52 protein-coding genes (2 of these 52 cut by a window edge) are annotated in these 56984 nt (G+C 60.3%); 18 read left to right on the top strand and 34 right to left on the bottom strand.

Annotation, left to right across the window (positions count from 1 at the left end; all coding sequences use genetic code 11):
* The 9 genes from KHO07_RS27705 to KHO07_RS27665 all read right to left on the bottom strand — a co-directional run.
* Positions 1-653, bottom strand: partial view of a MetQ/NlpA family ABC transporter substrate-binding protein gene (locus KHO07_RS27705; protein ID WP_075948596.1) — the 5' portion only. 157 nt of this gene lie to the left of the window's left edge; 653 of the gene's 810 nt are visible here — the first part of the coding sequence; it begins with the start codon at positions 651-653; its stop codon lies beyond the left edge, outside the window.
* A 129-nt stretch (positions 654-782) separates the two neighbouring features.
* Positions 783-2141 carry an LLM class flavin-dependent oxidoreductase gene (locus KHO07_RS27700; protein WP_212626054.1) on the bottom strand — a complete coding sequence of 453 codons (1359 nt, stop codon included), beginning with the start codon at positions 2139-2141 and terminating at the stop codon, positions 783-785.
* Complete coding sequence (locus KHO07_RS27695; protein ID WP_150735955.1) at positions 2141-3346, bottom strand: SfnB family sulfur acquisition oxidoreductase; 1206 nt, start codon at positions 3344-3346, stop codon at positions 2141-2143. The genes KHO07_RS27700 and KHO07_RS27695 overlap by 1 nt, the downstream gene beginning before the upstream one ends.
* A gap of 37 nt (positions 3347-3383) precedes the next feature.
* On the bottom strand, positions 3384-4625 hold the full coding sequence (locus tag KHO07_RS27690; RefSeq protein WP_212626053.1) for an SfnB family sulfur acquisition oxidoreductase: 1242 nt from the start codon (positions 4623-4625) through the stop codon (positions 3384-3386).
* A gap of 171 nt (positions 4626-4796) precedes the next feature.
* Entirely contained in the window at positions 4797-5585 is a 789-nt protein-coding gene (locus KHO07_RS27685) for a hypothetical protein (RefSeq protein WP_212626052.1), read from the bottom strand.
* Positions 5586-6020: 435 nt separating this feature from the next.
* Positions 6021-6776, bottom strand: a complete 756-nt coding sequence (gene tcyN / locus KHO07_RS27680) for an L-cystine ABC transporter ATP-binding protein TcyN (protein WP_150735952.1) — start codon at positions 6774-6776, stop codon at positions 6021-6023.
* 4 nt (positions 6777-6780) lie between these two features.
* Positions 6781-7446, bottom strand: coding sequence for a cystine ABC transporter permease (gene tcyL / locus KHO07_RS27675; protein WP_034148457.1), 666 nt, complete (start codon positions 7444-7446; stop codon positions 6781-6783).
* The gene (gene tcyJ, locus KHO07_RS27670) at positions 7446-8240 is read right to left on the bottom strand and encodes a cystine ABC transporter substrate-binding protein (RefSeq protein ID WP_034148458.1); all 795 of its coding nucleotides are present in this window, start codon (positions 8238-8240) and stop codon (positions 7446-7448) included. Before tcyJ ends, tcyL begins: the two co-directional genes overlap by 1 nt.
* Positions 8241-8480: 240 nt before the next feature.
* Positions 8481-9479 (bottom strand): D-cysteine desulfhydrase, encoded by a 999-nt coding sequence (locus KHO07_RS27665; RefSeq protein ID WP_212627700.1) that lies wholly within the window; start codon positions 9477-9479, stop codon positions 8481-8483.
* 206 nt (positions 9480-9685) lie between these two features.
* Here KHO07_RS27665 and epsC point away from each other — a divergent pair, with 206 nt between their 5' ends.
* A complete protein-coding gene (gene epsC / locus KHO07_RS27660) occupies positions 9686-10612 on the top strand; it encodes a serine O-acetyltransferase EpsC (protein ID WP_212626051.1) in 927 nt (308 codons plus the stop codon).
* 430 nt (positions 10613-11042) lie between these two features.
* Positions 11043-12998, top strand: a complete 1956-nt coding sequence (betT, locus tag KHO07_RS27655) for a choline transporter BetT (protein ID WP_167371517.1) — start codon at positions 11043-11045, stop codon at positions 12996-12998.
* A gap of 9 nt (positions 12999-13007) precedes the next feature.
* On the opposite strand, the gene KHO07_RS27650 is transcribed toward betT, so the two are convergent.
* The gene (locus KHO07_RS27650) at positions 13008-13268 is read right to left on the bottom strand and encodes a hypothetical protein (RefSeq protein WP_150735949.1); all 261 of its coding nucleotides are present in this window, start codon (positions 13266-13268) and stop codon (positions 13008-13010) included.
* 228 nt (positions 13269-13496) lie between these two features.
* On the opposite strand from KHO07_RS27650, the gene mgrA reads away from it, so the two are divergent.
* The gene (mgrA, locus tag KHO07_RS27645; RefSeq protein ID WP_212626050.1) at positions 13497-14534 is read left to right on the top strand and encodes an L-glyceraldehyde 3-phosphate reductase; all 1038 of its coding nucleotides are present in this window, start codon (positions 13497-13499) and stop codon (positions 14532-14534) included.
* A 128-nt stretch (positions 14535-14662) separates the two neighbouring features.
* Here the strand turns inward: mgrA and tauD are convergent, their stop codons facing one another.
* The 7 genes from tauD to KHO07_RS27610 form a co-directional block, all read right to left on the bottom strand.
* Entirely contained in the window at positions 14663-15505 is an 843-nt protein-coding gene (tauD, locus tag KHO07_RS27640) for a taurine dioxygenase (RefSeq protein ID WP_212626049.1), read from the bottom strand.
* Positions 15506-15638: 133 nt separating this feature from the next.
* Positions 15639-16472 carry a taurine ABC transporter permease TauC gene (tauC, locus tag KHO07_RS27635; protein WP_150735946.1) on the bottom strand — a complete coding sequence of 278 codons (834 nt, stop codon included), beginning with the start codon at positions 16470-16472 and terminating at the stop codon, positions 15639-15641.
* On the bottom strand, positions 16469-17263 hold the full coding sequence (tauB, locus tag KHO07_RS27630; protein WP_212626048.1) for a taurine ABC transporter ATP-binding subunit: 795 nt from the start codon (positions 17261-17263) through the stop codon (positions 16469-16471). Before tauB ends, tauC begins: the two co-directional genes overlap by 4 nt.
* Before the next feature lie 16 nt (positions 17264-17279).
* Positions 17280-18257: a taurine ABC transporter substrate-binding protein gene (tauA, locus tag KHO07_RS27625; protein ID WP_150735944.1), complete on the bottom strand. Its 978-nt coding sequence runs from the start codon at positions 18255-18257 to the stop codon at positions 17280-17282.
* Positions 18258-18516: 259 nt separating this feature from the next.
* On the bottom strand, positions 18517-20100 hold the full coding sequence (gshA, locus tag KHO07_RS27620; protein ID WP_212626047.1) for a glutamate--cysteine ligase: 1584 nt from the start codon (positions 20098-20100) through the stop codon (positions 18517-18519).
* A gap of 267 nt (positions 20101-20367) precedes the next feature.
* On the bottom strand, positions 20368-20751 hold the full coding sequence (locus KHO07_RS27615; protein ID WP_150735942.1) for a PaaI family thioesterase: 384 nt from the start codon (positions 20749-20751) through the stop codon (positions 20368-20370).
* Entirely contained in the window at positions 20751-23075 is a 2325-nt protein-coding gene (locus KHO07_RS27610) for a Tex family protein (protein ID WP_150735941.1), read from the bottom strand. Before KHO07_RS27610 ends, KHO07_RS27615 begins: the two co-directional genes overlap by 1 nt.
* 363 nt (positions 23076-23438) lie before the next feature.
* Between KHO07_RS27610 and ompR the strand changes: the two genes are divergently transcribed.
* Together ompR and KHO07_RS27600 are read left to right on the top strand one after the other, a co-directional pair.
* Positions 23439-24179: a two-component system response regulator OmpR gene (gene ompR / locus KHO07_RS27605; protein ID WP_020795794.1), complete on the top strand. Its 741-nt coding sequence runs from the start codon at positions 23439-23441 to the stop codon at positions 24177-24179.
* Between the two features lie 115 nt (positions 24180-24294).
* The gene (locus KHO07_RS27600) at positions 24295-25608 is read left to right on the top strand and encodes an ATP-binding protein (RefSeq protein WP_150735940.1); all 1314 of its coding nucleotides are present in this window, start codon (positions 24295-24297) and stop codon (positions 25606-25608) included.
* A 120-nt stretch (positions 25609-25728) separates the two neighbouring features.
* Here the strand turns inward: KHO07_RS27600 and rimK are convergent, their stop codons facing one another.
* Together rimK and KHO07_RS27590 are read right to left on the bottom strand one after the other, a co-directional pair.
* A complete protein-coding gene (rimK, locus tag KHO07_RS27595; RefSeq protein WP_150735939.1) occupies positions 25729-26634 on the bottom strand; it encodes a 30S ribosomal protein S6--L-glutamate ligase in 906 nt (301 codons plus the stop codon).
* Entirely contained in the window at positions 26631-27044 is a 414-nt protein-coding gene (locus KHO07_RS27590) for an ATP-dependent zinc protease (RefSeq protein WP_244858325.1), read from the bottom strand. The genes rimK and KHO07_RS27590 overlap by 4 nt, the downstream gene beginning before the upstream one ends.
* A 281-nt stretch (positions 27045-27325) precedes the next feature.
* On the opposite strand from KHO07_RS27590, the gene KHO07_RS27585 reads away from it, so the two are divergent.
* The 3 genes from KHO07_RS27585 to KHO07_RS27575 all read left to right on the top strand — a co-directional run bounded on the left by KHO07_RS27585 (position 27326) and on the right by KHO07_RS27575 (position 30571).
* On the top strand, positions 27326-27730 hold the full coding sequence (locus KHO07_RS27585) for a S4 domain-containing protein (RefSeq protein ID WP_212626046.1): 405 nt from the start codon (positions 27326-27328) through the stop codon (positions 27728-27730).
* A 216-nt stretch (positions 27731-27946) separates the two neighbouring features.
* Complete coding sequence (gene hslO, locus KHO07_RS27580; protein ID WP_212626045.1) at positions 27947-28849, top strand: Hsp33 family molecular chaperone HslO; 903 nt, start codon at positions 27947-27949, stop codon at positions 28847-28849.
* Between the two features lie 180 nt (positions 28850-29029).
* Positions 29030-30571, top strand: a complete 1542-nt coding sequence (locus KHO07_RS27575) for a phosphoenolpyruvate carboxykinase (RefSeq protein WP_075948619.1) — start codon at positions 29030-29032, stop codon at positions 30569-30571.
* A gap of 108 nt (positions 30572-30679) precedes the next feature.
* On the opposite strand, the gene KHO07_RS27570 is transcribed toward KHO07_RS27575, so the two are convergent.
* From KHO07_RS27570 to KHO07_RS27550, 5 genes are all read right to left on the bottom strand, one after another.
* On the bottom strand, positions 30680-31210 hold the full coding sequence (locus tag KHO07_RS27570) for a hypothetical protein (RefSeq protein ID WP_212626044.1): 531 nt from the start codon (positions 31208-31210) through the stop codon (positions 30680-30682).
* A 161-nt stretch (positions 31211-31371) separates the two neighbouring features.
* The gene (locus KHO07_RS27565; RefSeq protein WP_212626043.1) at positions 31372-31725 is read right to left on the bottom strand and encodes a DUF1493 family protein; all 354 of its coding nucleotides are present in this window, start codon (positions 31723-31725) and stop codon (positions 31372-31374) included.
* On the bottom strand, positions 31722-31985 hold the full coding sequence (locus tag KHO07_RS29320; protein ID WP_244858254.1) for a hypothetical protein: 264 nt from the start codon (positions 31983-31985) through the stop codon (positions 31722-31724). The genes KHO07_RS27565 and KHO07_RS29320 overlap by 4 nt, the downstream gene beginning before the upstream one ends.
* A 77-nt stretch (positions 31986-32062) precedes the next feature.
* Positions 32063-32359 carry a hypothetical protein gene (locus KHO07_RS27555; RefSeq protein WP_150735934.1) on the bottom strand — a complete coding sequence of 99 codons (297 nt, stop codon included), beginning with the start codon at positions 32357-32359 and terminating at the stop codon, positions 32063-32065.
* Positions 32360-32759: 400 nt separating this feature from the next.
* Positions 32760-33050, bottom strand: coding sequence for a hypothetical protein (locus KHO07_RS27550; RefSeq protein WP_150735933.1), 291 nt, complete (start codon positions 33048-33050; stop codon positions 32760-32762).
* A 447-nt stretch (positions 33051-33497) separates the two neighbouring features.
* Here KHO07_RS27550 and KHO07_RS27545 point away from each other — a divergent pair, with 447 nt between their 5' ends.
* The 3 genes from KHO07_RS27545 to KHO07_RS27535 all read left to right on the top strand — a co-directional run bounded on the left by KHO07_RS27545 (position 33498) and on the right by KHO07_RS27535 (position 37339).
* Positions 33498-35432 carry an ATP-dependent DNA helicase RecQ gene (locus KHO07_RS27545; protein WP_212626042.1) on the top strand — a complete coding sequence of 645 codons (1935 nt, stop codon included), beginning with the start codon at positions 33498-33500 and terminating at the stop codon, positions 35430-35432.
* Between the two features lie 228 nt (positions 35433-35660).
* A complete protein-coding gene (locus tag KHO07_RS27540; RefSeq protein ID WP_212626041.1) occupies positions 35661-36887 on the top strand; it encodes a 3-hydroxyacyl-CoA dehydrogenase in 1227 nt (408 codons plus the stop codon).
* Positions 36888-36919: 32 nt separating this feature from the next.
* Entirely contained in the window at positions 36920-37339 is a 420-nt protein-coding gene (locus KHO07_RS27535) for a thioesterase family protein (protein WP_150735930.1), read from the top strand.
* A gap of 67 nt (positions 37340-37406) precedes the next feature.
* On the opposite strand, the gene KHO07_RS27530 is transcribed toward KHO07_RS27535, so the two are convergent.
* From KHO07_RS27530 to KHO07_RS27515, 4 genes are all read right to left on the bottom strand, one after another.
* On the bottom strand, positions 37407-37901 hold the full coding sequence (locus KHO07_RS27530; RefSeq protein WP_150735929.1) for a glycine zipper domain-containing protein: 495 nt from the start codon (positions 37899-37901) through the stop codon (positions 37407-37409).
* Between the two features lie 358 nt (positions 37902-38259).
* Positions 38260-40608 (bottom strand): FdhF/YdeP family oxidoreductase, encoded by a 2349-nt coding sequence (locus KHO07_RS27525; protein ID WP_150735928.1) that lies wholly within the window; start codon positions 40606-40608, stop codon positions 38260-38262.
* Positions 40605-41444, bottom strand: a complete 840-nt coding sequence (fdhD, locus tag KHO07_RS27520; protein WP_212626040.1) for a formate dehydrogenase accessory sulfurtransferase FdhD — start codon at positions 41442-41444, stop codon at positions 40605-40607. The genes KHO07_RS27525 and fdhD overlap by 4 nt, the downstream gene beginning before the upstream one ends.
* Before the next feature lie 92 nt (positions 41445-41536).
* A complete protein-coding gene (locus KHO07_RS27515; protein WP_212626039.1) occupies positions 41537-42424 on the bottom strand; it encodes a LysR family transcriptional regulator in 888 nt (295 codons plus the stop codon).
* A gap of 129 nt (positions 42425-42553) precedes the next feature.
* On the opposite strand from KHO07_RS27515, the gene lysM reads away from it, so the two are divergent.
* Positions 42554-43003, top strand: a complete 450-nt coding sequence (lysM, locus tag KHO07_RS27510; protein ID WP_150735925.1) for a peptidoglycan-binding protein LysM — start codon at positions 42554-42556, stop codon at positions 43001-43003.
* Between the two features lie 154 nt (positions 43004-43157).
* On the opposite strand, the gene yrfG is transcribed toward lysM, so the two are convergent.
* Positions 43158-43820 carry a GMP/IMP nucleotidase gene (gene yrfG / locus KHO07_RS27505; RefSeq protein WP_212626038.1) on the bottom strand — a complete coding sequence of 221 codons (663 nt, stop codon included), beginning with the start codon at positions 43818-43820 and terminating at the stop codon, positions 43158-43160.
* Positions 43821-43910: 90 nt separating this feature from the next.
* Between yrfG and nudE the strand changes: the two genes are divergently transcribed.
* Together nudE and cysQ are read left to right on the top strand one after the other, a co-directional pair.
* Entirely contained in the window at positions 43911-44477 is a 567-nt protein-coding gene (gene nudE / locus KHO07_RS27500) for an ADP compounds hydrolase NudE (RefSeq protein WP_150735923.1), read from the top strand.
* Positions 44474-45301 (top strand): 3'(2'),5'-bisphosphate nucleotidase CysQ, encoded by an 828-nt coding sequence (gene cysQ / locus KHO07_RS27495; RefSeq protein WP_212626037.1) that lies wholly within the window; start codon positions 44474-44476, stop codon positions 45299-45301. Before nudE ends, cysQ begins: the two co-directional genes overlap by 4 nt.
* A gap of 135 nt (positions 45302-45436) precedes the next feature.
* On the opposite strand, the gene KHO07_RS27490 is transcribed toward cysQ, so the two are convergent.
* Genes KHO07_RS27490 through rfbC form a run of 4 tightly spaced genes read right to left on the bottom strand, consistent with a single transcriptional unit; the run spans position 45437 to position 49713 of the window.
* On the bottom strand, positions 45437-45892 hold the full coding sequence (locus tag KHO07_RS27490; protein ID WP_212626036.1) for a YiiD C-terminal domain-containing protein: 456 nt from the start codon (positions 45890-45892) through the stop codon (positions 45437-45439).
* Positions 45893-45931: 39 nt separating this feature from the next.
* Positions 45932-47326 carry a sigma-54 dependent transcriptional regulator gene (locus tag KHO07_RS27485; RefSeq protein WP_150735920.1) on the bottom strand — a complete coding sequence of 465 codons (1395 nt, stop codon included), beginning with the start codon at positions 47324-47326 and terminating at the stop codon, positions 45932-45934.
* Positions 47323-49131: an ATP-binding protein gene (locus tag KHO07_RS27480; protein ID WP_212626035.1), complete on the bottom strand. Its 1809-nt coding sequence runs from the start codon at positions 49129-49131 to the stop codon at positions 47323-47325. The genes KHO07_RS27485 and KHO07_RS27480 overlap by 4 nt, the downstream gene beginning before the upstream one ends.
* Before the next feature lie 36 nt (positions 49132-49167).
* Complete coding sequence (gene rfbC / locus KHO07_RS27475; protein WP_150736013.1) at positions 49168-49713, bottom strand: dTDP-4-dehydrorhamnose 3,5-epimerase; 546 nt, start codon at positions 49711-49713, stop codon at positions 49168-49170.
* Positions 49714-49845: 132 nt separating this feature from the next.
* Here rfbC and KHO07_RS27470 point away from each other — a divergent pair, with 132 nt between their 5' ends.
* From KHO07_RS27470 to KHO07_RS27455, 4 genes are all read left to right on the top strand, one after another.
* Positions 49846-52758 carry an aminotransferase gene (locus KHO07_RS27470; RefSeq protein ID WP_212626034.1) on the top strand — a complete coding sequence of 971 codons (2913 nt, stop codon included), beginning with the start codon at positions 49846-49848 and terminating at the stop codon, positions 52756-52758.
* A 263-nt stretch (positions 52759-53021) separates the two neighbouring features.
* Positions 53022-53900: an N-carbamoylputrescine amidase gene (gene aguB, locus KHO07_RS27465; protein ID WP_150735917.1), complete on the top strand. Its 879-nt coding sequence runs from the start codon at positions 53022-53024 to the stop codon at positions 53898-53900.
* Positions 53901-53905: 5 nt separating this feature from the next.
* Positions 53906-55012: an agmatine deiminase gene (aguA, locus tag KHO07_RS27460; protein WP_212626033.1), complete on the top strand. Its 1107-nt coding sequence runs from the start codon at positions 53906-53908 to the stop codon at positions 55010-55012.
* A gap of 246 nt (positions 55013-55258) precedes the next feature.
* Positions 55259-55471, top strand: a complete 213-nt coding sequence (locus tag KHO07_RS27455; RefSeq protein WP_150735915.1) for a hypothetical protein — start codon at positions 55259-55261, stop codon at positions 55469-55471.
* A gap of 154 nt (positions 55472-55625) precedes the next feature.
* On the opposite strand, the gene KHO07_RS27450 is transcribed toward KHO07_RS27455, so the two are convergent.
* Positions 55626-56984, bottom strand: the 3' portion of a protein-coding gene (locus tag KHO07_RS27450; protein WP_212626032.1) for a TonB-dependent siderophore receptor. 735 nt of this gene lie beyond the right edge of the window; 1359 of the gene's 2094 nt are visible here — the last part of the coding sequence; its start codon lies off the right edge, out of view — the gene reads right to left on this strand; it ends in the stop codon at positions 55626-55628.

Here is a 56984-nt window from a genome sequence, read left to right as displayed (position 1 = left end):
TCGAGGCCGTCGAACAGTAGCGCGGAACCGGCATCGAAGGTCTTCGCCAGGCGGATGTATGCGGGGTAGCCCTGGACCAGATCGGCGTCGTCATAGGCGCGTACCAGTTGCACGGCTTCAACCTGGAGGATTCTGATTTTCTTCGGGTTGGCAATGATGTCTTCTTCGGTGGCCTTGTAGCCGACACCCGGTTTGAGGGTGATCAGGCCAGCCTTGGCCAACAGCTGCAAACCACGACCGCTGTTGATCGGGTCGTTGGCGATAGCCACGCTGGCGCCTTCTGGCAGCTCGTCGAAGCTTTTGTATTTTTTCGAATAGAGGCCGACGTTGTTGATGATCCCCGGCGCGAACGGCACCAGGTCAAAACCGGCGGCAGCCTTGGCGTTTTCCAGGAACGGGATGTGCTGGAAGTAGTTCACGTCGATGTCGCCGGAAGCGAGGCTGACGTTGGGGGCAATCCAGTCGGTGAACTCCACCAGCTCGACTTTCAGGCCTTGTTTGCCGGCTTCTTCGACCGCGGCTTCCAACGGAATGGCGAAGGCAGCGGTGGTGCCGATTTTCAGGGGCGCGTCGGCGGCAAAGGTCACCGAAGTGAAGAGGCCGAGGGCCAGGGCCAGTGCTTTGACTGGGTGAGAGAGGTAGTTCTTTTTCATGATGGTTTTTCCAGTCAGTGCATAAGATTTTTGGTGTTCGGGCGGGCCTCATCGCTGGCAAGCCAGCTCCTACAGTGGTTCTGTGGTGTTCACAAAACCCCTGTAGGAGCTGGCTTGCCAGCGATGCTTTTAGCGTCGGAAGGCCGAGCCCGTATGTTGCTCAGGCAAAAACGCCTCTCGGTGAAACAGCTTTTCCCGCAAGCTGCCGTCGTCGTAGGCGGTCTTGTACGAGCCTCGGCGTTGCAGCTCGGGGATCACCAGATCAATGAAATCCACGTAGCTTTCCGGCGTGACGATCCGCGTCAGGTTGAAGCCGTCGAGGCCGGTTTCGGCGATCCATGATTCCAGCTCATCGGCCACTTGCTCAGGGGAGCCGACCACGGTGATGTAGCGTCCGCCGAGGGCGTGTTGCTCGAGCAATTTGCGTCGGGTCCAGTCGTTGTTTTGCAGGTTTTTGGTGGCTGACTGGATCGCGTTGCTCTTCACATACTGGATCGGCTCGTCGATGGCGTACTCGGAAAAGTCGATGCCGGTGGACGCCGAGAAATGCGCCACGCCGGCTTCGGCACTGGCGTAGCTCAGGTATTCGGCGTGCTTGGCCCAGGCCAGCTCTTCGGTTTCGCCGACAATCACGTTCAAGCCCATGAACACCTTGATGTCCTCGGGATTGCGCCCGGCGGCGACCGCGCTGGCGCGGACCTTGTCCACTTGCACCTGGGTCGACGCCTTGGTCTGGCCGCTGATGAACACACACTCAGCGTGCCGGCCGGCGAACAGCAAACCGCGATCCGAACTGCCGGCCTGGAACAGCACCGGTGTGCGCTGCGGTGACGGCTCGCACAGGTGATAACCCTCGACCTGATAGAACTCGCCCTTGTGCTCGACCTTGTGCACCTTGTCCGGCTGCACATAGATGCGTTGCCGGGGATCGTTCAACACCGCGCCGTTTTCCCAACTGCCTTCCCAGAGTTTGTAGAGCACCTCCAGGTACTCGTCGGCCTGGTCGTAACGGCGGTCGTGCTCGACCTGCTCGCTCAGGCCCATGGCCTTGGCGGCGCTGTCGAGGTAGCCGGTGACGATGTTCCAGCCCACACGACCACGGCTCAGATGATCCAGCGTCGACATGCGGCGGGCGAACAGGTACGGCGGCTCGTAGGTGAGGTTGGCGGTGAGACCGAAACCGAGGTTTTTGGTCACCGCTGCCATGGCTGAGACCAGCAGCAACGGGTCGTTGACCGGCAGCTGAATCGACTCCTTGAGCGGAACGTCCACCGAGTTTTGGTAGACGTCGTAAACGCCAACGATGTCAGCGATGAACAAACCGTCGAACAGGCCGCGTTCGAGCAACTGCGCCAGTTCGGTCCAGTACTCAATGGTTTTGTACTGGGTCGACGTGTCGCGCGGGTGCGTCCACAAGCCATGGTTGATGTGCCCGATGCAGTTCATGTTGAACGCGTTGAGCAGGATCTTCTTTTTCGCGTCACCCATCAGATAGTCCCCCGTAGCGGCGGGTTTTCATCGTTGAGGTAGTAGTTGCCTACCGCGTGATACTTCCAGCGCACCGGGTCGTGCAGGGTGTGCACCCGGGCGTTGCGCCAGTGGCGATCGAGGCCGTGTTCAATCAGGGTCGCCTGGCTGCCGGCCAGTTCGAACAAGGTACTGCCGGCCGCGAGGGAGATTTCGGTGCTGATGGCGCGGGCTTCGGCGATGGCAATCGAAGCCGCTGCGACGGTCTCGGCGTTGGTGTCAGCCTGAGCCCTGTCGAGGCATTCGCCGGCTCGTTCGAGCAGCGCTTCGGAGGCGTGCAAGCGAATGCTCAAGTGGCCGAAGCTCTTGAGGGTCAGCGGATCATCGATGGCTTTTTCATGGGTCGCGTCGATCCACGGCCGGGTCTTGGTGCGCACAAAATGCAGCGCATCTTCATAGGCCGCGCGGGCGATGCCGGTGTCGATGGCGGCGTGGAGAATTTGCGCGAGTGGACCGACCGGCGTCGGGCGCTCGAACGCGGTTTGAAACGGGATCACGTCTTCGGCGGCGACGAAGACATCTTCGAATACCACCGAACCGCTGCCGGTGGTGCGCTGGCCGAAGCCGCTCCAGTCGTCGATGACGGTCAAACCTTTGCTGTTGCTCGGGACGAACGCCAATTGCTGCACGCCGTTTTCATCGATGACCGAGGTCGGGATGCGCTGGGCATAGATTGCGCCGGTGGCGTAGAACTTGCGCCCGTTGATGCGATAGCCGCTGCGCTCTCCATGTAAATCAGGGGTCAGGCGGGTGACGCGATCGTGGGCGGTTTTAGTGCCCAGTTCGGCGAGTGCATTACCGAAACGCTGACCGGCCAATACTTCGGCGTACAGGCGTTTTTTCTGCTCGGGGCTGCCGTTTACGCGCAGCACTTCCAGGGCATAAAAATGATTTTGCGGGATCTGACCGAGGGAACCGTCGGCCTGGGAAATCAGGGCGATGACTTTGGCCAGAGTGACGTTGGAAACGCCCGCGCCGCCATATTCCTTCGGCACGCTGATGCCCCACAGGCCCGAGCGGGAAAACACGTCCAGCTCCGGGTGTGGCAAACGGCGTTCGCGATCACGAAGGGCGCTGTCGCGCTTGAAATCGTCGGCCAGGTCGCTGGCGACAATCAGGGCTTGCTCATCGCTGGTGATGACCGCGACGTGGTGAGTACTTGTCATGTGTTTCTCCAGAGCTCTGGTAGAAGTGTTCTGGTCGTTAAATCCAGGAATGGCGAGCCGGTAAAGTGCCGTTCAGGTGATAGGCGCCCACGGCGTGGTACTTCCAGCGCACCGGGTCATGCAGGGTGTGCACCCGGGCGTTGCGCCAATGGCGGTCAAGGTTGAATTCGGCAAGGGTCGCGCGGCTGCCGGCCAGCTCGAAAAGCTTTTCGCTGGCCAGCAGCGAGATCTCGGTGGTCAGCACCTTGGCTTCGGCCACGGCAATCGAGGCACGGGCAGCGGACTCGGCGGTGAGCGGCGCCGCGCTGACCTGATCGAGCACTTGTCCGGCCTTGCGCAGCAGGGCCTCGGCGGCGTGCAATTCGATTTTCAGCTTGCCGATATCGGCGATCACGTACAGGTCATCGCTGGCCCGTTCAACGTTGGCGTCGATCCATGGTCGGGAACGGGTTTTCACGAATTCGATGGCATCGTCGATGGCGCCGCGGGCGATGCCGGCGTCGATGGCGGCCTGAATCAGTTGCGAGACGGCACCCTGGGTGTTGGGCTTTTCATTGATCTTCCAGTTGTCCACCACCAGATCGGCGTCGACCCGCACGTTGTTGAGCAAAATCGTACCGCTGGCGGTGGTGCGCTGGCCGAAACCGGACCAGTCATCGACGATGCGCAGCCCCGGCGTACCGCGACGGACGAAGGCCAGCACTTGCTTGCCATCGTCATTGAGCGCCTTGACCGCAACCCAGTGCGCGTACAGCGCGCCGGTGGAGTAGAACTTCTGCCCACTGATGACAAAACCGTCGCCATCGGCGGTGATGCGCGCCTTGAGGTCCAGAGTGTTCTTGGTGCCACGCTCTGGCCCGGCATTGCCGATGCGCCAACCGTCGAGCACGCTTTTGAACAGCTGTTTTTTCTGCGCTTCGGTGGCGCTGCCCAGCACCAGGTTGAGGATGCCGAACTGGTTCTGCGGGATCTGCCCGAGGGCCGGGTCTGCCGCGGAAATGATCGCGAACACCTCAGCCAGGGTGACGAACGAAACCTGTGGGCCACCGTACTCGCGCGGGATGCAAATGCTGCCCAGCCCGCTGCGGGTGAATTGTTCGATTTCCGACCAAGGCAGCTTGCGCTGCTGGTCACGTTTGGCCGCTTGCAGGCGGGCGACTTGCGCCAGTTCATGAGCGACCTTGATCGCTTGCGCGTCATTGCGCAGCACTTGCGCGGGCAACAAAAGCGGGGCGATATCCAGATCACTCTGGACGATTGCATCTGCCAGACTGGACATCAGCGCCGCTCCTTGGCTGCACGCAATGCCCTGGCGATCTGCACTGGGGTGATTGTGTTCCGGACCATACCTACCTCACATCTCATGGAAACGCCGCAGTGCGGCGAGCGAAAACAAGAATGTCCGGTGGTCCGGTGCATATACCCTAAGCGTTTATAAATAAGTTATGAACTAACTTTTAGGAATATGAATAGAAGTATGAATACTTCGTTCAGCAGCCTTGAGCACGTTCTTTGGCGTGACGTTGAGGTACGGATTGGCACAACCAATCTTCAGCGTGCGTGCGGGCGCCCACCGTGAGTTGTTGCCGACCCGGTCGAGGATGCAATAAGTCACTTCCAGGCGCAGGTCTTCGCCGGCCTCGACAATGATCGCCGGTGGCACCCAGACCTGGATTGGCTGGCCCACGTCATTCGCCTTGAGTCGTGGCAGGTCCATGCGCACGTCGCCCCAGCGCAGAGTGATTTCGTCGTCGGCCGCCATGTTCAGGTACGGCTCGATGGTCACGGGCACGCCGCGCTTGATCTGGTTGGGATTCACGCCCTGGCGGCGGATCGTTTCGGGGATGCTCACGGGGGCCAGGCACTGGTTTTCATCGCCGCACAAGGCAGAAGGCTCGCCACCCGGACAATCGAGTTTGACTTGCACACGCCTGGCCGCCGAAACCGCCGGCCCCTGGCCGACCTGCATGATCCGGTAATGGACGCGCGATGAGCCATTGACGATGAAGCTCTCCGGCACCCTCAGTTGAACGGATCGCCCAACCTCATCGTTGGTCAGCACCCGAGAGGCGACATAGCAGTTGTCCCAGAACAGTTCGATCAGATCGCCATCGTCCATTGCGGGGTAGGGCGGCACGTCGATCAGCAGGTGCGCGGCCGAGGTGATGTTGATGTCGCTCTTGTGAGATTGCGCCAGGGTGGGGGCTGCGAGTACGGGTTGGTTCGAAGTGCTTTTCATGGAATCTCCTTGAAGTTGTTGCAGCGAAGTCCGTTTCTAAAAATAAGGGCGTGAAAGATAATTAATTATTCTGGTTTTAATAATCGCGGGTGCGGTTTGGAGACTAGATAAGAGTTCGATTGAATCAGTGTCAATAGCGAATGTTAGTTGGAGGGGAGATATGGCGTTATTCAGAAAAGTCCTACGCATTGAAGTTAATAAGCGCTATTGGTGCGTAGATTTTGCTTATGAATACGGGGCATGTCGGCCTTGAATGCGCTGGACATTGGAATAGACGGGGGATGGTCGATTGGCCGTGAAAGTCTGTGGGCGGCGTATAGATATTTACCGCCAGCTCGGGCAAATGGTTAACTATGATTTTCGGGGTTGTTATAGGTGAGTGGGGGAGGGTGTATAACTTCCATCCGTGGAAGTTAACCGTTTTGCGGAAGGGTGTTAGTTGTGCGAATTGTTCAGGAACTTGCTGAGGAACTGTTTCGTGCGTTCTTCTTTCGGGTTGGCAAACAACGCCTTCGCTTCGCCTTGTTCGACGATCACGCCCTTGTCGAAAAACACCACGCGATTGGCCACGTCACGGGCGAAAGCCATTTCGTGGGTCACGATGACCATGGTGCGATTCTCCTCGGCCAGGCCGCGGATCGTCGCCAGTACTTCACCCACCAGTTCCGGGTCGAGTGCAGAGGTCGGTTCGTCGAACAGGATCACTTCCGGTTCCATCGCCAGCGCCCGGGCAATTGCCACGCGTTGTTGCTGGCCACCCGAGAGACGGCGCGGGTAAGCATCTTCCTTGCCCGCCAGGCCGACCTTGGCCAACAGCTTTTTACCCAGGGCAACGGCGTCGGCGTGGGGGATCTTCTTGACGATGATCGGGCCTTCGATAACGTTTTCAAGGGCGGTGCGATGGGGGAACAGGTTGAAGTTCTGGAACACGAAACCCACGTGCTGGCGCAAGTTGCGCACCAGGCTTTGTTGCTGGTTCAACGGGCGGCTGGTATCGATCTCGATATTGCCGACCTTGATCCGGCCACTGCTGGGCTCTTCCAGGAAATTCAGGCAACGCAGGAACGTGGTCTTGCCCGAGCCGCTAGGCCCGATGATCGCCACCACCTCGCCTTCCTTCACTTGCAGATCGATGCCGTTGAGCACGACTTGACCCTTGAACTGCTTTGTCAGTTTTTCCACGACAATCATGGGGTCAGGACTCCTGGTCGTGCCGATTGACCCGCTCTTCCAACTTGTTCTGCAGGTGCGAAAGCACCGTGGCCAGAATCCAGTAGATCAGCGCGGCGGCAAGATACATGGTGAAAACTTCGAAGGTACGGGCGGTAATCAGCTGTGCCTGACGGAACAGCTCCGGCACCTGGATGGTGGCCGCCAGCGCGGTGTCCTTGACCAGCGAAATGAAACTGTTGCCCAGCGGTGGCAATGCGGTGCGCATCGCCTGCGGCAGGATGGCCCGGCGCAGAGTCTGCGCACGGGTCATGCCGATGCTGGCAGCAGCTTCCCATTGGCCGCGTTCGATCGAGCTGATCGCGGCACGCAGGATTTCACAGGCGTAAGCGGCCATGTTCAGCGAGAAGCCGATCATGGCCGCCGGAATTGGATCGAGTTCCATGCCCAATTGCGGCAAGCCGTAATAGATCACGAACAGTTGCACCAGCAACGGCGTGCCGCGAAAGAACGACACGTAGATGCGGGCGATCCAGCTCACCAGCTTGAAGCGCGACAGGCGCATCAGTGCCAGGCCGAAGCCCAGGATGAGGCCGAAGAACATCCCGCCGAGGCTCAAGATGACCGTGTAGTACGCGCCCTTGAGCAAAAAGGGCGCAGAATCCAGTGCGAGTTGGAAAGCTTCTTCCATTATTGAGTGACGTCAGCGCTGAAGTATTTTTCCGAAAGCTTTTTCAGCGTACCGTCGGCACGCAGCTTATCGATCGCCTTGTTCACCGCAGCCAGCAGTTCCGGCTCGCCTTTGCGCAGGGCAATGCCGGCTTCCTGACGGGAGAACGCTGCGCCGGCGGCAACGGTATCGGTTGCTTTCTTGGCGTATTCGAGCGCAGCGAGGCGGTCGATCAGAATGGCGTCGATGCGGCCTACACGCAGATCCTGGAACTTGGTCGGATCATCGTCATAGGTCTTGATGATGGCTTTGGGCTGATTGTCCTTGAGCCATTGCTCGTAGTTGGTGCCCAGGCCAACACCGACTTTCTTGCCGGCCAGGTCGTCAGCGGACTTGATGCTGCCTTCGTTCTTTTTCAGGACCAGCGCCTGAATACCGGAGACGGTGTAGGGCTCGGAGAAGTCGTACTTCTTCTTGCGCTCTTCAGAGATGGTCACCTGGTTGATCACCGCGTCCAGACGTTTGGATTCCAGCGCCGCGAGGATGCCGTCCCATTTGGTCGGTTGCAGTTTGACCTTTACGCCCAGCTCCTTGGCCAGGGCTTCGGAGAACTCGACTTCGAAGCCAGCCAGCTTGCCGTCGGCGTCGACGAAACTGAACGGTGGGTAGGTGCCTTCCAGGCCGACGTTGATCACGCCTTTGTCCTTGATTTGTTGCAGTTGCTCACCGGCCACTGCCTGGCCGATCAGGCCGGCGCTCAGTGCCAGGCCCAGCGAGCCCACCAGCAGATTTCGACGTAGTGCGGAAAAATTCATGACAAGCCCCTGTGTTTTCTTATGGAAGACGCTTAAGGAAAGTTGGCAAATTCGGGAATTGGACGACAGCGATATCCTGCCCTAAAAGCAGCGTATGCGTCTCGCTGCAAATTCGCCTGCGGCGTGACTATATGATGGCGTTATTAGATTAGAAAATAATAAATTCTATTTTTATTATTCTTTAAATGAATATGAGTTTTCATCAGTCTGTGCGAGGGAGCTTGCTCCCTCGCCGGAGGGTCAGTCTGTCAGAAATTCCTTATACGCAAACAACGCCGGCGCCCCACCGGTGTGCAGGAAGATGATCGGCCCCTCGTTGAAACGCTGACGACCGATACCATCAAGCAATCCCGCCATGGCCTTGCCAGTGTAGACCGGGTCCAGCAACAGCCCTTCCTGGCTTGCCAGCAACTTGACCGCCGCCAGCGTCCCGGCATTCGGCTCGCCATAGCGCGGCCCGAAATACTCATCCCACAACTCAACCTTGAAACTGTCCGGCAGGCTGACACCCAACAGTTCTGCCGTGCGTTCGGCCAACCCTTGCACTTTTGGCCGCTGATCTTCATCGCTGCGCGAAACAGTCACGCCAATGACGGGCAATTGCGGCAGTGCTTCACTCAAGGCCAGTGCCAGTCCGCTGTGAGTCCCGGCGCTGCCCGAGGCCAGGACGACAGCGGCGAAATCCAGGCCGGTGTCCTTGATCTGCTCGGCCAGTTCCAGGCCTGCACGCACGTAGCCCAGCGCGCCCAACGCATTGGAGCCGCCGATCGGCACCACATACGGCTTTTTGCCGTTGTTGCGCAGGCGCGCGGCCACTGCCTGCAATTGCTCGTCGGCGTTATCGAGGTTTTCGACCCGCTCGACTTTGGTATCGAACAGGTCCAGCAACAGCCGATTGCCGTTGCCGAGATAGTTACCATCGTCGGTACCCAGAGGGTTCTCCAGCAGGGCGACACAGCCGAGCCCCAGCCTGGCGGCAATCGCGGCGGTCTGGCGCACATGGTTCGACTGCAGCGCACCCGCGGTGATCAAGGTATCCGCGCCCTGGGCCAAGGCATCCGCGGCGAGGAATTCAAGCTTGCGCAGCTTGTTGCCGCCCATCGCCAGTGGCGTCAGGTCGTCGCGTTTGACATACACATCACGCCCCAGCCAGGTCGACAGGCGTTCGAGTTTTTCCAGGGCGGTGGGCTGACCGAGCAGGTCGAGACGATTGAAGCGGGCAAGCTGTTGCTTGATCAACTCTTGATTGGACATGGTTCCGTACTGGCGGTGAATGATGTCAGGACTATAGGCACGCCCATTTCACGGGGCAACCGCCAATCGCTTATAGCTGATGGTGCTTGCTCCAGCACAATTGGTTCTTAATTTGGCCACAGGCCCTTGCCGTAAAGTAATCGCCGTTGACGCGGCCAGACCGTCCGGCCGCCCGTGAGGAATTTTTTACCGTGAGTGAGCGTTCCAGCCATTGGCAATTGCAGACCATCGTCAGCCAGCTGCGCACGGCCCGTGATCAGTGGCGAGCACAAAACGGCCGCGTCAGCGGCGAGCAGGGCGGTCGCGAATTACCGTCCCGGGCGGCCATGGCGGAAATTCTCGAGGCCTTGTGTGGTGCGCTGTTCCCCATGCGTCTGGGGCCGGTGGACCTGCGGGAAGAGAGTGAAGACTTCTACGTCGGCCACACCCTTGATGTGGCGCTGAACGCATTGCTGGCGCAAGCACGGCTCGAACTGCGTTACGCCGCGCGTCACAGTGCCCAGGCCGAGGCTGAAGTCGAAGCCAGGACCATTCAGATCATTCAGGATTTCGCCCTGGCCTTGCCCGGGCTGCGCAGCCTGTTGGACACCGACGTGTTGGCGGCCTATCACGGTGACCCGGCGGCGCGCAGTGTCGATGAAGTGCTGCTCTGCTACCCGGGGATTCTGGCGGTGATTCACCATCGTCTGGCCCACCATTTGTATCGCGCCGGCCTGCCGCTGCTGGCGCGGATCAGCTCGGAAATCGCCCACTCGGCCACCGGTATCGACATTCACCCGGGCGCGCAGATCGGCCGCAGTTTCTTCATCGACCACGGAACCGGCGTGGTGATCGGCGAGACCGCGATCATCGGCGAGGGTGTGCGGATTTATCAGGCCGTGACGCTGGGCGCCAAGCGTTTCCCCGCAGACGAAGACGGCCAATTGCAGAAGGGCCACGCGCGGCATCCGATCGTCGAGGATGACGTGGTGATATACGCCGGGGCGACAATTCTGGGGCGGATCACTATCGGCAAGGGCTCGACCATTGGCGGTAATGTCTGGCTGACCCGCAGCGTGCCGGCGGGCAGTAACCTGACCCAGGCCAATTTGCAGTTGGATGATGGGGCGCAGAAATAGGTCCGGCGATGCGCAGTGCTTTTGTGGCGAGGGAGCTTGCTCCCGCTCGGTTGCGCAGCCGCCGCATAAGCCGGTCACCTGGACTTATCTGGAAAAACGGAGTGCATGTTCCAGGGCTGCTTTGCAGCCCAGCGGGAGCAAGCGCCCTCGCCACATTTGATTTGTGCAGGTGCCGAATCAATCTTCCAAATTCCACCACATAGCTTTCCCTGAGCTAGCGTACAACCACGACCGCCGAGCCTTGCGATTAGTGCTTAGCACCCTATTCATGTTTAACTTGAACGTTCATTCAAGTTAAACCGGTGGTTCGCTGCCCGCTCACAACAGGAGGCTTGCCTTTGCTGAGTCCGATTTCTACAGCCACGTTTTTCCTCTGCGAGGTGCACCGTTCATGAGTGCATCGTCCCTTCCTCCAAGCGGTCTGGTCCGCATGAACCCGCCGGTGTTTTATTTTGCGGCGAGCTTCATTCTGTTGTTCGGTGTCGTGGTCATTGCCATGCCCGAGCAGGCCGGTGCCTGGTTGCTGGCCGCGCAAAACTGGGCGGCCAACACGGTCGGCTGGTACTACATGCTGGCGATGACCCTGTATCTGGTCTTCGTGGTGGTCACCGCGTTATCGGGCTACGGCAAGATCAAACTCGGTGCCGACCACGACGAGCCCGAATTCAGTTACCTGTCCTGGGCCGGCATGCTGTTCGCCGCCGGGATCAGCATCACGCTGTTTTTCTTCTGCGTGTCCGAACCGTTGACCCACATGCTGCAGCCGCCCCAAGGCGAGGCAGGTACCGCGGACGCGGCGCGCCAGGCCATGCAGATCCTGTTTCTGCATTGGGGCCTGCATGGCTGGGGCGTGTTCGCCTTTGTCGGCATGGCGCTCGCTTACTTCGCTTACCGGCATAACCTGCCACTGGCCCTGCGTTCGGCGCTGTATCCGTTGATTGGTAAACGCATCAACGGCCCCATCGGTTACGCGGTGGACGGCTTCGGCATCATCGCCACGGTGTTTGGCCTCGGTGCCGACATGGGTTTTGGCGTACTGCACCTCAATTCCGGCCTCGACTACTTGTTCGGCATCGCCCACACCCAATGGATTCAGGTCGGCCTGATCACACTGATGATGGGCGCGGCGATCATCGTCGCCGTGTCCGGCGTCGACAAAGGCGTGCGGGTGATGTCCGACATCAATATGCTGCTGGCCTGCGCGCTGCTGCTGTTCGTGTTGTTCGCCGGCCCTACGCAGCATTTGCTCAACACCCTGATCCAGAACGTCGGTGACTACCTCGGCGCCTTGCCGATGAAAAGTTTCGACCTCTACGCCTACGACAAACCCAGTGACTGGCTGGGCGGCTGGACGGTGTTTTACTGGGCCTGGTGGATCGCATGGTCGCCGTTCGTGGGGCTGTTCATCGCGCGGATTTCCCGTGGCCGGACCATCCGCGAGTTCGTCTTTGGCGTGCTGTTGATTCCGCTGGGTTTCACCCTGGCGTGGATGTCGATCTTCGGTAACAGCGCCATCGACCAGGTGCTCAACCACGGCATGAGCGCGCTCGGCATGTCGGCCATCGACAACCCATCGATGACCCTCTACCTGCTGCTGGAAACCTACCCGTGGAGCAAAACCGTCATTGCGGTCACGGTGTTCATCAGCTTCGTGTTCTTCGTCACTTCCGCCGACTCGGGCACCGTGGTGCTGTCGACCCTGTCCGCCAAGGGCGGCAACCCGGATGAAGACGGGCCAAAGTGGCTGCGGGTGTTCTGGGGGGCGATGACTGCGCTGGTGACCAGTGCGCTGCTGTTCTCCGGCAGCATCGATGCGTTGAAGTCGGCGGTGGTCCTGACCTCGTTGCCGTTCTCGCTGATTTTGCTGCTGATGATGTGGGGACTGCACAAGGCGTTTTATCTGGAGTCGCAGAAGCAGATTGCGCAATTGCACTCGCTGGCACCGGTGTCCGGCTCACGGCGCGGTGGCTGGCGTCAGCGCTTGAGTCAGGCGGTGCACTTCCCGTCGCGGGACGAGGTGTATCGCTTTCTCGATACGACGGTGCGTCCGGCGATTGAAGAGGTCTCGGCGGTATTCATCGAGAAGGGCCTCAAGGTGATCACGCATCCAGAGCCGGTCAACGACAGCGTCAGCCTGGAAATCGGTCACGGTGATGAACACCCGTTTATCTATCAGGTGCAAATGCGCGGCTACTTCACGCCGTCGTTTGCCCGGGGTGGCATGGGCTCCAAGGAGCTCAACAATCGTCGTTACTACCGTGCCGAAGTGTATTTGAGCGAGGGCAGTCAGAACTACGATCTGGTGGGCTACACCAAGGAACAGATCATCAACGACATCCTCGATCAGTACGAACGCCACATGCAGTTCTTGCACCTGGTGCGTTGATCGGGGATTTCACGTCTCGGTGGTCAGCACCATGAACAACACCAGCGCCGCCACCGGGATACCGAACACGGCGCTGCCGACCACCAGTTCAGTACCCAACGGCTGGCCGGCATGCACCATGCCGACCGCGCCGTTGATCAACGTCAGCGCCAGCCACAGCACGATAAAGCTGTAGGCGAGGATCTGACGGCTGAAGCCGATCTTCTCGCCGATGTAGAGCATCAGCGCCAGGAGGATCAGGCCGAAGGTGATGATGATGGATGTGTGCATGGTGGATTTCCTCCAGTGGGTGCTGCTTTTGAGGCGTTCAACATGCCTCCATGGCAGCTTAAACCGGCGGTAGTATTGCGCGAGTTGTCGGCATAGGGTTTTTCGAAAGAAATGTGAAACGTTTCAGCAATTGGTCGAATCCGGGGTTTTTTGGCATTTGTCTGGGCGTATGCTGGGCGACTGGCGAAACAGTCGATACCAGATTCAAGACAGACAAGAGAGGATTCGATGACTTACACCGCTGCCGAAAACCGCTATGACGCCATTCCTTACCGCCGCGTAGGCCGTAGCGGTCTGGTGCTGCCGGCGCTGTCCCTGGGCCTGTGGCACAACTTCGGCGACAGCACGCCGATCGACACCCAGCGCGCGTTGTTGCGCACGGCATTCGACCAGGGCATCAACCACTTCGATCTGGCCAACAACTATGGTCCGCCGTACGGCAGTGCCGAGATCAATTTCGGCCGTTTGCTGCGCGAAGATTTCAAGCAGTACCGCGATGAGCTGATCATCTCCAGCAAGGCTGGTTGGGACATGTGGCCCGGCCCTTACGGTCAGGGCGGCGGATCGCGCAAGTACGTGCTGGCCAGCCTCGACCAGAGCCTGCAACGCCTGGGTCTGGATTACGTCGACATTTTCTACTCGCACCGATTCGACCCGGAGACGCCGCTGGAAGAAACTGCCAGCGCATTGGCCACGGCGGTGCAGCAGGGCAAGGCGTTGTACATCGGTATCTCTTCGTACTCCGGCGTGAAAACCCGTGAAATGGCGGCGCTGCTCAAAGATTGGAAAGTTCCGCTGTTGATCCACCAACCGGCCTACAACCTGCTCAATCGTTGGGTGGAAAAGGACCTGCTCGATACCACTGACGAACTCGGCACTGGCGTCATTGCGTTCACGCCGCTGGCCCAAGGGTTGCTCACCGACAAGTACCTCAACGGCGTACCGGCGGATGCGCGGGTCAATCGTCCGGGCGGTGGTTCGTTGCAGGCTGCGCATTTGTCCGAAGCCAACATTGCCCATGTGCGTGCGCTCAATGAGATCGCCAAACGTCGCGGCCAGAGCCTGGCGCAACTGGCGCTGGCGTGGACCCTGCGCGACCCGCGCGTGACTTCGGCACTGATCGGCGCGAGCCGGCCGGCGCAGATTATCGAGAACGTCGGGGCGTTGAAGAATTTGAGTTTCAGCGCAGAGGAACTGGCGGAGATTGACCGGTTTGCCCAAGAGGGCGGGATCAATCTTTGGGAGAAGCCTTCGACGGCGGAGTAAGAGTTCGGCGCTGGATTACCCGGCGTCTGTTACATGGCTATCGCTTGCAGGCTAGCTCCCACATTGGAATGCATTCCTCCTGTGGGAGCTAGCCTGCTAGCGATGGGGCCAGAAATGGAAACAAAAAATCAGCGAAAAAACGGCACATCCCCCAACACCGTCGCCCGCTGCATCACTCGCCGCGCGGGCCGGTAATCATCTACCGCGTAATGCTGGGTCACGCGGTTATCCCAGAATGCGATGTCATCCTTCTGCCAGCGCCAGCGAATGGTGAATTCCGGGCGCGTGGAATGGGCGAACAGAAATTTCAGAATCGCCTCGCTTTCGGTTTCCGACAGTTCGTTGATCTTCGAAGTGAAGCCTTCATTGACGAACAACGAGCGGCGCCCGCTCACCGGATGCGTGCGGATTACCGGGTGCGACAGCGGTGGATTCTTGCGTCGTGCTTCCTCCCACTGGGCCAGCGCTTCGGGCGTGTTGCCGTAGCGTTCCAGCGGGAATGAACGGGTGAAATCGTGGGTGGCGGTCAGGCCTTCGAGCAAGGTTTTCAGCGGCGCGGACAAGGCTTCATACGCTGCAATCCCGCTGGCCCACAACGTATCGCCACCAAACTCTGGCAACAGCTTGGCGCTGAGCACCGCGCCCATGGCCGGGGTGGGCAGGAAGGTCACGTCGGTGTGCCAGATTGCGTTGTCGCGCACGTCGGTGACGGCAGTGTCGAGGATCAGCACTTCCGGTTGTTCCGGCACATTCGGGTAAATCGGGTGAATGTGCAGGTCGCCGAAATTCGCGGCGAATCGCGCTTGCTGCTGCGGTGTGATTGGCTGGTCGCGGAAGAACAGCACCTGGTGCTTGAGCAGGGCTTGTTCGATGGTGTCACGCTGTTCCAGGTTCAGCGGCTGGCTGACATCGACGCCGCTGATCTGGGCGCCGAGGGCTGAGCTGAGGGGGACGATGGTCAGGTTGCTCATGGTGATATCTTCAATCCGAGGTGTGCTTTTTGTGGGCGCGAGCCTGCTCGCGATTGCAGTGAGACAGGCAATACAACGTTGACTGATGGACCGCTATCGCGAGCAGGCTCGCTCCCACAGGTTTATTCACTCATCAATGAGCCTGGCCGTGCCACGGCACCAGTTTGCGCTGCAGTTTGCGCAAGCCCATCTCCATGGCGAAGGCAATCAGCGCGATCACCAGAATCCCCAACACCACCACATCGGTGACCAGGAATTGCGCGGCCGACTGCACCATGAAACCCAGGCCGCTGGTGGCGGCAATCAACTCGGCGGCGACCAAAGTCGACCAACCAACGCCGAGGCCAATACGCACGCCAGTCAAAATGTCCGGCAGGGCACTCGGCAGAATTACATGGCGAATCAACTGCGCGCGGGTAGCACCCAACGACTGCGCAGCGCGCAATTTCGCCGGGTCGACCGTGCGCACACCGGTAGCGGTGGCGATGGCAATCGGGGCGAAAATCGCCAGGTAGATCAGCAGCACTTTCGACAACTCACCAATGCCGCACCAGATTACGATCAGCGGCAGGTAGGCCAGCGGTGGAATAGGGCGGTAGAACTCGATCAGCGGATCCAGCACGCCCCGGGCAATACGGTTGGCGCCGATGGCGATGCCCACCGGCACGGCGGTCAGCACGGCGAAGCCGAGGCCCAGGCCGATGCGGCTGAGACTCGCGCCCAAGTGCTGCCACAGGGTCGAATCCATGTAGCCGCTGGTCGCCAGCAGCCAGCCTTTTTGCAGCACGGCGGACGGTGGCGGCAGGAACAACGGTTCGATCATTCCAGTGGCGGTGACAGCCCACCAGATGGCAACGAGCGCGACCAGTGTCAGCACGCTGATCCAGCGCGTGCTCAAACGGCGGCGTACGGGAACGACCGTGGAGCTTGCCTTTACCGCTGCGGCGGGAATTTCGTAGCTGCTCATGCGTGCTCCTGCCGTGGCGCGGCGCTGCGTTGGGAGAACACTTTGGCGAGGACGTGTTCGCGGGTTTCGATAAAGCGTGGGTCGGACTTGATCGAACGTGCCGACTCACCGGCGGCGTAGCGCTGACCGAAATCCAGGCTCAGACGTTCGACGATTTGCCCAGGATTCGGCGCCAGCAGAATCAGGTCCGTGGCGAGGAACACCGCTTCTTCAATGTCGTGGGTAATCAGGAACACCGGCTTGGCCGTGCGCCGCCAGACTTGCAGCAACAGCTCTTGCATCTGCTCGCGGGTGAAGGCGTCGAGGGCGCCGAAGGGTTCGTCCATCAGCAACACGCGAGGATCGGCAGCCAGCGCGCGGGCCAGGCCAACACGCTGTTTCTGGCCGCCGGAGAGTTGCCAGATCCGGCGGTTTTCAAAACCGGAAAGATCGACCAGTGCGAGCATCTCCCGGGCGCGGATTTCGCGTTTGTCTCGAGCGATGCCCGCCAGTTCCAGACCAAAACCGACGTTGGCCAGCACGTCCTGCCACGGCAGCAGGGCGTCGTCCTGGAACACCACGCCGCGCTCGGCGCTCGGGCCTTTGACCGGCACGCCATCGAGAGTGATACGCCCGGCGCTGGGTTCGACGAAGCCGGCAATCAGGTTTAACAGCGAAGTCTTGCCACTGCCGGACGGGCCGAGGGCGACCAGCAGCTGCTGGGGCCCCAGGGTCAGGGAAATATCCGCCAGCACAGGTTCTATTGCACCGGGGTACTGTGCGCTGATGCGCTCCAGCTGTAGCAAGGCCATCGCGGTTAACTCCCGATCAGTTGGTGATGAACTTGGCGCTGACGTAAGGGGCGTAGTCCGGCAGCACGGCTTCGACCTTGCCTTGTTCCTTGAGGAATACGGCAGTGTCGGTGATGGCTTTGGTGGTCGGTGCGCCGAGGCTGGTTACCTGGTCAGCCGCCAGCGGGTAGACGTTGCCTTGCAGCAGCAGCGGAATGTCGCTGGCCTTGGCGCCGGACAGTTTTACCAACTTGTCGACGTTGCTTTGATCGGCGAGCCAGGCCTTCGGGTCTTTGCGGTAATCGGCGTAGGCATCCAGGGTCACTTTGGCGAACGCGGTGACGATGTCCGGGTGCTTCTCGGCGAAGTCTTTGCGCACGATCCAGGCATCGAAGGTCGGTGCACCGAACTTGGCCAGTTCACCGGAGGTGATCAGCACTTTGCCGTTTTCCTTGGCCACGCCGAGGGCCGGGTCCCAAACGTATGTGGCGTCGATATCCCCGCGCTTCCACGCAGCAATGATCGCTGGTGGTGCGAGGTTGAGGACGGTGACTTTCGACGGGTCGATGTTCCAGTGCTTCAGCGCCGCGAGCAGGCTGTAGTGGCCGGTGGAAACGAACGGCACGGCGATTTTCTTGCCGATCAGGTCTTGTGGCGTCTTGATCCCGGAGCCGTCACGCGCGACCAAGGCTTCGGCCGCGCCAATCTGGGTGGCGATCAGGAAGGTTTCCACCGGCACTTTACGGGTGATGGCAGCGGTCAGGGGGCTGGAACCGAGATAGCCGATCTGTACGTCGCCGGAGGCGATGGCGGCAATGATGTCGGCACCGTTATCAAACTTGCGCCAGCTGATGTCGGCCTTGGTGGCTTTTTCATAAGCGCCGTCGGCCTGGGCGACTTTCGCCGGGTCAACGGTGGTCTGGTAAGCGACAGTAACGTCGGCCGCCTGGGCAAACAAACTGGCTGCTGCCAATGACGCGGCCGCCAGCAGGCGAAGAGGAAAATGCAGTTTCATCGGGAAGCTCCTTGTCAGGCGGACGAGAGTCGGCGTGAAAGGAGACTAAATGATCTAAGAATCCTAAGATAAATAACTTTTTAGAATGAGCTTATGAGCGGAAAATTCTAAGAACCAGATCGCTTTTGTGGCGAGGGAGCTTGCTTGCGCTGGAGGCCGAAGGACTCCCATTCCAGACAATCAAATTCTTCGGTCGTCTGATTTTGCGGCTGCTGCGCAGCCGAGCGGGAGCAAGCTCCCTCGCCACAGGGGATAGAGGTTAGTTACTGATCGCCAGAATGCTTGCCTGATACGACCCGACAAACACATCGAATTCGCCGACTTCGTTCTGCTCCAGCTCAACCTGCTGTGCCAGCGACGAGCGCGCCTGTTCTTCGAACTTCGCCTGTTGCTCCGCCGGCAACGGCTCGCGGCGGAAAAACTCGGCATGGGCCTGGCTCTGGCGCAGGGAAAACTGAGCGAAGCTTTCCTTGTGCTCGGCCATGGCCGCCAGCACCTGGGCCGATGGCGTCAGGGACGGATCCTGAACCTTGGCCAGCTGCGCATCCAGCGCCTTGCTGTGCGCATCGCCGCCATGGCTCTGATCGAGCAACGCCGCCAGTGGCGCGATGTTTTCCAGCAGCTGGCCTGCCCACTCTTTCAAGTCGACCGGTTGCCCGTCGCGCTGCAATTGCAGGCCTGGACGACGGCCTTCCTTGACCACGCTGAGGAAGTTCGAGGTGGCGTTACCGCAGCTGGTGTTGGTCAGCAATGGGCTGTCGTTCAGCGCGCAATACAGCAGGAAGGCGTCGAGGAAACGCGATTCAGTGATATCGATCCCCATCGGCAGGAACGGGTTGATGTCCAGGCAGCGCACTTCGACGTACTGGATGCCACGGGCCATCAGTGCCTGAATCGGCCGCTCGCCGGTGTAGGTCACGCGTTTGGGACGGATGTTGGAGTAGTACTCGTTTTCGATCTGCAGGATGTTGGTGTTGAGCTGAACCCACTCACCGTCCTTGTGGGTGCCGACTTCAACGTAAGGCGCGTAAGGCGTGGCCACCGCTTTGCGCAAGCTGTCGATGTAGCTGGACAGATCGTTGTAGCACGGCGTCAGGCCGGCCTGGGCGTTGCTCTGGTAACCCAGGTCACTCATGCGCAGGCTGGTGGCGTAGGGCAGATACAGAGTGTCCGGATCCAGCTGTTCCAGCTGATGCGAACGACCGCGCAGGAAACCGGCATCCAGCGCTGGTGATGCGCCGAACAGGTACATCAGCAGCCAGCTGTAGCGGCGGAAGTTACGGATCAGTGCGATGTAAGACACCGACTGGAAATCGCGGTCGGTGCCGACGAAACCTTCAGCCTGCTTGAGCAGCGGCCAGAGTTTTTCCGGCAGGGAAAAGTTGTAGTGAATCCCGGCGATGCACTGCATGGTCTTGCCGTAACGCAGGGCCAGGCCCTTGCGGTACACGTACTTGAGCTGCCCGATGTTGGAGGTGCCGTAATAGGCGATCGGGATATCTTCCTCGGCCGGCAGCGGGCACGGCATCGACGGACTCCACAGATACTCGTTACCGAGCTTGCTGTAGGCAAAGCGGTGAATGCTGTCCAGGCTCGCCAGCGTATCGGCAGGATCGGGCAGGGCCGGGGTGATGAATTCCAGCAGCGACTCGGAATAGTCGGTGGTGATTTGTTCATTGGTCAGCGCGGAACCCAAAGCTTCCGGGTGCGGCGTTTGCGCCAGGCGACCTTCGCTGGTCACGCGCAGGCATTCACGTTCGATGCCGTGAAGGCACTGTTCGAGCAGAGAGAGGTTAGCGCGCTCGCCGAGCAGGGCCAGGCGGCGGTTGAGAAGTTCGCTCAAGTTGGATTCCTTCACGCGTCAGTCGCCCCAATATGGGGGTGGGCAAGACGGTCTACAAGGGTGAAGTTGAAACTGGCGTTTTCGCCTGGTTTTCATGCCGTACTGAATCGGTCAATCACGGATTGCAGTAACCCCCTGTGGGAACGAGCCTGCTCGCGAAGAGGGTGGATCAGTCAGCATTGTCGCCGACTGAGCCACCGCCTTCGCGAGCAGGCTCGCTCCCACAGAGGGCTATTGCTGAAATTAACTCAAAATGATGACCGGTAGCTACAGGACAGCGAACGTGCCTTGTGCTTTTGCGACCAGTTTGTCGCCTTGCATCACGTCGGCCTCGACCACCAGCGTGCGCCGCCCCGGGTGGATCACCCGCGCCGTGCACATCACCTCGCCGTCGGCGACGGCGCGAATGTAGTTGATCTTGCACTCGATGGTCGCACTCTGCTGGTCAAAGCCGTGGGTGCTGGAACAGGCCAGCCCCATGGCAATGTCCACCAGACTGAACAAGGCCCCGCCGTGCAGCTTGCCGGCGCGATTGCGCAGCGCCGGTTCCAGCACCAGGGCGACTTGCGCCACCCCGGTTTCCAGGCTGTGCAGGCGACAGCCCAGCAGCTTGAAAAAAGCGCTTTCGGTATACCCGGCAGGGACCTCCATCAACGTTTCTTCAACTGCTTGGCGTTGGCGAAGAGCGAAGCCATGGCGTTGTTGGCCGGCGCCGCCGCCGTGGTTTCCTTGCGCGGTGCGGTGTTCTGGGATTGGCGCGGTGCCGACCCCGGACGCGCGCCGCGAGCACCGTCGATTTTCTCGCCCGGGGTATCGCTCATGCGCATCGACAGGCCCACGCGTTTACGCGGAATGTCGACTTCCATGACCTTCACCTTCACCACGTCGCCGGCCTTAACCGCTTCCCGTGGATCCTTGATGAACTTCTCCGAAAGTGCGGAGATGTGCACCAAACCGTCCTGATGCACGCCGATGTCGACGAACGCGCCGAAGTTGGTCACGTTGGTCACCACGCCTTCGAGGATCATGCCCAGTTGCAGGTCCTTGAGGTCCTCGACGCCTTCCTGGAACTCGGCAGTCTTGAACTCGGGACGCGGGTCACGACCCGGTTTTTCCAGCTCTTGCAAGATGTCGGTCACGGTTGGCAAACCGAAGGTTTCGTCGGTGTACTTCTTCGGATCGAGGCGCTTGAGGAACGCGGCATCGCCAATCAGCGAACGAATGTCACGGTCGGTTTCAGCGGCAATGCGCTGCACCAGCGGATAGGCTTCGGGGTGCACCGCCGACGAATCCAGCGGGTTTTCGCCGTTCATGACACGCAGGAAACCGGCCGCCTGTTCGAAGGTTTTCTCACCCAGACGTGCGACTTTCTTCAGCGCAGCACGGGTTTTGAACGCGCCGTGTTCGTCGCGGTGGCTGACGATGTTTTGCGCCAGGGTCGCGTTGAGGCCGGAGATCCGTGCCAGCAGCGCCACCGAAGCCGTGTTTACGTCCACGCCGACGGCGTTCACGCAGTCTTCGACCACCGCATCCAGGCCGCGCGCCAGTTTCAGCTGCGACACATCGTGCTGATACTGGCCGACACCGATGGATTTCGGATCGATTTTCACCAGCTCCGCCAACGGGTCTTGCAGGCGACGGGCAATCGACACCGCGCCACGGATCGACACATCCAGATCCGGGAATTCCTTGGAAGCCAGTTCCGACGCCGAGTACACCGATGCGCCGGCCTCGGAGACCATGACTTTGGTCATCTTCATGGCTGGGTATTTTTTGATCAGTTCGGCAGCGAGCTTGTCAGTTTCACGGCTGGCGGTGCCGTTGCCGATGGCGATCAGGTCCACGGAGTGCTTGGCGCACAGGGCGGCGAGAATCGCGAGGGTCTGGTCCCACTTGTTGTGCGGCACGTGCGGGTAAACCGTGGCGTGATCGAGCAGCTTGCCGGTGGAATCGACCACGGCGACCTTGCAACCGGTGCGCAGGCCCGGGTCGAGGCCCAGGGTCGCGCGCGGGCCGGCCGGGGCCGACAGCAGCAGGTCGTGCAGGTTGTGGGCGAACACGTTGATCGCTTCGGTTTCCGCGCCATCGCGCAGCTCACCCAGCAAATCAGTCTCGAGGTGGGTGTAGAGCTTGACCTTCCAGGTCCAGCGCACCACTTCGCCCAGCCATTTGTCGGCGGCACGGTTCTGGTTCTGGATACCGAATTGCTGGCCGATCATGCCTTCGCACGGGTGCATGGTGCCCGGCAGTTCATCACCGACTTTCAGCGAAGAACTGAGGATGCCTTCGTTACGGCCACGGAAAATCGCCAGCGCACGGTGCGAGGGCATGCTTTTCAGCGGTTCGTCATGTTCAAAGTAATCACGGAATTTGGCGCCTTCCTCTTCCTTGCCGGCGATCACGCGGGCACTGAGGGTGGCTTCCTGCTTCAGGTAGCTGCGCAGCTTGTCGAGCAGGCCGGCGTCTTCAGCGAAACGCTCCATCAGGATGTACTTGGCGCCTTCGAGGGCGGCCTTCACATCGGCCACGCCTTTTTCCGCGTCGATGAAACGGGCGGCTTCGGTTTCCGGGCTCAGGGTCGGATCGTTGAACAGACCGTCAGCCAACTCGCCGAGGCCGGCTTCCAGGGCGATCTGGCCCTTGGTGCGGCGCTTCTGCTTGTACGGCAGGTACAAGTCTTCGAGGCGGGTCTTGGTGTCGGCGAGCTTGATATCGCGCTCGAGCTGCGGGGTCAGCTTGCCTTGCTCCTGGATGCTGGCCAGGATGCTGATGCGCCGTTCGTCGAGTTCTCGCAGGTAGCGCAGACGCTCTTCCAGATGACGCAATTGGGTGTCATCGAGGCTGCCGGTCACTTCTTTCCGGTAACGGGCGATGAAGGGAACGGTAGAGCCCTCATCGAGTAGCGCGACGGCCGCTTCGACCTGTTGTGGGCGTACACCGAGTTCCTCGGCGATGCGGCTGTTGATGCTGTCCATAAAACCACCTGACAAATTGTGAAAGCAGGCTCGCAGGCGCAGAGTTAGGGCCTTGGCGAGTCTGGTTGAGCGGCCTGGCCTGCGCCGCTGCCTGGATCAAAAGGTATCCCGTTGACCCGTGAAATCGAACAATGACTGCCGGCACCCTGAAATAAAAACGGTGCCCGTCTGTAGTAACTGTCTGATGTTGCCTGACACAAAAGGCCGCGCATTATAACCAGCGTTCCGGCATTCGGGGGCATCGGCGGGCTGCGGCTTCGGTGGCCGGTTTTCTGGCGATAAAGGAAAAATCTGCTAACAATGCACACGGTGCGTATAACGGCAGCTACGCCATAATGCGCGCCGAGCTAAAAGGAGCATCTAATGAGCAGCACTGCAAACATTGCTGAAGGCGAAAAAATTCTTATTGTTGATGACGATCCGGGCCTCAGCAGCCTGCTGGAGCGTTTCTTCGTCAGCAAGGGCTACCGCGCCCGCGCCGTACCGAACACCGAGCAAATGGACCGCCTGCTGGCACGCGAAGTGTTCAACCTGGTCGTCCTCGACCTGATGCTGCCCGGCGAAGACGGCCTGACCGCCTGCCGCCGCCTGCGCGGCGCGAACAATCAGATACCCATCATCATGCTGACCGCCAAGGGCGATGAGCTGAGCCGCATCAAGGGCCTGGAACTGGGTGCCGACGACTATCTGGCCAAGCCATTCAACCCCGATGAGCTGATGGCCCGTGTCAAAGCCGTCCTGCGTCGTCAGTCGGCTCCGGTGCCGGGCGCGCCGGGCAGCGAAGACGAAAGCGTGACCTTCGGTGACTACGAACTGTCCCTGGCCACCCGCGAACTCAAGCGCGGCGAAGAAGTGCACATGCTCACCACCGGTGAGTTCGCGGTGCTCAAGGCCCTGGTGATGAACGCCCGCCAGCCGTTGACCCGCGACAAGTTGATGAACCTGGCCCGTGGCCGCGAGTGGGATGCCCTGGAGCGCTCCATCGACGTGCAGATCTCCCGTCTACGCCGGATGATCGAACCCGATCCGTCCAAGCCGCGTTACATCCAGACTGTCTGGGGCGTGGGTTACGTGTTCGTTCCGGATGGCGCCGCCACCAAGTGATCGGCGATTTGTAGGAGCGGGTCGTGCGGGTGACAGGTCAATTGGCCTTGCCCGCAGACTCGCGATCCGCAATATGCGAGCATCGCTCGCTCCTGCAAGTATGTAACGGTTATCCATGAAAACCCCGGTTTGGTTCCCCCAGAGTTTTTTCTCCCGCACCCTTTGGCTGGTGCTCATCGTCGTCCTGTTTTCCAAGGCGCTGACCCTGGTTTACCTGTTGATGAACGAAGACGTGCTGGTGGACCGCCAGTACAGCCACGGCGTCGCCCTGACGCTGCGCGCCTATTGGGCCGCCGATGAAAACAACCGCGACAAGATTGCCGAAGCCGCGACCCTGATCCGGGTGGTGGGTGCTGGCGTACCGGAAGGCGAACAGCACTGGCCCTACAGCGAAATCTATCAGCGGCAGATGCAGGCCGAGTTGGGCGCCGACACCGAAGTCCGGTTGCGCATGCATTCACCGCCGGCGCTGTGGGTCCGGGCCCCAAGCCTGGGCGATGGCTGGTTGAAAGTGCCGTTGTATCCGCACCCATTGCGCGGTCAGAAAATCTGGAACGTACTGGGCTGGTTTCTTGCCATTGGTTTGCTGTCCACCGCGTCGGCGTGGATTTTCGTCAGCCAGCTCAACCAACCGCTCAAACGTCTGGTCTACGCGGCACGGCAACTCGGCCAGGGTCGCAGTGTGCGCCTGCCGATCAGCGATACGCCGAGTGAAATGACCGAGGTTTATCGCGCCTTCAACCAGATGGCTGAAGACGTCGAGCAGGCCGGTCGCGAGCGCGAACTGATGCTGGCCGGGGTTTCCCATGACTTGCGCACGCCCCTGACCCGTTTGCGCCTGTCTTTGGAATTGATGGGCGACCGTAACGACCTCACGGACGATATGGTCCGCGACATCGAGGACATGGACGCGATTCTCGACCAGTTCCTGGCGTTCATTCGCGATGGTCGGGATGAGTCGGTGGAAGAAGTGGACCTGAGCGACCTGGTTCGCGAAGTGGCCGCACCGTATAACCAGAACGAAGAGAAAGTGCGCCTGCGTCTGGAGCCGATCCAGCCGTTTCCGTTGCGTCGCGTGTCGATGAAGCGCTTGCTGAACAACCTGATCGGCAATGCACTGCACCACGCCGGCAATGGCGTGGAAGTGGCGGCGTATGTGTCTGGCGATGTGAACGCACCGTACGTGGTGCTGAGCGTCATGGACCGTGGCGCCGGTATCGATCCGTCGGAGCTGGAAGCGATCTTCAACCCATTCACCCGTGGTGACCGAGCCCGAGGCGGGAAGGGCACCGGGTTAGGCTTGGCGATCGTGAAGCGGATTGCTTCGATGCACGGTGGCAATGTCGAGCTGCGCAACCGTGCAGGCGGTGGATTGGAAGCGCGGGTGCGCTTGCCGCTGGGGTTGATGTTGCCGAGGGATGCCGTTTAAGAGTCGTACACAGCCCTTTGTGGCGAGGGAGCTTGCTCCTGCTGGAGTCCGGAGGGCTCCCATCTTGCGACTGCTACGCAGCCGAGCGGGAGCAAGCTCCCTCGCCACAAAAGTTTGGCGTTAGCCTTTGCCTTTGGTCCGGGTCATGTTCGGCCCGCCATTCTTCTCAAGATGCTCAATGATGATCCCCGCCACATTCTTGCCAGTGGTGGTCTCGATCCCTTCCAGCCCCGGCGACGAATTCACTTCCATCACCAGCGGCCCGTGATTGGAGCGCAGGATATCCACGCCCGCCACCGACAGGCCCATGACCTTCGCCGCACGCAACGCAGTCATGCGCTCCTCCGGTGTGATCTTGATCAGGCTGGCGCTCCCGCCGCGATGCAGGTTGGAGCGGAACTCACCGGGTTTGGCCTGGCGTTTCATGGCTGCAATCACCTTGTCGCCCACCACGAAGCAGCGGATGTCGGCGCCACCGGCCTCCTTGATGTACTCCTGAACCATGATGTTCTGCTTGAGGCCCATGAACGCCTCGATCACCGACTCTGCCGCGGTGGCGGTTTCACACAACACCACGCCGATGCCCTGGGTGCCTTCCAGCACCTTGATCACCAGTGGCGCGCCGTTGACCATTTCGATCAGATCGGGAATGTCATCCGGTGAGTGGGCAAAACCGGTGACCGGCAAACCAATGCCCCGGCGTGACAGCAATTGCAGCGAACGCAGTTTGTCCCGCGAGCGGGCGATGGCCACCGATTCGTTGAGCGGATACACCCCCATCATTTCGAACTGACGCAACACCGCGCAGCCATAGAAAGTAACCGATGCACCGATCCGCGGGATCACCGCATCGAATCCCTCCAGCGGCTTGCCGCGGTAGTGGATCTGCGGTTTATGACTGGCAATGTTCATGTAGGCGCGCAGGGTATCGACCACCACCATTTCATGGCCGCGTTCGGTACCGGCTTCGACCAGGCGGCGGGTGGAATACAGACGCGGGTTCCGCGACAGCACAGCGATCTTCATGCAACACCTGTGGAGGAGGTAGATACCGGGAACACCGGCTTGTCTTGTACATACTTGATGCCCGGATTGACCACCAGTTGGCCATCGATCAGGGCTTTGGAACCGAGTAACAGGCGATAACGCATGGACTTGCGGCAGGCGAGGGTGAACTCGACCCGCCAGACCCGATCACCGAGGGCCAGGGTGGTGCTGATCACGTATCGCACCTGCGCGTGACCGTTAGAGCTTTTAATGGTTTTTCTTGTCACCAGCGGTGCTTCGCAGCGACGGTGACGCAGTTGCACCACCGTGCCCAGGTGCGCGGTGAAACGCACCCACTGGCCGCCATCGCGCTCGAAAGTCTCGATGTCGGTGGCATGCAGGCTGGAGGTACTGGCACCGGTGTCGATTTTTGCCCGAAGGCCGGCCACTCCCAAATCCGGGAGCGCCACCCACTCGCGCAGACCGACAACGGTCAAATGGTCAAATGTCTTCAAAATGGCTCAACCGGTAGAAACCACGGTGGCCGCAGGCGGCCGAATTCGCGGTATTCACGCAGAATAATGGTTAAAAGGCGACAGATATCTACGGCCCGGATTTCCAGCCCCGCAAGGAGGTTATGGAATGTCAGCATTGTAGTCCGGGACGGAGTAATTCTTGGTACGACAGAACGGTAGTACAGTTCACCAATATTTCAGAATGAGGAAATCCCATGGCACAAAAAAACGATGAGGACGACAAAGTCCGCCTCGATAAATGGTTGTGGGCTGCGCGGTTTTACAAAACCCGTGCCTTGGCCAAGGCGGCGATTGAAAGTGGCAAAGTGCATTGCCGGGGCGATCGCTGCAAGCCTGGCAAAGAGCCGCGCATTGGCGATGAGTTTGTGATCCGCACCGGTTTCGAGGAACGCACGGTGGTGGTCCAGGCGCTGTCGATTGTGCGCCGTGGTGCGCCGGAAGCGCAGACACTGTACGCCGAAACCGAAGCCAGCATCGCCAAGCGCGAAAACGCCGCCGCCGAGCGCAAGGCGGGCGCCCTGGGTGTGAGCACTGATGGCAAGCCGAGCAAGAAACAGCGGCGTGATCTGTTCAAGTTTCGTGGCAGCAGTAACGAATGATTGACCCGTCCGCCGATCGTTCCAAACCGGCGAAGACTTGTAATTGCGCCTTTGCGTAGCCATATGAGGTAATTCGCCTGCCGTGCATGTGCCATTCGTCGTAAAGCGCACACAGTCGCCGGCCTCTAAGCCATAACCAGACAGCACGACCCTATGGCCAAGGCGTAACCTCGAATTCTGTAACCACTTTTGTCACCACTTCAGATACCCAGACTTATGACCGACCTACCGGATAACGACTTCACCCAACGCTTCATCTTTGATGACAGCGACACCCGTGGCGAGATGGTTTCGCTGGAGCTCAGCTACGCTGAAGTCCTGGCCAAACACGCCTATCCGGAGCCGGTTGCGCAGCTGCTCGGCGAACTGATGGCGGCAGCGGCGTTGCTGGTCGGCACCTTGAAATTCGACGGGTTGCTGATCCTTCAGGCCCGCTCCGAAGGCCCGATCCCGCTGTTGATGATCGAATGCTCCAGCGAGCGCGACATCCGTGGCCTGGCCCGTTACGAGGTCGACCGGATCGCCCCCGACGCCACCCTGGCCGACCTGATGCCCGACGGTTCGCTGACGTTGACCATCGACCCGAGACAGGGCCAGCGCTACCAGGGCGTTGTCGATCTGGACGGCGAAACGCTGTCAGACTGCTTCACCAACTACTTCGTCATGTCCCAGCAGATCGGCACGCGCATCAAGCTCTGCGCCGATGGCCGTCGTGCCCGTGGCCTGTTGCTGCAGCAACTGCCCGCCGACCGCCTGAAAGACGAAGAAGAACGCGCCGCCAGCTGGCAGCACCTCACCGCGTTGAGCGGAACGTTGACCGCCGACGAACTGCTGAGCCTGGACAACGAAACCGTGCTCCATCGCCTCTATCACGAAGAGCAGGTGCGACTGTTCGACGTGCAAAAACTGCGCTTCCGCTGCAGCTGCTCACGCGAACGTTCGGCTAATGCTCTGGTCAGTCTGGGCATGGAAGACGCGCAAAACCTGGTGGTTGAACACGGTGGAAAAATCGAGATCGACTGTCAGTTTTGCAATCAGCAGTACCTGTTTGACGCCGCCGATGTCACTCAATTGTTCGCCGGGGCGGGTGTCGAGACGCCGTCAGATACCCGTCACTAAAACGGTTCAGCGCAGGTAAATTCACTGGTTAGTGCCGGAATAACGCCGTTACGACAGGAGGGGCCTACTCTTTTTGGGCTTTTCTGGCATAATCCGGCCCACTTTTTTCGCGGTAGTAGTGCACGACTTTCTACTACAAAAACGTTTGGAGCACTCGGCCACTGGCCGACGGGGAACCTCATGACGCAAGCCAATAACGCCGTGTACACCGATCTGAGTGTTGATGATCTGGTTAAAGAAGCCCTCAACCGCGGTGAAGGCGAGCTTGCCGATACCGGCGCACTGGTTGTTCGTACCGGTCACCGTACCGGCCGTTCGCCAGTCGATCGTTTCATCGTTGACGAGCCGTCCACCACGGGCGCCATCGCCTGGGGCCCGATCAACCGCAAGTTCCCGGCCGACAAGTTCGATGCCCTGTGGAACCGTGTTGAGGCGTTCAACAACGCGCAAGAGCATTTCGTTTCCCACGTGCATGTAGGTGCGGCCGAAGATCACTACCTGGCCGTGAAGATGACCACCCAGACTGCCTGGCAGAATCTGTTCGGTCGTTGCCTGTTCATCAACCCGGCCCAGTACAACCCGGCTGGTCGTGAAGAGTGGCAAGTGCTGAACGTTGCCAATTTCGAGTGCGTGCCTGAGCGTGACGGCACCAACTCCGACGGTTGCGTGATCCTCAACTTCGCACAGAAAAAAGTGCTGATCGCCGGCATGCGTTACGCCGGTGAAATGAAGAAAGCCATGTTCTCCGTGCAGAACTTCCTGCTGCCGGCTGCTGACGTGCTGCCAATGCACTGCGCTGCCAACATCGGCGAAGAAGGCGACGTGACCCTGTTCTTCGGTCTGTCCGGCACCGGTAAAACCACCCTGTCCGCCGACGAAAGCCGTTACCTGATCGGTGACGACGAGCACGGCTGGGGCGAAGGCGTGGTGTTCAACATCGAAGGCGGTTGCTATGCCAAGTGCATCGACCTGTCCGAGAAGAACGAGCCGGTTATCTGGAAAGCCATCAAGCACGGCGCAGTCCTGGAAAACGTCGTCATCGATGATGCCAAGCACGCCGACTACGCTGATGTCAGCCTGACCCAGAACAGCCGCGCCGCGTACCCGCTGGAGCACGTTGCCAAGCGTTCCGAGAAGAACCTGGGCGGCGAGCCGAACGCTGTCATCTTCCTGACCTGCGACCTGACCGGCGTGCTGCCGCCAGTGTCGATCCTCAACGAAGAGCAAGCGGCCTACCACTTCCTGTCCGGCTACACCGCTCTGGTGGGTTCGACTGAAATGGGTTCGGGCAGCGGCATCAAGTCGACCTTCTCCACCTGCTTCGGCGCACCGTTCTTCCCGCGTCCGGCTGGTGAATACGCAGAGCTGCTGATCAAGCGTATCCGCGGCTTCGGCTCCAAGGTTTACCTGGTCAACACCGGCTGGACCGGCGGTGGCTACGGCGTCGGCAAGCGCTTCAACATCCCGACCACCCGTGCGGTGATCGCAGCGATCCAGAGCGGCGCGCTGATCGGTACCGAGACCGAGCACCTGGACACCATCAACCTCGACGTGCCACTGGCCGTACCGGGCGTTGAGACTGGGCTGCTGAACCCACGCAACACCTGGGCCGACAAAGCCGCCTACGACGAAGCCGCCAAAGCACTGGCCGGCCTGTTCATCGAGAACTTCAAGAAGTTCGAAGTGAGCGACGCGATCAAGGCTGCGGGCCCTAAGTTGTAAGTGTTGGTTTGATGCAATGAAAAAGCCGCCCTTCGGGGCGGCTTTTCTGTGGGTGCGAATTAGAGTCTTGCCATAGGTAGCGCAACGTTCCATTGCCCACGTTTGTGCCTATTGCTGCTCTCGTTCGGCTATTGGCTTTTTAGTACTCCCCCCGCCATTACCACCGCCGTCAGGGTTACTAATCGGCCCGACGGTTACCGTCCCGCCGCCGTTGCCTCCGGTGCCCGGGAAAGGGTTGCCTACAGGCCGGCTGTTACTGCTCCCGCCACCGCCGCCACCCGTATAGGTGCCGCTGGCACCCGGTGGCAGGATGTTGGAGACAATCTTGCCCGAGTCAAAATTGTCACCGCCGCGCCAAATGTATTCCGAACAAACGGCCACGTTGCACACGACCATTGAGTCACCCACTTTCAGCCCCTGCGGATTCCAGTTGAAAGGGCGAGGTGAGTTCAAGCGGCTCTCTTCACGGCGAAGCACAGCCCTTGTCGCATCATCCGGGTTGGGGACTTGCGCATAGCATCCATTGCACGTGTAAACACCCGCCCGACTGACCGCGGGCACCTCAGTGGCGCCAACAATAAGTGCTGCGCCGATAAAAAATGAAGCAGAAAATTTTGCCATCGAATATGCATCCTGCATAAACAGCTCCTGTTTGTTTGCCTTGCGCAGTTATGGATAACTGCATCGGATAGGGCTTACGCCCTCACAAACCGTAAGCTGCCGATCATTAGCCGGCAAACGTCCATGTGTAACAAATTCGCTTTGTCTGTTCGTCTATTAAAGATAGAGGTGTCGTGACGTTACAGCCCTTCAAGCTCCTCCGTGTCCCAGCGCTGGGCCTTGATGGCCCGGTAGAGCATGCCGAGGGTCAATGGCACCTTCTCGCCGCGTCCCTTGGCTTTTCGCTTTAGATTCACATCGTAGCCGTCGGGCTGGAAATAGCGATAGCTGTCGAAATCCACGAAGTCGATGGTGAAGTGTTCTTCCAGGGTTTCGATCAGGTGTTGTGCGTCGGCGCCGTTGCAGCCGAGGTCGAAATTGACAGAGGTGCTGAGGCTAATGGTTTTGCGCTCGGGGAAGCCGAGTTCTTCGTGCAGGAGTTGGATGAGCTGGTGGAGGGCTGGGTCGTCGGGGAGGTTGGGGGCGAGGTTCATTGCATAGGCTCCGCTAATCGAAATGCAGGCGCCATATTGTCCTGCTCGCGTTTTGATAGGCCCAATGCCCCTGCTAGCGTGGACCATTGGCTGACAACTTCTTTGAAGTTGTCGATGATGCTTTCTGCATCCGCACGATTGATCCGGAAATAAAGGTAGCTCGCGCCGACTGAGGCATCGTCACCATCAACGCGATCCCTGCGACGGGGAAATTGGAGAGTGCGCCATTTTATCGACCCTGATTTCTCAAAGAAATGCATGCTAGCTGCCAGTATTCCGGCTGTTTAGTGTTGAAACAGCCGGAATAATTTCACTTCGGCGCGTTGACTGAATAGCGTCAGACTGGCGCTTTCCAGTTGAGCATGCGTTGTTGGGCGACTTTGAGCAGGTCGCAGCCGTCCTGGGTTAGCAGGTAGAGCGCGTGGGTGATGTGCGGGATGTCTTCGATGTCGCCGTCGAGGAAGCTTTGGCAGTGCAGGGTTCGGAGCAGATCGCTGGACGCTCGGATGCGCTGGAGAGCGGATTCGAGGATGTCTTGGGGGTTGGCTTGTGTGTCGATAATTAGCGGGGTGGTGTCGGTGAGGTTGGTTTGGAGTGGGCGGTAGCGATCAGGGAACGGATTCAATTTATTCATTATATGTATTCTCAAGTGCATCGGATGAACCGCTGTCATCGTGACCAAGCGATGGAGGCGGACTGTGTTCGGGTTGGTCAACCGGAGGAATACATAAGACCGGCACGCCATAAGGCGTCCCAAACACAGCCACCATATAGCGTGCAGACACTTGAGGTGCCGGCAGCTTACAACGGATGCGTTTATGTATTCCATCGAGTGACCAAACCCGAGCCGCTGATTGGGCAGCGACAGTCCGGACTATAGGTTTGAGTCACCGGTTGGCGATAGCCGACAAGGTGTCTTCTTTTGTAGGACGTTGCCGAAGCTTTGATAGGGCGTTGCTGACGGAATTGTCCACATGGCACCGCGTTATCGTTCATCGCTGGCAAGCCAGCTCCTACAAGGGATTGTGGTGGCTTTAGAGGGTGAGTTGCGGCAGGCGTTGCCGGGCGATGTCGAGCAGGTCGTTGCCGTCCTGGGTCAGCAGGTACAAGGCGCTGACGATGTTGGGGATGTCGCTGGTGTCCGCCTGTTTGAAGCACAGGCAATACAGGGTTTCGAGCAGGTCGCTGGCGGCGCGGATGCGTTGGCGGGCGGCGTCGAGGATTTCCAAGGGGTCGGCTTCGGTGTCGATGACCAAGACCGGTGTTTCGCTGTAGCGGGTTTTGAGCGGGCGGTAGCGGTCGGTCGGTGGATCGGGGAGCGTCATTGAGGTGCGTCCTGTGCAAAATCGGCGAGTGTGCCCGGCAGGCCGAGACACTGATTTCAGCCGCGCCGCCGACTATAAAAGGGCGTGGTGTTGTGCGACAAGATGGCTGAGGTCGACGGGTTTTGTAGGGTTTTTGTTGGTGTTTGAGGAAAGGGACTACGCGGTGGTTGATGGTTCTTCAGACGTTGTAGGTTATTTCGGGTTTTGCGGTGGCTGGGCTGAACCCATCGCTAGCAGGCTAGCTCCCACAGGGGATTGGTGGGCACCGAAAATCCAGTGTGGGAGCTAGCCTGCTAGCGATAGCAATCTGACGGTCGCTACATCCCTCAAGTCTTCCAAGCCATCCGCTGTATCATCCCGTATCGTTTTTACCCCCGACCTATTCTCGACTCGCTGCGATCGCCGGCTAGGCTTTGCTCATCGCAGCAGTCAACGGAGTGACAGCTTATGCACAACACCCTGGAACAGGTTTTCGGCTATCCACAGTTTCGACCGGGTCAGGAGAAAACCGTCAGCGCCGTGCTGGCGGGGCGTTCGGCGGCGGCTATTTTTCCCACCGGTTCCGGCAAGTCCCTGTGCTATCAGTTATCGGCCGTGCTGTTGCCGCACCTGACGCTTGTCGTCTCGCCACTGCTGGCATTGATGCAGGATCAATTGGCGTTCCTGCAACGTCATGGCATTGCGGCGGGCAGTATCGATTCGGCCCAGAGCCGCGATGACGCAAGCGATGTGATGGCCCGCGCCAGGTCCGGCGAATTGAAAATCTTGATGATCTCGGTGGAGCGCCTGAAGAACGAGCGTTTCCGCAACTTCCTGCAGCAAGTGCCGATCTCGTTGCTGGTAGTGGACGAGGCCCATTGCATCTCGGAATGGGGCCACAATTTCCGCCCGGATTACCTCAAGCTGCCGGACTACCAGCGGCAGTTCAACATCCCACAAGTCTTGCTGCTGACGGCTACCGCGACACCCAAGGTCATCGTCGACATGCAGACGAAATTCGCCATCGCGCCCGATGACGTGGTGACCACGGGGTTCTATCGACCGAACCTCAATCTGTGGGTGGAGCCGGTGCGCGGTCCGGACAAACGTCGACGTCTTGTTGAGTGGATGAGTGAGCGTCCCGACCAGCCAAGTATCGTCTACGTCACCCTGCAGAAAACCGCCGAGCACATTGCCGAGCATCTGCAACGCAACGGCATACAGGCCGAGGCCTATCACGCCGGTTTGCCCCACGACCAACGTGACGGCATCCAGAAACGCTTCATGGGCGGGCAGTCCAATTGCATCGTCGCGACCATCGCCTTCGGCATGGGTATCGACAAGAGCGACATCCGCAACGTGGTGCACTTCGACCTGCCTAAATCCATCGAAAACTACAGCCAGGAAATCGGCCGCGCCGGGCGTGACGGGCAGCCATCGGACTGCCTGGTGTTGGCCAACCGCGACAGCCTCAACGTGCTGGAAAACTTTGTTTACGGCGATACCCCTGAGCTCGACGGTATCCGCCATGTCGTCGACGAGTTGCAAGCGTGTGCGCCGCAAGGGGAGTGGGAGTTTCTGTTGGGACCGTTGGCGGATAACAGCAACATTCGCCAGCTGCCGCTCAAGACGTTGCTGGTGCAGCTGGAGCTGCGTGGAATCATTGCCCCGCGTTACGCCTACTACGCTGAGTATCGTTTCAAATACCTGGAGGAGCCCGAGGCGTTGCTGGCCCGTTTCGAAGGTGAGCGCAAGAATTTCGTCGCGGCGATCATCCAGACGTCCAAGCGTGCGCGGAGCTGGGCCACCGTTAATTTCGACGCGCTGTACGAGCAACATCAGGCCGAGCGCAACCGGGTGGTCAAGGCGCTGGATTATTTCCAGGAGAAGGGCTGGGTCGAGCTTGAAAGCAAGTTGATGACCGAGGTCTATACGCTGCTGAAAACGGATTTTGACCCGCAGGTACTCAGCGCTGAACTTCACGCCGGTTTCACCCGGCACGAACAAACCGAGATCGCGCGAATCCACGCGATGCTGGATTTGTTTGCCACCGACCGTTGCCTGGGCTTCCGGTTGGCCGAGTATTTCGGCGACAGCAACGCCCCGCAGCAGTGTGGGCACTGCTCGGTGTGTCATGGGCAGGTTGCACGGCTCCCGATACCGCCGGAGTTGCCGGCGCTTGTGGATAAAAACTTCGAGACGCTGTGTGGCGGGTTTATCCACAGGCACGAGCAGCACACTGGCAGCCGGCCCTCGGCTGAGCGCGTGACGCGGTTTCTGTGCGGGATCAGTGTGCCGCTGTTCACCAAGCTCAAGGCGCGGGCCATTCCGGGGTTTGCGGTGCTGGAGGATTATCCGTATGCCGACGTGCGGACTTGGGCTGAACAATATCTCTCAGGCTGAGTCCTGTTCTTGTAGGAGCCGGCTTGCTGGCGATGTTGGCCCGACAGCCAGCACATGTAGTGAATGTGACGTCGCCATCGCCAGCAAGCCGGCTCCTACAGGGTGTATAGCGCTGGCTGATGTGCATCCATCCGCTGAATGTTGCTCATCACAGGAATAAATTTCAAAAATGCGCGGTGGCTGACTATGGTGAGGGCTGTCTTTGGATCGCCAACAAGAGAACAAGAGATGAGCCAGACACCGTTCAACATTCAGCGCGCCGCCGTGATCGGCGCGGGCACCATGGGCCGTGGCATTGTCATGTGCCTGGCCAACGCCGGCGTGGCGGTGCAATGGGTCGATAACAATCCGCAGATGCTTGAGCAGGCTCTGGTTGCCGTGGCCGACACCTACGCCCACAGCGTGCGACAGGCGCGTATTGATCAGGCCGAGGCCGACGCCCGCATCGCCCGAATCACGGCAGCGGCCAATTATGCGGCCATCCGTGACGTCGACCTGGTCATCGAAGCAGTTTACGAAAACCTCGAACTCAAGCAGTCAATCTTCCGCGAACTGGATGGCTTGCTCAAACCTGAAGCGATTCTGGCGAGCAACACTTCCGCGCTGGACATCGACGCCATCGCTGCCGTTACACGCCGTCCGCAACAAGTCCTGGGCCTGCACTTTTTCAGCCCGGCGCACATCATGAAACTGCTCGAAATCGTCCGTGGCGCCCAGACGGCTCCGGCGGTACTTGAGGCAGCCCTGGCGCTGGGCAAGCGCATGGGCAAGGTCAGCGTGGTGGCGGGCAACTGCGACGGATTTATTGGCAATCGCATGCTCAATACCTATGTGCTGGAAGCGCGCAAAATGTTGCTGGAGGGCGCTTATCCGTATCAGGTGGATGCGGCGCTGCAAGGTTTTGGTTTCGCCATGGGGCCGTTCCGCATGTTCGACGTAGTGGGTGTCGACCTGCAGTGGCGCGCCCGGCAACTCTCGGGTGTGGGGCAGGATGCGCCAGAGGTTCAGGTGGATAACCGTCTGTGTGAGCTGGGTCGTTTCGGCCAGAAGAGCGGCAACGGTTTTTACCACTATGAGCCGGGCAGTCGTCAGGCTGAGCACGATCCGCAGGTCGATGCGCTGGTGCTGGAGGTCAGCGAAAAGCTGGGGTTCCATCGCCGTGAGGTCAGCACGGAGGAAATCCTCGAGCGCTGCTTGCTGGCGCTGGTCAACGAAGGCGCGAAAATCCTGCAGGAAGGGATCGCCGGATCGGCCCACGACATCGATCTGGTGTACCTCAACGGTTACGGGTTCCCGGCGGACAAGGGCGGGCCGATGGCCTGGGCGGATCAGCAGGGGCTGGCGGATATTCACCAGCGTCTGTTGGCGTTGGAGACGCGCCAGGGTGATCACTGGAGTCCGGCGCGGTTGATCGGGGAGTTGGCGGCGGTGGGTAAGGGATTCGCTGACCAGTAAACTCCACTCGAAATCATGAAAGGAGCCCATTGATGCCCCAACGCAGCGAATACCCGCACTTCCAGCCCATCACCACGCGCTGGCATGACAACGACGCCTACGGCCACGTCAACAACGTGACCTATTACAGCTTCTTCGACACAGCGGTAAACACTTACCTGATCGAGGTCGGTGGTCTGGATATCCATGACGGCGAAGTGGTGGGGTTCGTGGTGAGCTCAGCTTGTGATTACTTTGCTTCCATCGCGTTTCCGGACCGGATCGAGATCGGTTTGCGGGTCGGCAAGCTGGGTAACAGTTCGGTGCAGTACGAGTTGGCGGTGTTCAGGCAGGGAGAGGACGAGGCCTGTGCAGCGGGGCGCTTTGTGCATGTGTTTGTCGACCGCGCTTCGAATCAGCCGGTGGCGATTCCGCCCGGCTTGCGCGGCGCACTGGAGCGTCTGGTGGTGTGACGCAGGCAAAAAAAATCGCAGCCCTCGGGCTGCGATTTTTTCACTGCTCAGTGAGCCTGTTACGGCCTCAATGACGGTGGCGGTAGTATTTCTTGTGATGCTTGCGATGGCCATAGGCATGACCTCGACCCGGGTGGCCGTCACGGTAGTAGCGACGATCATCACGGCCGCGATAGGAATGACGATCATCGTCGTCATCATCGCTCTTGTTGCCCATGTAGTTACCCAGCGCACCACCGGCGCCGCCGCCTGCTGCGGAGCCGATCAGGCTGCCAGTGGTGCCGCCCACGCTGCGGCCGACCACGTTACCGCCTGCTGCGCCCAATGCACCACCGATGGCGGCTTCGCCACGGCTGCGTTTGTCTGCGCCAACGGCGCTACCACCCGCGCCACCCAGGGCCGCGCCGATGGTGGAACCTGTATTGCCGCCAATGGACTGACCGACGACCGAGCCCAAAACCCCGCCCAATGCGCCGCCCACACCTGCTTCGGTGGTGCCGCCGGCAGAAGCGATGCCACTGACCAGGCCAAGGGACAACAAGAGAATCGAGGAGAACTTCATAGAGGAACCTCAAGGGGATGACGGCGCGATCCTGAGGCTGTGTCAGAGGTGTGACAATCGAAATCCGACGAGTAACACGACTTAAGCACATTTCTATAAGTTGCTGTTTTTTGGGCGGAACTTAACCGTTTTTCGCCGGTCTTTTATTACTTCGCAAAGGCTGTTTTCATTAGAAAACGGCCTTTTTTGTGGGCGATTGGAAAGTTTTCGTCAATGCTGAAACATGTGTTGAATCCGTCTATCGCCATCGCGAGCAAGCTTGCTTCTACAGGGATGTGTATCGAACACAAATGATGTGACCAACAAAAAAATCTGTAGGAGCGAGCTTGCTCGCGAGAGGGCCAGAACTAACGATGCATTACGCCGACCTGGCCATGATCAAGCCGGTCTCACTCGCCGCTTCCAAGCGGATCGCCACGAACTTCGACGTCGGCGTATGGCTGCCGTCCCCGGTGCTTTCCAGCGGCACCAGCGGGTTCACTTCCGGGTAGTAAGCCGCCGCTTGCCCAGCCGGAATATCAAACGCCAGCAGCGTGAAACCTTTCACCCGACGTTCAATGCCATCGTCCCACAGCGAAACGATGTCGGCCTTTTGCCCCGGCTTGAAGCCCAGGCGAATGATGTCGGCTTCGTTGACGAACAGCACATCCCGCTGCCCCTTCACGCCGCGATAACGATCATTGAGGCCATAAATCGTGGTGTTGTACTGATCGTGGGAGCGCATCGATTGCATGATCAGGTCCGGCACCACGCCCGTGGAGCGGGTGCGCTCGTGTACCAGATCCTTGGGCAAAAGGTTCGGCTTGAAATTGGCCCGGCCTGATGGAGTGTTCCACTTGCGCGCGCCGGCGCTGTTGCCGAGGTAGAAGCCGCCCGGGTTCTTGATCTTCTCGTTGAAGTCTTTAAAGCTCGGAAGGGTGTCGGCGATCAGCTCGCGAATGCGGCGGTAGTCGCCCACCAGCCAGTTCCAGTCCACCGGATGGCTGCCCAGCGTCGCAGCGGCGATTCCGGCGAGGATCGCGGGCTCAGAGCGCATCTGGTTCGACAGCGGCTCCAGTTGACCGTTGGACGCATGCACCATGCTGAACGAGTCCTCCACAGTCACCGCTTGCGGGCCTTCGGTCTGCCGGTCGATGTCGGTACGGCCCAGGCACGGCAGGATCAGCGCGTCTTTGCCGTGAGCCAAATGGCTGCGGTTGAGCTTGGTGCTGATCTGCACGGTCAGGTCGCAATTGCTCAGGGCCTGGAAGGTCCGTGAGCTGTCCGGGGTGGCTTGGGCGAAGTTACCGCCCAGGGCGATGAACACTTTCGCCCGGCCTTCAGCCATGGCGTGGATCGCCTCGACCACGTTGTGGCCATTTTTACGCGGCACCTTGAACTGGAAGCGCCGCTCCAGCGCATCGAGGAACGCCACCGGCGGACGTTCGTTGATGCCCATGGTCCGGTCGCCCTGCACGTTACTGTGGCCACGCACCGGGCACAGGCCCGCGCCCGGTCGGCCGATGTTGCCGCGCAGCAGCATCAGGTTGGCGATTTCCTGGATGGTCGCCACCGAGTGGCGGTGCTGGGTGATGCCCATCGCCCAGCACATGATGACGTTCTTGCCTTTGGCGTACATCCGCGCCGCTTGTTCGATTTCGACAAGGGGCAGGCCGGACTGCTCGACGATTTGGTCCCACGGGGTGTCGTCGATGACCGCCAGGTAATCCAGCACGTTGACGCTGTGTTCGTTGAGGAAGTCGTGATCGAACACCGCCGGGGCGCCAGCCTTCTGGGCGTCGCGTTCCCATTGCAGCAGGAACTTGGCCATGCCGCGCATGATCGCCATGTCACCGCCCAGTGCAGGGCGGAAGTACGCGGTGTTGGTCGCTTTGAAACCGTTGGTGAGCATTTCGATAGGGTGCTGCGGATGCTGGAAACGCTCCAGGCCGCGCTCTTTCAGCGGGTTGATGCACACCACTTGCGCGCCGCGTTTCACGGCTTCGCGCAGCGGCTCGAGCATCCGCGGGTGGTTGGTGCCGGGGTTCTGGCCCCAGACGAAAATCGCATCGGCGTGTTCGAAGTCATCGAAGGTCACGGTGCCTTTGCCGACACCGACGCTTTGCGACAACGCGACACCGCTGGCCTCGTGGCACATGTTCGAGCAGTCAGGGAAATTGTTGGTGCCATAGGCGCGTACAAACAACTGATAGAGAAACGCCGCCTCGTTGCTGGCGCGACCCGAGGTATAGAACTCGGCCTGATCCGGGCTCGACAAGCCTTTCAGGTGTTTGGCGATCAGCGCAAACGCGTCGTCCCAACTGATGGGTTGGTAGCGATCGGTTTCGGCGTTGTAGCTCAACGGCTCGGTCAGGCGGCCCTGGTATTCGAGCCAGTAGTCGCTCTGCTCCAGCAACGACGTGACGCTGTGCCTGGCGAAGAACTTGCCGTCGACCCGGCGCTTGGTCGCTTCCCAGTTCACCGCTTTGGCGCCGTTCTCGCAGAACGCCACCATGCCGGCTTCATTGGAATCGCCCCAGGCGCAACCCGGGCAGTCGAAACCGCCGTTCTTGTTGGTCTTGAGCATCATGCGCAGGTTTTTCAGCGCGTTGTCGCTGGTGAGCCAGGCTTGGGCGACGCTGATCAGTGCGCCCCAACCACCGGCCGGACCTTTGTAGGGTTTGTAGCGAGGAACGGGTGTCTGGTCGGCTTGACGGTGTTGACTCACGCTTGATTCTCCAAAGCCGGGCTGTAGACCCGTGGCGCATTTTTCTGTGGCAGATGGATGAGATTGAGGTTGTGGCGACGGGCCCATTGCACGGCAAGGCCCGTGGGCGACGACAGGCTGACCAGGGTCTGGATGCCGGCGCGCAAGACTTTCTGGATCAATTCGAGGCTGCAACGGCTGGTGACAATCGCCAGGCCGCCAGCGGTCGAAATGTTTTGGCGGACCAGGCCGCCGATCAATTTGTCGAGGGCGTTGTGCCGGCCAATGTCTTCACGGCCGAGCAACAATTGGCCTTGGTCATTCATGAACACCGCCGCATGCACCGCCCCGCAATGCTGGCCCAGCGGCTGGAACGCGCCGATGCGCTGGCGCAGGCCGTCGAGCCATTCGGCGGGCGGCAGCGGGGCGCCGGGCAGGACTTTGAGGTCCGGCAGCGCCTGTTCGACCGCTTCCACGCCGCAGAGCCCGCAACCGCTGGTGCCGGCCAGTTGCCGACGCTGCAGCTTGAGGTTCCAGAATGCGCGATTGGCAATGGTCACTTGCGCGTATTGCGCTGACCCTGAGCCGCTCAGTTGCAGGTCATAAATATCCGTGGCGTCCTCGATGATGCCGCTGCCCAGGCTGAAGCCGACGATGAAGTCTTCAAGGTCGGTAGGCGTGACCAGCATCACGGCCTGGCTGATGCCGTTGTAGGCAATGGCCAGCGCGACTTCCTCGGCCAGCGCGGTGCTGTCCGATTCCGAATATTCGAGGTTGCTGTAGCGGTACGTCTGGCTGGCGGCGGGCGCGGGCGTTTCGAGGGCGGGCGCCGCGCAGGAGGGGCGCTTGACGTTCATGGCATCACCGACGGATTGATCAGCTTTAAGACTAGGCGCGGCAAGTTGTCGCGTCTAATCGCTATTACTGATCTACCGATAGATGCCGTCGATCAAGCGCCCATCAGCGATTGTTGATAAATCGCGAAACAGGCTTCCGCCAGCGCTGATCGCGGTGCGCTGCGACGCATGATCAACCCCAGCCGGCCCAGCGTTTGGGCATTTTCGATCGGTTGCAGGCGCAAGTGCTCGGTAAGGCCTTCGAGACCGCCCTCCAATGGCATCACGGCGCAACACAGGCCGCCGTGCACAGCTTGTAACAGTTGATGCACGGCATCGGTTTGCAACAAGGGCTGCGGAGTGAGGCCGCGGCTGTGGAAGTTGTGGTCGATGGACTGACGGAAGTGCATGCCGCTGGTGAGCATGCCCAGCGGCAGCTCGATCAACGATTCCCAGCTCAAGGGCGCGTCGCCAAAGCTGAAGAAACGCTGATCGTAGAGCAGGCCCATGCGGGTTTCGCTGAAGGTCAGCGAGTCGAAGTGTTCGCCGTCCAGACGCTCCAGGTAGGAAACCCCGAGATCGATACGGTTGTTCGCCAGTTGTTCGAGGATCTGTTCGGAGCTGAGCGCCGACAGCTCAAAGCGCAGGTTCGGGTGTTCGGCATGCAGCCGTTGCAGCAGTGGCAGCGGATCGAAGCTCGACAGCGGCACCACACCCAAACGCAGCGTGCCGACCAGATTGCCGCGACAGGCCGCCGCCTCGGCGTACAGGCCGTCGTAGGCGGCCAGCACGGTACGCGCCCAGGCCAGTACGCGTTCGCCCGGCGCGGTGAAGCCCTCGAAGCGTTGCCCGCGATTGACCAGTGGCAGGTCGAGCTCTTCTTCAAGGCTGCGCAGGCGCATGGACAGCGTCGGCTGGGTGATGTGGCAGCGCGCGGCGGCTTGCCCGAAGTGCCGGGTTTCGTCGAGAGCGATGAGGAATTTCAGCTGCTTGATGTCCATCTTCGCTCCAGAGGTCGGGAAGGTTTGGATTCTATCGCAAGCGGGGTCATTGGTCGGGTTGGATTCGCAAGTGTCGGCGGTGGTCTAGGCTTTTGCGTCTGGAACCCGAAACCCAAGGAGAGCGAAACAATGAGCCTGTTCAGTTTTCTGAAAGAAGCCGGTGAAAAAATCCTCGACGCATTGACGCCGGACAAGGCCGAAGCCAACAGCGAGGCGTTGACCAAGCATGTGCAGAGTGCGTTGACGGGAATCGACACTTCCAAGATTCAGGTCAAGGTCGAGGGCGATAAGGTCATCGCCAGCGGCGAAGCGAATACGCAGGAAGAGAAGGAGAAAATCCTCCTGGCCCTGGGCAATGTGGCAGGTGTCAGCGGTGTTGAAGACCAGATCACCGTTACTGGACCTGTGGTCGTGGCCGCGAAGTTCGTCGTGGTCGAGAAGGGCGACACCTTGAGCGCCATTTCCCTGCGTGTGTATGGCGATGCCAACAAGTATCAGAAAATCTTCGAAGCCAACAAACCGATGCTCAAGGATGTGAACAAGATCTATCCAGGGCAGTCGTTGCGTATTCCTGAATAACACGACACCTGTGGCGAGGGAGCTTGCTCCCGCTGGAGTGCGAAGCACTCCCAATCCGGCCAATGCGTTCTATCTAATAGATCGCGTCAGTTGAATTGCGACTGCTGCGCAGCCGAGCGGGAGCAAGCTCCCTCGCCACAATGACGTGTCGGATTTAAAGCCCGGTAATGAGCTCCCGATAATCCCCCACCGCCGCAAACTCAGCCGTGTCCCTCGGCCCTTGGCGGCTGTCCGGCTCTTTCACGGCCAGCAAATGCGCCACCCCAAAATTTCGCGCGCTGCGCAGAATCGAGAGGGTGTCATCAATGAACAGGCTGCGCGTCGGATCGAAGTCGATATCCGCCTGCAAAGCATCCCAGAACTGCGGGTTTTCCTTGGGGAAGCCGTAATCGTGGGAGCTGATCAAGCGCTCGAAGTACGGCGCCAGTTCGATTTTTTCCAGTTTCAATGACAGCGAATCGCGGTGTGCGTTGGTGATCAGCACCACGCGTTTGCCTGCCTGTTTGATCGCCGCCAGGAACGTGTCCGCGTCCGGGCGCAGGGCGATCAAATGAGCGGTTTCCAGTTTCAGGTCGCGCACCGACAGTTTCAGCTCGGCGCTCCAGAAATCCAGGCAGTACCACTGCAACTGGCCGGCATTGCGTTCGAATAACGGCTGCAACTCCATCTCGGCCATGGCCCGACTCACGCCGTGCAGGTCTGCATAGCGCTGGGGCAAATGTTCCAGCCAGAAATGGTTATCGAAATGCAGGTCCAGCAGCGTGCCATCCATATCCAGCAGAACGGTGTCGATGTCGCGCCAGGGCAGCAGGGACATAAAAAACTTCTCCAGCGGTAAAAAAGATATCCGAGGTAAACAATCAGGATAGGCCGGGTATAGTAACGCGTTCACGCCAAGGAGCCGCTCATGCGCCAGAAACCCACCATCCTCGCCCGCGAGATTGTCGCCACCAGCCGTTTATTCTGCGTCGAAGAACTGAAACTGCGCTTTTCCAATGGCGTGGAGCGCACCTATGAGCGCTTGGTCGGCAAAGGCGCAGGCTATGGCGCGGTGATGATCGTGGCGATGCTCGATGCCGATCACGCGGTGTTGGTCGAGGAGTATTGCGGTGGCACCGACGCGTACGAGTTGTCACTGCCAAAGGGCCTCATCGAGCCCGGCGAAGACGTGCTGGCGGCAGCTGATCGTGAGCTCAAGGAAGAAGCCGGTTTTGGCGCGCGGCAATTGGAGCATTTGACCGAGTTGTCGTTGTCGCCCGGTTACATGAGCCAGAAAATCCAGGTGGTGCTGGCCACCGATCTTTACGAAGAGCGCCTGGAGGGAGACGAGCCAGAGCCGATGGGCCTGGGCAAAGTCAACCTGCGCGAGTTGTCGGCGTTGGCGCAAAACCCGCAATTCACCGAGGGCCGTGCCTTGGCGGCGCTGTATCTGGCCCGTGATCTGCTGACTCAGCGAGGGGTGTTCCTGCCATGAATTTCCCGCATCCCTTGATGGCACCCGTGGTTGAACTGGCCTTGAAGGCCGGCGAAGCGATCCTGCCGTTCTGGCGTACCGGCACAGCGGTGACGGCCAAATCGGATGACTCGCCTGTCACGGCCGCAGACCTGGCGGCTCATCATCTGATTCTTGCCGGGCTGACGGCGCTGGACCCAAGCATTCCGGTGCTGTCCGAGGAAGACGCCAACATCCCCCAGAGCGTGCGTGCCGGATGGCAGCGCTGGTGGCTGGTCGATCCGCTTGATGGCACCAAGGAGTTCATTTCCGGCAGTGAAGAATTCACCGTCAATATTGCGCTGATCGAAAACGGCCAGGTGGTGTTCGGCGTGGTGTCGATGCCGACCAATGGGCGCTTCTATGTCGGCGGTGCCGGGCTCGGCGCATGGCGTGGCGATCAAGGTGGTACGCCGGTGGCGATTCAGGTGCGGGATGCGTTGGCGCCTGGTCAGTCGTTCACCGTGGTCGCCAGTCGCCGCCATTCCAGCCCGGAGCAGGAGCGCTTGTTGGCCGGGTTGAGTGCCAGCCTTGGCGAGCTGCAACTGGCCAATATCGGCAGCTCGCTGAAGTTTTGTTTGTTGGCCGAAGGCGCAGCGGATTGTTATCCGCGTTTGGCGCCGACTTCGCAGTGGGACACGGCGGCGGCTCAGGGTGTGCTGGAAGGCGCGGGCGGAGAGGTGCTGGATTTGAGCGGCGCGCCGTTCTGTTATCCGGCGCGGGAGTCGCTGTTGAATGAGTTCTTTCTGGCGTTGCCGGCGAAGGCCGCGTGGCGCGAGCAGTTGCTGGAACTCGCGCGTTCCTGAGGTTCATACCTGTTTGTGGCGAGGGAGCTTGCTCCCGCTCGGCTGCGCAGCAGCCGTAAACAACGGAAATGGGGCCGCTTCGCGACCCGGCGGGAGCAAGCTCCCTCGCCACAGGGTTTTTCATTTCCCGCCAGTTTAGCGGTGCAATACAAATTGCCCGGTAAACCGCACAGCATCCTCATCACGGCCTTCATTGACGACCCGAGTATGCAACGTCAATCGCGCTCGGCTGTAGCGCTGGAACGTGGTCAGGAATTTCTTCCAGATCACCGGATCCGGCGCCTGGCAGATCGCGTTGGCGTCGCCCGTTACCGGCAGCGGATAGCTGATTTGCCCTTCCTGAATCACGATGTGCCCGTCGGTGATGCCTTCTTCCTTCAAGCGCAAATGCAGCCAGCCCCAACCCGCCAGCACGGCGCCGCAATACAGGCTGCCGCCGAACATGGTGCTCTTGTGGTTGACGTTGGCGTCCAGCGGCAAGAGCAGGCGCAGTTGCTGGTCGTGCCAGTCGAGCACCTTGAGGCCCATGTCCCGGGTGAGGGGGATGTCATGGTGGAGGACCGATTCCAGTTGACGACTTTCGCGGCTCATTCAGGACCTCTTATTGGCAGTTGATGATGGGACGGCGGCTCAATCGAGGTCGTCGGTGTGGCTGGCGGCACCGCTGTCGGCGAAGCTCAGCCCGTGTTTGCGCAGTTTGTCGTGCAAGGTCTTGCGCGGGATGCCAAGGGCTTCGGCAACGCTACGCACCGAGCTGTGCGAGCGTGCCAGTTCAGCGGCAATCAGGCTTTTCTCGAAGTTTTCCACCTGCTCGCTCAGCCCGCCGCTGACCTGTTCCATCACAGTGCCGGCAGCGCCTTGCGCCTCGTTGTTATCCAGCGCCAGTTCCAGGCCGAGGGCGAAGCGTTCGGCGGCGTTTTGCAGTTCGCGCACATTGCCCGGCCAGGTGTGGCGCAGCAGCAGCGCGCGTTGCCCCGGTTGCAATTCGTGAGGTGGCAAGCCATGGCGGGCGCTGGCCTCATCGGCGAAGTGCTGGAACAGCACCAGCGCATCTTCGCCACGCTCGCGCAACGGTGGAATGCGCAGTGGCGCGACGTTCAAGCGGTAATACAAGTCAGCGCGGAAGCGGCCCTGATCGGCGGACTGTCGCAGGTCTTCCTTGGTGGCGGCGATGATGCGGATGTCCAGCGGGATCAGTTGATTGCCGCCCAGGCGTTCGACCACACGCTCTTGCAGCAAGCGCAGCAGTTTCACTTGCACATCCAGGCTCATGCTTTCGATTTCATCGAGGAACAAAGTACCGCCGTTGGCGAATTCGAACTTGCCGATGCGGCGCTTTTGCGCGCCGGTGAAAGCCCCGGGTTCATGGCCGAACAGTTCGCTTTCGACCACTGATTCGGCCAACGCTCCGGCGTTGATCGCCACGAACGGACCGTTACGCCGGCTGGATAAATCATGCAGCGCTCGCGCGACGACTTCCTTGCCGGCGCCGGTTTCGCCGAGGATCAGCACGTCAGCCTTGGTCGCCGCCAACGCGCCGATCTGCTCACGCAGGCGCAACATCGACGACGATTGCCCGACCAGCCGGGTGCTCAGTTCATTGCGGTCGCTCAGGGCCAGACGCAGGCTGCGGTTATCCAGCACCAATCGACGCAGGGCCAGGGCGCGGTGCACGCTGTCGAGCAGGGCATCGCTGGCGAAGGGTTTTTCCAGAAAGTCATAAGCCCCGGCGCGCATGGCTTGCACCGCCAGCGGCACATCGCCGTGACCGGTGATCAGCAGCACCGGCAGCTCCGGGTCCTGGGCGTGCAGTTCAGTCAACAGTTCGAGACCGTCCATGCCCGGCATGCGAATGTCGCTGACCACCACACCGGGCCAGTCACGCTCCAACTGCCCGGCCAGGCCTTTGGCCTCGGCCAGCGGCAAAATTTTCAGGCCGGCCAGATCGAGGGTCTGGCTCAAGGCCTGGCGCAGGTGGGGATCGTCGTCGATCAACACGACCTGAATGCGATTGTCGATGGTCATGCACTTCGGTCCTCGGACGGTTGCAGGCTCACACCCGGTGCGCCTGCGCGTAGCTTCAGGGTAATCAGCGCGCCGCCCTCCTTGTGGTTGGCGAACGACAGTTCACCACCGAAGGCGCGCATCAGGGTCTCGCAAATCGCCAGCCCCAGGCCAAGGCCCTGGGTGCGGGTCTTGGTGGTGTAGAAGGGCTCGCTGGCGCGACCGAGGGCTTCCATGCAAAAGCCGGGGCCGTTGTCGCGAATGTACAGGTTGACGCCATCGGCGGTGGTTTGGGCACTCAGCCAGAGTTTGCGCGGCGGGCCTTTTTCCGTGAGGGCATCGAGGGCGTTGGCCAGCAGGTTGCCAAGCACTTGGCGCAAGCGGGTTTCGCCGGCCTCGACCCACAACGTCGCGGCAGGCAGGTCGCGGATCAACTCGACTTCCATGCTGCGTCGACGCTTGGCCAGCAGGGCCAGGGCATCGTCGAGCGCCGGTTGCAGGGCGACGCTTTCCGGCGCGTGGCGATCGCGACGGGCGAAGGCCCGCAAGTGAGCGATGATCGACGCCATGCGCCCGGTCAGTTCGCTGATCAGCTTGAGGTTGCCGCGCGCGTCGTCGGTGCGTTGGTGGTCGAGCAGCACTTCGGCGTTTTCCGCGTAGCTGCGGATGGCCGCCAACGGTTGATTGAGTTCGTGGCTGATGCTCGCCGACATGGTCCCCAACGCCGAGAGCTTGCCAGCCTGCACCAGATCATCCTGGGCGCGTACAAGGTCTTGCTGAGCCTGCTCGCGCTCCAGCACTTCCTGTTTCAGTCGACGGTTGAGGCCTTCCAGGTCGCTGGTCCGTTCGGCCACCCGGCCTTCCAGTTCGCGTCGGGCCTTGGCCTCGAAGGCGATCCGCTCCAGGTAATGGCGGCGCCGCTGCATCATCAGGCCGAGCAACAGCATCACGACCAGCAGCGTGGCGCCACCGATGGCGACCACGGTCCGTACCGGGCGGTCGATCAAGGTGCGCGGGGCGAGGATGCTGACGTTCCAGCCGGTTTCCGCAATCGGTTGGGTCTGGGTCAGCCAGGCGTTCGGATTGAGTTTCAGCGGTCGCGGATCTCGGGTCGGGTAGGGCTGGATCGCGCTGATCGCCTTGCGCTCGTCTTCGCTCAGCGGTCGGGTTGCGCGAAAGCGCCATTCTGGCCGTGAAGTGATGATGACCACGCCGTTGTGATCGGTGAGCAACAGTTGCTCCGGGGTTTTGCCCCAGAGGCTTTCGGTGTGGTCGAGGTCGACCTTGACCACCAGCACACCGGTGATTTTCTCGCCGTTGCGCACCGCTGCGGCGAAGAAGTAGCCGCGTTTGGCCGAGGTGGTGCCCAGCCCGAAGAAGCGCCCCAGGCGCCCGGCCATGGCTTCGCTGAAGTACGGACGGAAGGAGAAATTGCGGCCGACGAAACTGTCGTGTTTGTCCCAGTTCGAGGCCGCGAGCGTCTTGCCCGTGGTGTCCATCAGGTACATGACTTCAGCGCCGGTCTGGGCGCTGATGTTTTTCAGCAGGCGGTTAGCGTTGCCTTGGCTGACGCTGTCGTCCGGGGCTCCGAGCACGGCGCGCAGGGCTGGCAGGTCGCCAAGAATCTGGGGCAACACTTCGTAGCGGTGCAAGGTGCCCAGCAGGTTGGCGACGTACAGGTCGAGGGTCTGGCGGTTTTGCCCGGCCAGTTCGCTGCGGTAGTAGCGTTCGGCCAAATGCTCGAGCGGCCACAACAACGGCGCCAGGCACAGTGCGAGCAGGGCCAGGCTGCGCCAGCGGGGTCTGCGGGGGAGGGTCGGAGTCATGAGCATCGAACGCCTGTGGATATCGACGCATTATGCCTAGGCAAAGACGTCGGCGTCCTTGAAGAGTGCAGCGTCCTGATCCCGGGCCGACAGTTGTGGTGCGCTGTCCAGCGCCCAGTCGATGGCCAGGTCCGGATCGTCCCAGCGGATGCTGCGTTCGGCGCTCGGGTTGTAATAGTCGGTAACCTTGTAAAGGCATTCGGCAAATTCGCTCAACGCCACCAGGCCATGGGCGAAGCCTTCGGGAATCCACAGTTGGCGGCGGTTGTCGGCGGACAATCGCACGGCGGTCCACTTGCCGAAGTGGGGCGAGCTACGACGGATGTCCACGGCCACGTCGAGCATTTCGCCAGCGACCACACGGACCAGTTTGCCCTGGGTGTTTTGCAGCTGGTAATGCAGGCCGCGAAGCACGCCTTTCTTCGAGTGGGAGTGGTTGTCCTGGACAAACGTCGGGGCCAGCCCCGTTGCTTGCTGGAAAGCCCGGGTATTGAAACTCTCGAAAAAAAAGCCGCGTTCATCCCCCATGACGGTGGGTTCAATGATCAGCACACCGGGCAGGTCGGTGGTGACGGCTTTCATGGCGTTCTCCAGCAGTGGATGGTGATAGCTGACATTCTTGCGCATGGGGCCGATCGAAGCGAGGGGTGGGGGTTGCGTATCGCCCCGAGCAGTGGCGATATAGGCGCCTGACAAAATTTCCGAGGTCGTTGTATGCCGCTCGCCACGTTGATTCATCGCGCCAGTTTGCCCAGCCCGCAAGTGTCTGCGGAGCAAGCACTTGAGCTGTTGCAGGAGCATTACGGACTGAGCGGCAGATTGCAGGCCCTGGGCAGCCAGCAGGACCTCAACTACCGCGTCGACAGTGAGCAGGGCCGTTTTGTCCTGAAAATCTGTCGCGGCGACTACTCGGCCCTGGAACTGCAGGCCCAGCATGCCGGGCTCAAGCATTTGGCGGCGCACCCTGATGTGCACGTGCCTCGGGTGATTGCGGCGAAGAATGGCGCGGATCTGCTCTCGTTGAATGTCGCCGGCCAAGCGGTCCATGTGCGCCTGCTGGATTACATCGAAGGCCAGTCGCTGACGCACCTCGAGTACTTCAACCCCACGGTGGTGGCCGGTTTCGGTCGCTTGTGCGGCGAGATGGACCTGGCGCTGGCGGATTTCGACCATCCCGGGCTGGAGCGCACGCTGCAATGGGACGCGCGCCATGCGCAGGCCCTGATCGCGCATTTGTTGCCGGTCATCCAGGACGACAACCAACGCCGGTTGATCGCCGAAGCCGCCGAACAGGCGCAACGCCATCTGCAACCTTTGGAAAGCAAGCTGCCGGTGCAAGCCATCCACATGGACATCACCGACGACAACGTGGTGTGGCAGCGTGATGCCCAGCGCCATTGGCAGTTGCAAGGGGTGATTGATTTCGGCGATCTGATACGCACCTGGCGCATCACTGATTTGTCGGTGACCTGCGCGGCGTTGTTGCATCACGGTGAAGGTGATCCGTTCTGCATTCTGCCGGCGGTGCAGGCGTATCACGCGGTGAATCCGCTGACCCATGAGGAATTGCTGGCGCTGTGGCCGCTGATCGTCGCCCGTGCCGCGGTGTTGGTGCTCAGCGGCGAGCAGCAGGTCAGCATCGATCCGGGCAACACCTACAGCCGCGATAACCTGAGCCACGAGTGGGAGATTTTCCGCGTGGCGACTTCGGTGCCGCTGGCGCTGATGGAAGCCGCAATCCTGACGGCGGTTGGCCAGAGCCTTCCGGACATTGGCAGCGAAGGTTTTGCACCGTTGCTGCCGAGTCTGGTCGGACGGGAATTTGCCTTGATCGATCTGGGCGTCCTCAGCCCGCACTTCGAGGCCGGTAACTGGGAGCAGGAGGGCACCGATCAGCGATTGCTCGATGAAGCCGCCGCCCTTCACGGTTTGGCGGCCAGTCGTTACGGGCAATACCGGTTGTCCCGCACCCGGCCGGACAGCGCCACCGAGCCGGACACGTGCCCGTTGCACGTCGAATTGCGGGTGCCCGCGGGTACGACGGTCGAGGCGCCATTTGCCGGCGTGGTTCACCAGCCGTTGCAAGGAGGGCTGCAACTCGACGGTCCGCAACTGAGCGTGCGGCTCTGGGGTGTAACGCCGTCCCTGCATGCCGGTGCGGCGCTGGTCAAAGGCCAGGTGCTGGGCGCGGTCAGTGGTCCGCTGATCGTGCAGTTGTGCCGAGGCTCTTCGTTCAGTGCACCGTTGTTTTGCAGCCCGTCGCGAGCGGCGGCCTGGCAAGCGTTGTGCCCGTCACCGGCCGCGTTGCTGGGGCTGGCCTGTGATGCCGAACAAGAGCTCGACTCGCAGACCCTGCTGGCCCGGCGTGACGCCAGTTTCGCCCGCACGCAAAAACACTATTACGTCGACCCGCCGCGTATCGAGCGTGGCTGGCGCAATCACCTGATCGACATGCAGGGCCGCTCATACCTCGACATGCTCAACAACGTCGCGGTGCTGGGTCACGGTCATCCGCGCATGGCGGCGGTCGTCAGCCGCCAGTGGTCGCTACTGAACACCAACTCGCGGTTCAACTACGCCGCCGTGGCCGAGTTTTCCGAGCGTTTGCTGAAACTGGCGCCGGACTCCATGGACCGCGTGTTCCTGGTCAACAGCGGCAGCGAGGCCAACGACCTGGCGATCCGCTTGGCGTGGGCCTACAGCGGCGGGCGCGACATGCTCAGCGTGCTTGAGGCCTATCACGGCTGGACCGTGGGCGCGGACGCGGTATCGACGTCGATTGCCGACAACCCCAAAGCCTTGAGCAGCCGCCCGGACTGGGTGCATCCGGTGACCGCCCCGAACACCTATCGCGGTGAATTCCGTGGCCCGGACAGCGCGCCGGACTACGTGCGCAGCGTTGAACACAACCTGGCAAAAATCGCCGAACAGAAACGCCAATTGGCCGGTTTCATTTGCGAGCCGGTGTATGGCAATGCCGGTGGCATCTCGCTGCCGCCGGGTTATTTGCAGCAGGTGTACGCCCTGGTTCGCGCTCGGGGCGGTGTGTGTATCGCCGACGAAGTGCAGGTCGGTTACGGGCGCATGGGCCATTTCTTCTGGGGTTTCGAAGAGCAGGGCGTGGTACCGGACATCATCACCATGGCCAAGGGCATGGGCAACGGCCAGCCACTGGGCGCCGTGATCACTCGCCGGGAAATCGCCGAGGCCTTGGAGGCCGAGGGCTATTTCTTCTCGTCGGCTGGCGGCAGTCCGGTCAGTTGCCAGGTCGGCATGGCGGTGCTGGATGTGATGGAAGAAGAAAAGCTCTGGGAAAACGCCCAGGTCGTTGGCGGCTACTTCAAAGAGCGTCTAGAAGCGCTGATCGATATTCATCCGTTAGTCGGTGCGGTGCATGGTTCCGGGTTTTATCTGGGCGTCGAGCTGATCCGCAACCGCGACACCCTGGAACCCGCCACCGAAGAAACCACGGCGCTGTGCGATCGCTTGCGTGAACTGGGGATTTTCATGCAGCCAACCGGTGATTACCTCAACGTGCTGAAGATCAAACCGCCGATGGTGACCTCGCGCCAGAGTGTGGATTTCTTCGTCGACATGCTTTCTAAGGTGCTGTCGGAAGGCCTGTAAACCCAATCCTTGTAGGGGCAAGCGTGCTCGCGATTCCGGTGTTTCAGTCAAGAATTCTGTGACTGACACAACCTCATCACGAGCACGCTCGCTCCCACAGGAATAGCGGTCTTAACTCGATTGTTATCGGTAATTTTTGCGTAATTTTAGATGTAAGGCATATTTATCGCTTTGAAAGCCGATTTTTATCGGATATAAAGTCGCCATTGCCAGGGTGTGGCCGAACCACGCCCGAACGTCACGCACTTGCCCGGAGATGATCCATGAGCCGTATCGTTACCGTCGCCGCCACGCAGATGGCCTGTTCCTGGGACCTGGAAGGCAACATCGAAGTTGCCGAGCGGCTGGTCCGCGAAGCCGCCGCTAAAGGGGCACAGATCATCCTGATCCAGGAGCTGTTCGAGGCGCCGTACTTCTGCCAGAAGCCCGACCCGGATTACCTGCAACTGGCCACGACGGTGGAAGACAACGTCGCGATCAAGCACTTCCAGAAAGTCGCCAGGGAACTGCAAGTGGTACTGCCAATCAGCTTCTACGAGCTGGCGGGCCGCGCGCGCTTCAACAGCATCGCGATCATCGACGCCGACGGCAGCAACCTCGGTATTTATCGTAAAAGCCACATCCCGGACGGTCCTGGCTACCACGAGAAGTACTACTTCAACCCGGGCGATACCGGCTTCAAAGTGTGGGACACCCGCTACGCCAAAATCGGTGTGGGCATCTGCTGGGACCAGTGGTTCCCGGAAGCCGCGCGCAGCATGGCGCTGCAAGGCGCGGAAATTCTGTTCTACCCGACCGCCATCGGCAGCGAGCCACACGACAAGACCATTTCGTCCCGCGATCACTGGCAGCGTGTGCAGCAGGGCCATGCTGGTGCCAACCTGATGCCGTTGATCGCCAGCAACCGGATCGGCAATGAAGAGCAGGACGGCTACGACATCACCTTCTACGGCTCCTCGTTTATCGCCAACCAGTTCGGCGAGAAGGTGCAAGAACTCAACGAGACGGAAGAGGGCGTACTGGTCCACAGCTTCGACCTCGACAAACTCGAACACACACGCAGCGCATGGGGTTCCTTCCGCGACCGCCGTCCGAACCTGTATGGTGCTATCAAAACCCTCGACGGATCCCTGGAGTCCTGACTGCCATGACCACTTTGAACAGCACCCCTCGCGCAGATGGCTTCTACATGCCGGCCGAGTGGGCCCCGCAAACCCAGACCTGGATGATCTGGCCCGAGCGCCCGGACAACTGGCGCCTGGGCGGCAAACCGGCGCAAGCCGCGCACGTGGCGGTGGCCAAGGCCATTGCCCGTTTCGAACCGGTAACCGTGGCGGTGTCCGCCGGCCAGTACGAAAACGCCCGGGCTCGCCTGGACGTGCCGAATATCCGCGTTGTCGAGATGTCCAGCGACGATGCCTGGGTTCGTGATACCGGCCCGACGTTTGTCATCAATAACAAGGGCGAAGTCCGGGGCGTGAACTGGGACTTCAACTCCTGGGGCGGTTTTGACGGTGGCCTGTATTCGCCGTGGAACCGTGACTCGCAAGTGGGCGGCAAGATCTGTGAGATCGAACGCAGCCCGCGTTATCGCACCGAAGGCTTTGTGCTCGAAGGTGGCTCGATCCACGTCGACGGCGAAGGCACGCTGATCACCACCGAAGAATGCCTGCTCAACCGCAATCGCAATCCGCACATGAACCGTGCAGAAATCGAAGCGATGCTGAGCGCGAATTTGTCTGTGGATAAAATCATCTGGCTGCCGGACGGTTTGTTTAACGACGAAACCGATGGTCATGTGGATAACTTCTGCTGCTACGTGCGCCCGGGCGAAGTGCTGCTGGCCTGGACCGATGATCCGCAAGATCCGAACTACCCGCGCTGCCAGGCGGCCATGAAAGTGCTGGAAAGCAGCACTGACGCCAAAGGTCGCCCGTTCACGGTGCACAAAATGCCGATTCCGGGGCCGCTGTACGCGACCGAAGAAGAATGCGCCGGTGTCGATCCAGTGGATGGCACCCAGGAGCGTAATCCGTCAGTACGCCTGGCCGGTTCCTACGTGAACTTCCTGATCGTCAACGGCGGCATCATTGCCCCGAGTTTCGATGACCCGTTTGATGGTCCGGCAAAAGAAATTTTGCAGAACCTGTTCCCGCAGCACGAAGTGGTCATGGTGCCGGGCCGCGAATTGTTACTGGGTGGCGGCAATATCCACTGCCTTACCCAACAACAGCCAGCGCCGCACAAAGAGTGAGTGCAGTTGTAACAGCTTGAGTCGATTACTAAATCAACTCAGGCAAACGTTTTCGCGTGATGCCATGCCCCAAGCCCGCAGCCTTTAAGGACTGCGGGCTTTTTTGTATCCGCTGGTCGACAATCCCGACACATTGGCATAGCTCTTGTATTGCTCAGGGGGAGAAACAGGGAGGGGGAGAACTTAGTTGTTCTGTCATAAACCTTGGATAAGTTAGCCGCTCACAAACCGGGAGAGAGCGCTGAAATGAACGCCGAAGTGAATGTGATGAGCGAGCGGGCAACGCATCCCCTGGCGGTAAACAGCGAATCGCTCCAGATTCTGGCGCACTGGTTCAAGTCCAATGGAACGCGTCCGATCAGTGAAACTGATCCGCGCCGGACGATGATCGAGCGCTACCCCGCTGGTTTGTTCAGCGAGGCGGAACTGGATGCGTTGTGGGATGTGATGGAAGGATAGGAAGAAAAACAAAGGATTGATCAAGAAAAAGCGCTGCCGGGAAGGCGGCGCTTTTTTTTGCTTGTTCGTTCCTGCGCTCCGCGAGGGAACGATCACACCCCTGTAGTAGCCGGCTGAGCTGGCGATAGCGGTGTAATGAGTTGATTTTCAGTGTTTAGAAGCTGTAGGTCCCCGTCACAACCAGACTGCGCGGCGCCCCCGGCTGAATCTGCGCCGCACTGGTTGCCGACGAGTAATACGTCTTGTCGGTGATGTTGTTCAACGCCGCGCGCAAGTCCCAGTCCTTATGGCGAAACCCGGCCAATGCATCCCAACGGCCATAACCCGGTAGCACCGTGGTGTTGAGGTTGTCTGCATAACGGTCACCGACCAGGGTCAGTCCGGTTTCGGCGTACCAGCCCATCTCCGGTTTCCAGGTCAGGAACACGCTGCCGTTGTGCTTGGCCACGTTACTGATGCGCTTGCCTTCAAACCCGTTGTTGTCCTTTTCAACCGTTGCGTCCTGCACGCCCACGCCGCCACGCATGTACCAGTTGCCAGCAATCTTGCCAGTAGCAGTCAGCTCAATCCCGCGGGAACGTTGCAAGCCGGAGAGCAGGGTAATGGTCGGGTTATTCGGATCGCTGGTGCGGCGGTTGTAGAGTTCCAGTTCGTAGATCGCCAGCGTGGTGCTCAGGCGATCATCGAGCCAGTCGCTCTTCACGCCGATTTCCTTTTGTTTGGTCAGCTCTGGGCTCAGGTCGTTGCTGTTACCGGCTGCACCCGGCGTGATGCCGATCAAACCGCCACCGACCGGCGAGAACGTCTTCGACCAGGATGCGTAGAAGGAATGATTGTGCAACGGCGTCCAGACCAGTCCTACGCGCGGGCTGGTGCTGTGGCTGTCACGGTCTTCGGAAATGTCGCGCAGCTTGTTAGTCGACTCAATGTCGAAGGTGTCGTAACGCAAGCCACCGAGCAATTGCCATTGATCGTTCAGGCGCAGTTGATCTTGCACATACACCGCACGGCTTTCGACCTCGGTGTGGGAGCTGCTTGATACCTGCATGCGGCCGGTGTGGCGCAAATCGCGGTTGGGGTTGTTCAGGTCCAGCGCCGGCACTGGCGAGCTGCCCGGCCCGGAAGTGGCGGCGGTGTACAGGGTCGGATCGCGACGCTGGCTACCGATCTCGATGCCGGTCAGCAGGCGATGCTCCAGGCCGAAGGTATCGAACCCGCCTTCCAGCTCAACGTTGTTGTAGACGTTGCGGGTGGTCAGGTCCTGTTGCCAGCGCTGGCGCGTAACCCGGTTAGTCGGCGGGGTGTAGCCGGTCAGGTAGGTGTTGTCGAAATCACTGTCGAGCTTGAACACACCCAGGGTCTGGCGCAGCTGCCAGTTTTCGTTGATGTCGTAACTGAGTTTCGAGCGCAGGGATTGCGACTTGTCATCGATGAAATCGTGCTCGCTGCCGTAGGTCGTATCGCGTCCTACATCCGCCGGACGACCATTCACACCCGGTATACCGCGATCCGG

Origin of the sequence: Pseudomonas sp. PP3, assembly GCF_905336995.1 — a bacterium.
In the GTDB taxonomy this organism is placed as follows: domain Bacteria; phylum Pseudomonadota; class Gammaproteobacteria; order Pseudomonadales; family Pseudomonadaceae; genus Aquipseudomonas; species Aquipseudomonas reinekei.
This window is presented reverse-complemented; position numbering and strand designations above follow the sequence as displayed.

Excerpts from the sequence above, each read along its gene's own strand:
- mgrA (WP_212626050.1), top strand. The coding sequence starts at position 13,497 with ATGACTTACACCGCTGCCGAAAACCGCTATGACGCCATTCCTTACCGC.
- KHO07_RS27545 (WP_212626042.1), top strand. The coding sequence starts at position 33,498 with ATGCACAACACCCTGGAACAGGTTTTCGGCTATCCACAGTTTCGACCG.
- KHO07_RS27515 (WP_212626039.1), bottom strand. The coding sequence starts at position 42,424 with ATGGACATCAAGCAGCTGAAATTCCTCATCGCTCTCGACGAAACCCGG.
- rimK (WP_150735939.1), bottom strand. The coding sequence starts at position 26,634 with ATGAAGATCGCTGTGCTGTCGCGGAACCCGCGTCTGTATTCCACCCGC.
- KHO07_RS27570 (WP_212626044.1), bottom strand. The coding sequence starts at position 31,210 with ATGCAGGATGCATATTCGATGGCAAAATTTTCTGCTTCATTTTTTATC.
- tauA (WP_150735944.1), bottom strand. The coding sequence starts at position 18,257 with ATGAAACTGCATTTTCCTCTTCGCCTGCTGGCGGCCGCGTCATTGGCA.
- hslO (WP_212626045.1), top strand. The coding sequence starts at position 27,947 with ATGACCGACCTACCGGATAACGACTTCACCCAACGCTTCATCTTTGAT.
- KHO07_RS27540 (WP_212626041.1), top strand. The coding sequence starts at position 35,661 with ATGAGCCAGACACCGTTCAACATTCAGCGCGCCGCCGTGATCGGCGCG.
- nudE (WP_150735923.1), top strand. The coding sequence starts at position 43,911 with ATGCGCCAGAAACCCACCATCCTCGCCCGCGAGATTGTCGCCACCAGC.
- KHO07_RS27470 (WP_212626034.1), top strand. The coding sequence starts at position 49,846 with ATGCCGCTCGCCACGTTGATTCATCGCGCCAGTTTGCCCAGCCCGCAA.
- KHO07_RS29320 (WP_244858254.1), bottom strand. The coding sequence starts at position 31,985 with ATGCATTTCTTTGAGAAATCAGGGTCGATAAAATGGCGCACTCTCCAA.
- yrfG (WP_212626038.1), bottom strand. The coding sequence starts at position 43,820 with ATGTCCCTGCTGCCCTGGCGCGACATCGACACCGTTCTGCTGGATATG.
- KHO07_RS27485 (WP_150735920.1), bottom strand. The coding sequence starts at position 47,326 with ATGACCATCGACAATCGCATTCAGGTCGTGTTGATCGACGACGATCCC.
- rfbC (WP_150736013.1), bottom strand. The coding sequence starts at position 49,713 with ATGAAAGCCGTCACCACCGACCTGCCCGGTGTGCTGATCATTGAACCC.
- KHO07_RS27480 (WP_212626035.1), bottom strand. The coding sequence starts at position 49,131 with ATGACTCCGACCCTCCCCCGCAGACCCCGCTGGCGCAGCCTGGCCCTG.
- betT (WP_167371517.1), top strand. The coding sequence starts at position 11,043 with ATGAACCCGCCGGTGTTTTATTTTGCGGCGAGCTTCATTCTGTTGTTC.
- ompR (WP_020795794.1), top strand. The coding sequence starts at position 23,439 with ATGAGCAGCACTGCAAACATTGCTGAAGGCGAAAAAATTCTTATTGTT.
- aguA (WP_212626033.1), top strand. The coding sequence starts at position 53,906 with ATGACCACTTTGAACAGCACCCCTCGCGCAGATGGCTTCTACATGCCG.
- KHO07_RS27555 (WP_150735934.1), bottom strand. The coding sequence starts at position 32,359 with ATGAATAAATTGAATCCGTTCCCTGATCGCTACCGCCCACTCCAAACC.
- tcyJ (WP_034148458.1), bottom strand. The coding sequence starts at position 8,240 with ATGAATTTTTCCGCACTACGTCGAAATCTGCTGGTGGGCTCGCTGGGC.
- tauD (WP_212626049.1), bottom strand. The coding sequence starts at position 15,505 with ATGAGCAACCTGACCATCGTCCCCCTCAGCTCAGCCCTCGGCGCCCAG.
- KHO07_RS27650 (WP_150735949.1), bottom strand. The coding sequence starts at position 13,268 with ATGCACACATCCATCATCATCACCTTCGGCCTGATCCTCCTGGCGCTG.
- KHO07_RS27490 (WP_212626036.1), bottom strand. The coding sequence starts at position 45,892 with ATGAGCCGCGAAAGTCGTCAACTGGAATCGGTCCTCCACCATGACATC.
- tcyL (WP_034148457.1), bottom strand. The coding sequence starts at position 7,446 with ATGGAAGAAGCTTTCCAACTCGCACTGGATTCTGCGCCCTTTTTGCTC.
- lysM (WP_150735925.1), top strand. The coding sequence starts at position 42,554 with ATGAGCCTGTTCAGTTTTCTGAAAGAAGCCGGTGAAAAAATCCTCGAC.
- KHO07_RS27685 (WP_212626052.1), bottom strand. The coding sequence starts at position 5,585 with ATGAAAAGCACTTCGAACCAACCCGTACTCGCAGCCCCCACCCTGGCG.
- KHO07_RS27585 (WP_212626046.1), top strand. The coding sequence starts at position 27,326 with ATGGCACAAAAAAACGATGAGGACGACAAAGTCCGCCTCGATAAATGG.
- KHO07_RS27565 (WP_212626043.1), bottom strand. The coding sequence starts at position 31,725 with ATGAACCTCGCCCCCAACCTCCCCGACGACCCAGCCCTCCACCAGCTC.
- KHO07_RS27600 (WP_150735940.1), top strand. The coding sequence starts at position 24,295 with ATGAAAACCCCGGTTTGGTTCCCCCAGAGTTTTTTCTCCCGCACCCTT.
- KHO07_RS27535 (WP_150735930.1), top strand. The coding sequence starts at position 36,920 with ATGCCCCAACGCAGCGAATACCCGCACTTCCAGCCCATCACCACGCGC.
- fdhD (WP_212626040.1), bottom strand. The coding sequence starts at position 41,444 with ATGAACGTCAAGCGCCCCTCCTGCGCGGCGCCCGCCCTCGAAACGCCC.
- KHO07_RS27700 (WP_212626054.1), bottom strand. The coding sequence starts at position 2,141 with ATGGGTGACGCGAAAAAGAAGATCCTGCTCAACGCGTTCAACATGAAC.
- KHO07_RS27690 (WP_212626053.1), bottom strand. The coding sequence starts at position 4,625 with ATGTCCAGTCTGGCAGATGCAATCGTCCAGAGTGATCTGGATATCGCC.
- tauB (WP_212626048.1), bottom strand. The coding sequence starts at position 17,263 with ATGGCCTTGCTACAGCTGGAGCGCATCAGCGCACAGTACCCCGGTGCA.
- KHO07_RS27695 (WP_150735955.1), bottom strand. The coding sequence starts at position 3,346 with ATGACAAGTACTCACCACGTCGCGGTCATCACCAGCGATGAGCAAGCC.
- KHO07_RS27615 (WP_150735942.1), bottom strand. The coding sequence starts at position 20,751 with ATGGAGGTCCCTGCCGGGTATACCGAAAGCGCTTTTTTCAAGCTGCTG.
- aguB (WP_150735917.1), top strand. The coding sequence starts at position 53,022 with ATGAGCCGTATCGTTACCGTCGCCGCCACGCAGATGGCCTGTTCCTGG.
- cysQ (WP_212626037.1), top strand. The coding sequence starts at position 44,474 with ATGAATTTCCCGCATCCCTTGATGGCACCCGTGGTTGAACTGGCCTTG.
- KHO07_RS27550 (WP_150735933.1), bottom strand. The coding sequence starts at position 33,050 with ATGACGCTCCCCGATCCACCGACCGACCGCTACCGCCCGCTCAAAACC.
- KHO07_RS27610 (WP_150735941.1), bottom strand. The coding sequence starts at position 23,075 with ATGGACAGCATCAACAGCCGCATCGCCGAGGAACTCGGTGTACGCCCA.
- KHO07_RS27455 (WP_150735915.1), top strand. The coding sequence starts at position 55,259 with ATGAACGCCGAAGTGAATGTGATGAGCGAGCGGGCAACGCATCCCCTG.
- KHO07_RS27575 (WP_075948619.1), top strand. The coding sequence starts at position 29,030 with ATGACGCAAGCCAATAACGCCGTGTACACCGATCTGAGTGTTGATGAT.
- tcyN (WP_150735952.1), bottom strand. The coding sequence starts at position 6,776 with ATGATTGTCGTGGAAAAACTGACAAAGCAGTTCAAGGGTCAAGTCGTG.
- KHO07_RS27530 (WP_150735929.1), bottom strand. The coding sequence starts at position 37,901 with ATGAAGTTCTCCTCGATTCTCTTGTTGTCCCTTGGCCTGGTCAGTGGC.
- tauC (WP_150735946.1), bottom strand. The coding sequence starts at position 16,472 with ATGAGCAGCTACGAAATTCCCGCCGCAGCGGTAAAGGCAAGCTCCACG.